Origin of the sequence: Bacillus glycinifermentans, assembly GCF_001042475.2 — a bacterium.
Taxonomy (GTDB): Bacteria; Bacillota; Bacilli; order Bacillales; family Bacillaceae; genus Bacillus; species Bacillus glycinifermentans.
Genome location: NZ_LECW02000026.1, coordinates 1 through 57,671 on the forward strand (window position 1 = coordinate 1; position 57,671 = coordinate 57,671).

The 57,671-nt window shown below is 47.9% G+C and carries 46 protein-coding genes and 3 pseudogenes (1 of these 49 running past the window's edge); 36 read left to right on the top strand and 13 right to left on the bottom strand.

The window, feature by feature from the left end; genetic code table 11:
* Both AB447_RS15965 and AB447_RS15970 read left to right on the top strand, forming a co-directional pair.
* The coding region (locus tag AB447_RS15965) for a Ger(x)C family spore germination protein (RefSeq protein ID WP_057957654.1) at nt 1–1,055 on the top strand (1,055 nt) is incomplete at its 5' end.
* Nucleotides 1,056–1,089: 34 nt separating this feature from the next.
* Nucleotides 1,090–2,194: pseudogene (locus AB447_RS15970) on the top strand (spore germination protein).
* Between the two features lie 44 nt (nt 2,195–2,238).
* Here the strand turns inward: AB447_RS15970 and AB447_RS15975 are convergent.
* Complete coding sequence (locus AB447_RS15975; protein ID WP_241494780.1) at nt 2,239–3,681, bottom strand: MDR family MFS transporter; 1,443 nt, start codon at nt 3,679–3,681, stop codon at nt 2,239–2,241.
* Nucleotides 3,682–3,883: 202 nt separating this feature from the next.
* Here AB447_RS15975 and AB447_RS15980 point away from each other — a divergent pair, with 202 nt between their 5' ends.
* Nucleotides 3,884–4,369, top strand: coding sequence for a MarR family winged helix-turn-helix transcriptional regulator (locus AB447_RS15980; protein WP_048355199.1), 486 nt, complete (start codon nt 3,884–3,886; stop codon nt 4,367–4,369).
* A 43-nt stretch (nt 4,370–4,412) separates the two neighbouring features.
* On the opposite strand, the gene hag is transcribed toward AB447_RS15980, so the two are convergent.
* The 3 genes from hag to AB447_RS15995 form a co-directional block, all read right to left on the bottom strand.
* Nucleotides 4,413–5,381, bottom strand: a complete 969-nt coding sequence (hag, locus tag AB447_RS15985) for a flagellin Hag (RefSeq protein ID WP_048355198.1) — start codon at nt 5,379–5,381, stop codon at nt 4,413–4,415.
* Nucleotides 5,382–5,567: 186 nt separating this feature from the next.
* Nucleotides 5,568–7,610: a molybdopterin-containing oxidoreductase family protein gene (locus AB447_RS15990; RefSeq protein WP_057957655.1), complete on the bottom strand. Its 2,043-nt coding sequence runs from the start codon at nt 7,608–7,610 to the stop codon at nt 5,568–5,570.
* Between the two features lie 222 nt (nt 7,611–7,832).
* Entirely contained in the window at nt 7,833–9,260 is a 1,428-nt protein-coding gene (locus AB447_RS15995) for an MDR family MFS transporter (protein ID WP_048355197.1), read from the bottom strand.
* A 365-nt stretch (nt 9,261–9,625) separates the two neighbouring features.
* On the opposite strand from AB447_RS15995, the gene AB447_RS16000 reads away from it, so the two are divergent.
* Entirely contained in the window at nt 9,626–10,342 is a 717-nt protein-coding gene (locus tag AB447_RS16000) for a 3-ketoacyl-ACP reductase (RefSeq protein WP_048355196.1), read from the top strand.
* A 47-nt stretch (nt 10,343–10,389) separates the two neighbouring features.
* Here the strand turns inward: AB447_RS16000 and AB447_RS16005 are convergent, their stop codons facing one another.
* Nucleotides 10,390–11,595 (bottom strand): cytochrome P450, encoded by a 1,206-nt coding sequence (locus AB447_RS16005; protein WP_048355195.1) that lies wholly within the window; start codon nt 11,593–11,595, stop codon nt 10,390–10,392.
* Nucleotides 11,596–11,908: 313 nt separating this feature from the next.
* On the opposite strand from AB447_RS16005, the gene AB447_RS16010 reads away from it, so the two are divergent.
* Nucleotides 11,909–13,468, top strand: a complete 1,560-nt coding sequence (locus AB447_RS16010) for an alkaline phosphatase D family protein (RefSeq protein WP_057957656.1) — start codon at nt 11,909–11,911, stop codon at nt 13,466–13,468.
* A 59-nt stretch (nt 13,469–13,527) separates the two neighbouring features.
* On the opposite strand, the gene AB447_RS16015 is transcribed toward AB447_RS16010, so the two are convergent.
* From AB447_RS16015 to AB447_RS16030, 4 genes are all read right to left on the bottom strand, one after another.
* A complete protein-coding gene (locus tag AB447_RS16015) occupies nt 13,528–15,342 on the bottom strand; it encodes an ABC transporter ATP-binding protein (RefSeq protein ID WP_048355194.1) in 1,815 nt (604 codons plus the stop codon).
* A complete protein-coding gene (locus AB447_RS16020) occupies nt 15,339–17,066 on the bottom strand; it encodes an ABC transporter ATP-binding protein (RefSeq protein ID WP_057957657.1) in 1,728 nt (575 codons plus the stop codon). The genes AB447_RS16015 and AB447_RS16020 overlap by 4 nt, the downstream gene beginning before the upstream one ends.
* A complete protein-coding gene (locus AB447_RS16025; RefSeq protein WP_048355193.1) occupies nt 17,063–17,536 on the bottom strand; it encodes a MarR family winged helix-turn-helix transcriptional regulator in 474 nt (157 codons plus the stop codon). Before AB447_RS16025 ends, AB447_RS16020 begins: the two co-directional genes overlap by 4 nt.
* Before the next feature lie 122 nt (nt 17,537–17,658).
* Nucleotides 17,659–19,233 carry an alkaline phosphatase family protein gene (locus tag AB447_RS16030; RefSeq protein ID WP_048355192.1) on the bottom strand — a complete coding sequence of 525 codons (1,575 nt, stop codon included), beginning with the start codon at nt 19,231–19,233 and terminating at the stop codon, nt 17,659–17,661.
* Between the two features lie 114 nt (nt 19,234–19,347).
* On the opposite strand from AB447_RS16030, the gene AB447_RS16035 reads away from it, so the two are divergent.
* On the top strand, nt 19,348–21,276 hold the full coding sequence (locus tag AB447_RS16035; RefSeq protein ID WP_053075420.1) for a hypothetical protein: 1,929 nt from the start codon (nt 19,348–19,350) through the stop codon (nt 21,274–21,276).
* Nucleotides 21,277–21,421: 145 nt separating this feature from the next.
* Here the strand turns inward: AB447_RS16035 and gltC are convergent, their stop codons facing one another.
* Nucleotides 21,422–22,324 (bottom strand): glutamate biosynthesis transcriptional regulator GltC, encoded by a 903-nt coding sequence (gene gltC / locus AB447_RS16040; RefSeq protein ID WP_048355191.1) that lies wholly within the window; start codon nt 22,322–22,324, stop codon nt 21,422–21,424.
* Between the two features lie 147 nt (nt 22,325–22,471).
* Between gltC and gltB the strand changes: the two genes are divergently transcribed.
* The 8 genes from gltB (at nt 22,472) to AB447_RS16080 (ending at nt 34,962) form a co-directional block, all read left to right on the top strand.
* Nucleotides 22,472–27,031: a glutamate synthase large subunit gene (gltB, locus tag AB447_RS16045; protein ID WP_048355190.1), complete on the top strand. Its 4,560-nt coding sequence runs from the start codon at nt 22,472–22,474 to the stop codon at nt 27,029–27,031.
* A gap of 17 nt (nt 27,032–27,048) precedes the next feature.
* Nucleotides 27,049–28,530, top strand: a complete 1,482-nt coding sequence (gene gltD / locus AB447_RS16050; protein ID WP_057957658.1) for a glutamate synthase small subunit — start codon at nt 27,049–27,051, stop codon at nt 28,528–28,530.
* Between the two features lie 284 nt (nt 28,531–28,814).
* Entirely contained in the window at nt 28,815–29,054 is a 240-nt protein-coding gene (locus tag AB447_RS25895; protein ID WP_156183678.1) for a hypothetical protein, read from the top strand.
* Nucleotides 29,055–29,093: 39 nt separating this feature from the next.
* Nucleotides 29,094–30,791 carry a DUF6044 family protein gene (locus tag AB447_RS16060; RefSeq protein WP_048407330.1) on the top strand — a complete coding sequence of 566 codons (1,698 nt, stop codon included), beginning with the start codon at nt 29,094–29,096 and terminating at the stop codon, nt 30,789–30,791.
* A gap of 12 nt (nt 30,792–30,803) precedes the next feature.
* Nucleotides 30,804–31,820: a glycosyltransferase family 2 protein gene (locus AB447_RS16065; protein WP_048355188.1), complete on the top strand. Its 1,017-nt coding sequence runs from the start codon at nt 30,804–30,806 to the stop codon at nt 31,818–31,820.
* A gap of 70 nt (nt 31,821–31,890) precedes the next feature.
* On the top strand, nt 31,891–33,126 hold the full coding sequence (locus tag AB447_RS16070) for an MFS transporter (RefSeq protein WP_048407329.1): 1,236 nt from the start codon (nt 31,891–31,893) through the stop codon (nt 33,124–33,126).
* Nucleotides 33,127–33,146: 20 nt separating this feature from the next.
* Nucleotides 33,147–34,253, top strand: a complete 1,107-nt coding sequence (locus AB447_RS16075) for a mandelate racemase/muconate lactonizing enzyme family protein (protein ID WP_048355206.1) — start codon at nt 33,147–33,149, stop codon at nt 34,251–34,253.
* 85 nt (nt 34,254–34,338) lie between these two features.
* Entirely contained in the window at nt 34,339–34,962 is a 624-nt protein-coding gene (locus AB447_RS16080) for a YitT family protein (protein ID WP_048355187.1), read from the top strand.
* A 19-nt stretch (nt 34,963–34,981) separates the two neighbouring features.
* On the opposite strand, the gene AB447_RS16085 is transcribed toward AB447_RS16080, so the two are convergent.
* Nucleotides 34,982–35,746 carry a phosphosulfolactate synthase gene (locus tag AB447_RS16085; RefSeq protein ID WP_048355186.1) on the bottom strand — a complete coding sequence of 255 codons (765 nt, stop codon included), beginning with the start codon at nt 35,744–35,746 and terminating at the stop codon, nt 34,982–34,984.
* 386 nt (nt 35,747–36,132) lie between these two features.
* On the opposite strand from AB447_RS16085, the gene AB447_RS16090 reads away from it, so the two are divergent.
* The 10 genes and pseudogenes from AB447_RS16090 (at nt 36,133) to AB447_RS16125 (ending at nt 43,119) form a co-directional block, all read left to right on the top strand.
* Nucleotides 36,133–36,861, top strand: a complete 729-nt coding sequence (locus tag AB447_RS16090; RefSeq protein WP_057957659.1) for a phosphoadenylyl-sulfate reductase — start codon at nt 36,133–36,135, stop codon at nt 36,859–36,861.
* Nucleotides 36,862–37,173: 312 nt separating this feature from the next.
* Nucleotides 37,174–37,851, top strand: coding sequence for a DUF421 domain-containing protein (locus AB447_RS16100; RefSeq protein ID WP_048355184.1), 678 nt, complete (start codon nt 37,174–37,176; stop codon nt 37,849–37,851).
* Between the two features lie 275 nt (nt 37,852–38,126).
* Nucleotides 38,127–38,981 (top strand): pyrroline-5-carboxylate reductase, encoded by an 855-nt coding sequence (proC, locus tag AB447_RS16105; protein ID WP_048355183.1) that lies wholly within the window; start codon nt 38,127–38,129, stop codon nt 38,979–38,981.
* A gap of 21 nt (nt 38,982–39,002) precedes the next feature.
* Nucleotides 39,003–39,149: pseudogene (locus AB447_RS25900) on the top strand (glutamate 5-kinase); the annotation flags it as partial.
* A 333-nt stretch (nt 39,150–39,482) separates the two neighbouring features.
* Nucleotides 39,483–39,620 carry a hypothetical protein gene (locus AB447_RS25905; protein ID WP_156415993.1) on the top strand — a complete coding sequence of 46 codons (138 nt, stop codon included), beginning with the start codon at nt 39,483–39,485 and terminating at the stop codon, nt 39,618–39,620.
* Nucleotides 39,621–39,903: 283 nt separating this feature from the next.
* Complete coding sequence (locus AB447_RS16110) at nt 39,904–40,455, top strand: SUKH-4 family immunity protein (RefSeq protein WP_048355182.1); 552 nt, start codon at nt 39,904–39,906, stop codon at nt 40,453–40,455.
* 164 nt (nt 40,456–40,619) lie between these two features.
* The gene (locus AB447_RS16115; protein WP_048355205.1) at nt 40,620–41,171 is read left to right on the top strand and encodes a hypothetical protein; all 552 of its coding nucleotides are present in this window, start codon (nt 40,620–40,622) and stop codon (nt 41,169–41,171) included.
* 218 nt (nt 41,172–41,389) lie between these two features.
* Nucleotides 41,390–41,854, top strand: a complete 465-nt coding sequence (locus AB447_RS16120; protein ID WP_048355181.1) for a hypothetical protein — start codon at nt 41,390–41,392, stop codon at nt 41,852–41,854.
* A gap of 425 nt (nt 41,855–42,279) precedes the next feature.
* Nucleotides 42,280–42,522 (top strand): annotated as a pseudogene (locus tag AB447_RS26935) (hypothetical protein); the annotation flags it as partial.
* Nucleotides 42,523–42,762: 240 nt separating this feature from the next.
* Nucleotides 42,763–43,119: a winged helix-turn-helix transcriptional regulator gene (locus tag AB447_RS16125; protein WP_048355180.1), complete on the top strand. Its 357-nt coding sequence runs from the start codon at nt 42,763–42,765 to the stop codon at nt 43,117–43,119.
* Between the two features lie 64 nt (nt 43,120–43,183).
* On the opposite strand, the gene AB447_RS16130 is transcribed toward AB447_RS16125, so the two are convergent.
* A complete protein-coding gene (locus AB447_RS16130; protein WP_048355179.1) occupies nt 43,184–43,744 on the bottom strand; it encodes an NAD(P)H-dependent oxidoreductase in 561 nt (186 codons plus the stop codon).
* A gap of 288 nt (nt 43,745–44,032) precedes the next feature.
* Between AB447_RS16130 and AB447_RS16135 the strand changes: the two genes are divergently transcribed.
* From AB447_RS16135 to AB447_RS16170, 8 genes are read left to right on the top strand one after another with little or no spacing between them, the layout of a single operon-like run.
* Entirely contained in the window at nt 44,033–45,187 is a 1,155-nt protein-coding gene (locus tag AB447_RS16135; protein WP_048355178.1) for an acyl-CoA dehydrogenase, read from the top strand.
* Between the two features lie 35 nt (nt 45,188–45,222).
* On the top strand, nt 45,223–46,863 hold the full coding sequence (locus AB447_RS16140; protein ID WP_048355177.1) for an AMP-binding protein: 1,641 nt from the start codon (nt 45,223–45,225) through the stop codon (nt 46,861–46,863).
* A 14-nt stretch (nt 46,864–46,877) separates the two neighbouring features.
* Nucleotides 46,878–48,218 carry an acetyl-CoA carboxylase biotin carboxylase subunit gene (locus AB447_RS16145; RefSeq protein ID WP_048355176.1) on the top strand — a complete coding sequence of 447 codons (1,341 nt, stop codon included), beginning with the start codon at nt 46,878–46,880 and terminating at the stop codon, nt 48,216–48,218.
* 16 nt (nt 48,219–48,234) lie between these two features.
* Nucleotides 48,235–48,447, top strand: a complete 213-nt coding sequence (locus tag AB447_RS16150) for an acetyl-CoA carboxylase biotin carboxyl carrier protein subunit (protein WP_048355175.1) — start codon at nt 48,235–48,237, stop codon at nt 48,445–48,447.
* 17 nt (nt 48,448–48,464) lie between these two features.
* A complete protein-coding gene (locus AB447_RS16155) occupies nt 48,465–49,376 on the top strand; it encodes a hydroxymethylglutaryl-CoA lyase (RefSeq protein ID WP_048355174.1) in 912 nt (303 codons plus the stop codon).
* Between the two features lie 19 nt (nt 49,377–49,395).
* Nucleotides 49,396–50,178 carry an enoyl-CoA hydratase gene (locus tag AB447_RS16160; RefSeq protein WP_048355173.1) on the top strand — a complete coding sequence of 261 codons (783 nt, stop codon included), beginning with the start codon at nt 49,396–49,398 and terminating at the stop codon, nt 50,176–50,178.
* A gap of 23 nt (nt 50,179–50,201) precedes the next feature.
* On the top strand, nt 50,202–51,728 hold the full coding sequence (locus tag AB447_RS16165) for an acyl-CoA carboxylase subunit beta (protein ID WP_057957660.1): 1,527 nt from the start codon (nt 50,202–50,204) through the stop codon (nt 51,726–51,728).
* 25 nt (nt 51,729–51,753) lie between these two features.
* Entirely contained in the window at nt 51,754–53,697 is a 1,944-nt protein-coding gene (locus AB447_RS16170; RefSeq protein WP_048355172.1) for an AMP-binding protein, read from the top strand.
* A gap of 77 nt (nt 53,698–53,774) precedes the next feature.
* On the opposite strand, the gene AB447_RS16175 is transcribed toward AB447_RS16170, so the two are convergent.
* Complete coding sequence (locus tag AB447_RS16175; RefSeq protein ID WP_048355171.1) at nt 53,775–54,002, bottom strand: hypothetical protein; 228 nt, start codon at nt 54,000–54,002, stop codon at nt 53,775–53,777.
* 97 nt (nt 54,003–54,099) lie between these two features.
* Here AB447_RS16175 and AB447_RS16180 point away from each other — a divergent pair, with 97 nt between their 5' ends.
* The 4 genes from AB447_RS16180 to dacB all read left to right on the top strand — a co-directional run.
* Nucleotides 54,100–54,330 carry an excisionase family DNA-binding protein gene (locus AB447_RS16180; RefSeq protein ID WP_046131453.1) on the top strand — a complete coding sequence of 77 codons (231 nt, stop codon included), beginning with the start codon at nt 54,100–54,102 and terminating at the stop codon, nt 54,328–54,330.
* A 338-nt stretch (nt 54,331–54,668) separates the two neighbouring features.
* On the top strand, nt 54,669–55,091 hold the full coding sequence (locus AB447_RS16185) for a helical membrane plugin domain-containing protein (RefSeq protein WP_046131452.1): 423 nt from the start codon (nt 54,669–54,671) through the stop codon (nt 55,089–55,091).
* A gap of 42 nt (nt 55,092–55,133) precedes the next feature.
* Complete coding sequence (locus AB447_RS16190; RefSeq protein WP_048355170.1) at nt 55,134–56,312, top strand: NAD(P)/FAD-dependent oxidoreductase; 1,179 nt, start codon at nt 55,134–55,136, stop codon at nt 56,310–56,312.
* 162 nt (nt 56,313–56,474) lie between these two features.
* A protein-coding gene (gene dacB / locus AB447_RS16195; RefSeq protein ID WP_048355169.1) for a D-alanyl-D-alanine carboxypeptidase/D-alanyl-D-alanine endopeptidase crosses the window boundary here: on the top strand, nt 56,475–57,671 show its 5' portion. 288 nt of this gene lie beyond the right edge of the window; 1,197 of the gene's 1,485 nt are visible here — the first part of the coding sequence; the start codon lies at nt 56,475–56,477; its stop codon lies beyond the right edge, outside the window.

The following is a 57,671-nucleotide window of genomic DNA, read 5'->3' on the forward strand; positions in this document are numbered from 1 at the left end:
TCATTAGGGGGCTAAATAGATACTATCCGAAAAAAGACCGGATTACGATAACCTACCAGTATGTAAACGAGCAGGCAGCCGGTTCGCAGGCATCCGGAGGAGGCGGGGGTACGGGACAAAAATCTTACATTAATGTATACGAAACAGGAGACTCCGTCCAGCAAATCACGACAGAGATAGCATTAAGAAAGGACAGGCCTGTATACAGCCCACATTTAAAGGTAATTGTCATCGCCGCTGATCTCCTGCGCACTTATTCCTTCGATGAACTGCTTGATCAGCCTCTCCGTGATAATGAAATAAGACCAAGCAGCCTCGTCCTCGTCACAAGAGGAAGGGCGAGAGATACGCTTGAACTAAAGGAAACAGGTGAAATGCCGGCGTTTCATCTGCTCAAAATCGTTGAAAATGTCTATCAGGCAAAAAAAATTCTACCTCCTGTGACACTTGCCAAAATGATGGGGAAAATGAGGGCGGGAACAAGCTATTTGATCCAAAATGTGGCGAGTGCAGAAGGAGAAGTTAAATACGCGGGAGCCGCTGCGATCAACGGAAAAACGAATAAACTGATCGGTTTTTTGAATGAACAGGATTTAGACGGGGTGATGTGGATTATCGGAAAGGGAAGAGGAGGCACTGTGAAAACCTATGATCCAAAAACAAAAAAACTGCTGGCCTTGTCGGTGGAATCGATCAACAGTAAGATCAAGCCGATTGTGAAAGGAAATCGTATTGCATTTCAAGTTCATATTACATCTGAAGGGCACCTTGCCGAAAAATGGAGTGCAGCTGAAAAAGCTTTTGACAACAAATTTTTGGAGCGAACAGAAAGGAAATCAGCCCAAACTGTGAAAAAGCTGGCGGAGAAAGCGACTCGAAAAATGCAGAAGGAATATAAAGCTGACCTTGCAGGATTCGGAAATGAACTGAGAATCAAACATCCCCGGCTTTGGGATAAGCTGAAGAATAACTGGGACGAAAGATTTACAGAGATTCCGATTACAATCCACGTTCAGTTTACGATAAAGGACTACGGCACACTTGGCCAGCATTAGACGCAAAAACGAGATGACAAGGCGGTTGATCTCAATGAACAGTGCATATGACAAAATTACGACCTCTCAGGCTATCGTTGTTTTTGTAAATTATATTTTGGCGGCGGGCATTCTTAGCCTGCCCCGGACAGCCGTGCAAGAGATGGGAACACCGGATGTCTGGCTGGCCGTCATATTAGGCGGGATGATTACGATGGCAGCCGGGATAGTCATGGCAAAATTAAGCCAGGGCTACCCTGGAAAAACATTTTTTGAATACGGCGGAGCTATTGTTGGAAAATGGATGGGCATTCTGATCGGCCTGTTTTTTATCGAGCATTTCATTACGATTGCGGCATTTGAAGCTAGAGTAATGGCCGAAATCACCAGCTTTTTTTTGCTTGAAGGAACCCCGCTCTGGGCGATCACGATGACGATGATGTGGGTCGGCCTTTATTCAGTGAAAGCCGGCATGGGAGCGATTGCCCGTTTGTTTGAAATCATATTCCCTATAACAGTGATTATTTTTGACGGTTGTTTTTATGAGCAGCGGACTATTTGAACTGGATAATTTGCGGCCTGTGCTGGGAAAAGGAGTGATGCCGGTGCTGCAAGGAACCAAAGCAACCGTTCTTTCTTTTACCAGCGCGGAAGTGATGCTGTTCCTTTTGGCGTTTATGAAAAAGCCTCAGAAAGGTGTAAAGGTCGTTGTGGTGGGATTGAGCATTTCCTTGATTTTTTACTTGGTAACCGTCATATTTGTTATCGGCGCGCTTTCTGTCGACGGTGTCGTTACAAGAACCTGGCCGACGCTTGATCTGATGCGAAGCTTTGAAATTCCCGGTTTGGTATTTGAAAGATTTGAATCTATGCTGCTCACCATCTGGATTATGCAGTTGTTCGCGACATTTGTCATTTCATTTTACGCAGCATCGCTGGGACTGTCCCAGCTGTTTCATATAAATATCACCCCGGTGATGTATGCCTTGCTTCCGGTCATGTATGTGATAGGGATGACACCGAAGAATTTGAATGGCGTATTTCAATTTGGAGACTTCATCAGCCGGCTGGCCGTTATCTTATTTTGCTTGTTGCCGATTCCGCTCCTTATGATCTCAAAAATAAGGAAAAAAAGAGCAAAATCCTCTGCCACACCTTAATAGAAGACACAGATAAAGCCGGAGAAAATACTCTCCGGCTTTGTTTACTTGCTTTTCGCGCTTATGTTCATCCGATCCTTCGGCATAAGGAGCACCAGAAACAAGGCGATGGCCGCTGATAAAATCGCCCATGAAAACGTATGGACAATAGAGTTTGACAGCGCTTCTGTTATCTGCTTTAGGACATCAGGCGGAATCGAAGCTCTCGCGCTTGACAAAATTTGATTTGCGTCATGCCGGGAAGCAGCCCCTGGCACTTCTCCACCTTGAGAAAGATCTGACATTTGTTCCGAAAAACTGTTTTTCTGCAGCATGCCAAAAATGCTGGCGCCGACCGTCATCCCGAGCGAACGCAGAAAGTTGCTTGTTGAAGTCGCAGAACCGCGCTGTTTTGGACCAAAATGGTGAATGGCCGCCATGCTTAAGACGGAGAAGGAAAAACCAACCCCCAGGCCGACGACGATCATATACCCCGTCAACAAGAGGCGGGGAGTACCGGTATTCATCGTACTCAGCAAAGAAAACCCTGCAACTAAAAACAAGCCTGAAATGAGCATGATGTTCCTGTAGCTCATTCTCGTCGTTAAAAAACCGCCGATCTGCGCGGAAATGACTGAGCCGAGCATCATCGGCAGAAGGATGAGCCCGGAATTTGTGGCCGAATCTCCGTATACGCCCTGAACAAATATCGGAATCTGGACGGTAGCCGAAATGAACGTCGCGCCGTAAAATAATGCGACAAGGGTGCTCGCGGCAAACAAACGGTTTTTAAACATATCAAAAGAAATGACCGGTTCAGCAGCCTTTCGTTCAATCAGGAAGAAACAAACGAAAAAACAAGCTGAACTTCCAAAGAGCAGAAGAATGACGTTTGAATTCCAATCGTATGTTTCACCGCCGAGCTCAAGCGCGAACATGAGGCATACTACTGCGCCCACAAGCGTAATCGCGCCGAACCAGTCGATCTTTTGCTTTTCGTGCTGCTTTGCTTCCTGATAAAATAAGAGTATCAAAATGAAAGAAATAAAGCCGAGCGGCAAGTTAATGTAAAACACCCAATGCCAGCTGATGTAATCCGTGATATAAGCGCCGATGAGCGGCCCGAAAATGCTTGACAGCCCGAAGACGGCGCCGAACAGACCCGATATCTTGCCGCGTTTTTCAGGCGGAAAGATGTCAAAAATAATCGTAAAGGCAATCGGTATGAGAGCCCCGCCGCCTATTCCCTGAATGGCGCGGTAGATGCTGAGCTGTTCAATGCTCGTTGCTGTACCGCAGAGCGCAGAGCCGGCCATGAATAAGAGGCTGCCAAAAAGAAAAAAGCGTTTTCGGCCGTACATATCGGACAGTTTCCCGAAAATCGGCATGCCTGCCATTTCGGCGACCATAAACGCAGATACGACCCAGACAAAGCTGTCGAGTCCGCCGAGGTCGCCGACAATCGTACCCATTGCGGTGACGACAATCGTGTTATCCATCGATGCCATGAGTATGGCGAGCAGCAATCCTGCTATAATGAATCCTAATCGCTGATGCTGTGTATGTGACAAAATCATCTTTCTCCTTTAATGAATATTCGGCTTAGCATAGGTTTGGCATAAGAAAATCAATCCTGCTATAATTACTTTATATTAGGAGATAAATATCTTAGCTGCTAAGATATTATGATTTTAAAAAAGGGTGTTTCAGATGTCAAGAAAAAATCAAACGAAAAGAGAGGAACTGATCAAAGAGCTGATCCGGCAGCTGAGATTCAACAGTACGGCAACCGTTTTCATGCACCAGGCGATCGCCGAAAAATTCGAACTGAACGAAACAGATCACAAATGCTTGGAAATCATCGCGCGGAGCGGGAAGTTAACGGCCGGTGAACTGGCGGAAAAAAGCAACTTGACGACAGGGGCGATCACGGGGGTCATCGATCGCCTTGAAAGGGCGGGCTATGTCAAAAGGATGAGAGATTCGGCAGACAGAAGGCGGCTTTTGATCGAGCTCATCCCGGAAAACATGACAGATATTCACAGCTTATTTGAAAACCTGACTGAAGCTTCCGTCGAGTTCCTCAAACGATATACAAATGAGGAGCTGGGCATTATCACCGATTTTGTGAAAAACAGTGCCGAATTTGCTGCGAACTATGCAAAACAGCTAAGAAAATCGGCAAAGAATGTATAAGTGAACAAGGCCCCGGCGTTTTAGCCGGCGCCTTTATTCATATTTAGCGAAGAAGCTGAAGCACGTTTTGCGGCTGCTGATTGGCTTGGGCAAGCATCGCTTGGGACGCTTGAGAAAGAATGTTGTTTTTAGTAAACTCGCTCATTTCTTTCGCCATATCTACGTCGCGGATCCGGGATTCTGCAGCCGTTAAGTTCTCAGATGAAGCACTGAGATTGTTGATCGTGTGTTCCAGGCGATTTTGAACGGCTCCGAGCTTTGAACGCTGCGCCGATACTTGCTTCGTTGCAGCGTCAATGGCTGCAAGCTGGTTTTCAAACGAGTATTTCTTCTTGTCATCGTCGCTTAAATCCGTACCGTCCTTATTTTTTCCGGTTAATTTCGTGACATCGATCTCGGCGATTTTAAACCCGGCAGTCGTCACCGTTTTCCCGTCTTCACCCTCTGATGTGCCGTCTGCCAGCCCTAAAGCAGTGACGGACATGTTCTCGATGTTCACGCTGATCGTTTGGCCGCTGTTCGCCCCGATTTGGAATTGCAGTTTTTCCCCTCCATCAGACTTGAACGTGCCGTCCAAAAGGTTCTTTCCGTTGAATTGCGTACGGTCGGCTATTCCTTTGCTCGCATTTTCGCCTTCTGTCCCGCCGATCTCTTCAAGCAAAGAGCTGATTTCGTCCTGGATGGCGCTGAGATCAGTCGTATCCTGCGTACCGGTGTTGTTGGCCTGAACGGTCAGCTCACGGATGCGCTGAAGGATGGAGTGGGTTTCGGTTAATGCCCCTTCAGCCGTTTGAATAAGAGAAATCCCGTCTTGAGCGTTTTTAGAAGCCATTTCAAGACCTCTGATCTGCCCTCTCATTTTTTCCGAAATCGCAAGTCCTGCAGCATCGTCTCCGGCGCGGTTGATGCGAAGTCCTGAAGAAAGCTTTTCCATGTTCTTCTGGCTTGCATTGCTGTTTGCCGACAACCGGTTCAGCGTGTTAAGCGCTGCAATGTTGTGGTTAATCCTCATGTTTCTTTACCTCCGTGTAAGTAGATTGAGACCTTCTAATAAAGATCCCCGTCGGGACCTGACATATTTTGTATCGGCACCAATTTACTATTTTTAATAAAATAGCCTTATATTTCAAAAAAAGGACATATTTAAGTAAAACGAATCGTAAACGCGAAAAAGACCGGTGAATATTCACCAGTCTTATCAATCCATTTTTTCAATTTGCACTCTTCCTGAAAAAAAGGTTGCTCCTCCGCCCATGTCGGCTAAACGGTCCGGGGTTAACGCATTGACGAGATAATTCTTTCCGTCTTTGTCGGCCCACAGTCCTTGGCTGACGACGACGCCGGGAAGGACGTTTTCTCCGACCGCTGCGGTCAGGACGCACTCTCCGCGGTCATTCCGAATTTTTACGGAGTCGCCGTTTTCGATGCCTTTTTCTTCCGCGTCTTTCGTGTTGATATGGAGCTTTGGTTCCTTTTCCAATTTGATATGTTTTTCGTTATTTGAAAACGTCGTATTCAAGAAATTATGGTTCGGCCCGGGCACGAATAAAAACGGGTATTCTCCCGTCTCCAGAAGGGGAGTATGAGTCGGCAGGGCGGGATAGCCGGCCTGTTCCATCTTTTTCGAATACAATTCGATTTTTCCGCTTGGCGTCGGAAGCCGCTCGGGAAAAATGGCCTTTCTTTTCGCTTTGACAAAATGCTTTTCAGACAGGCTGTCAAAATCGATTCCGTCAAGCCACGGATTAGCAGGATAATCAAGGGCCTGCCTGATCATCTCTTCATCCGAATCCTTCAGCGGCTCATCGTCAAAACCCATCGCCTCTGCGAGAAGTCGAAACACTTCTGAGTTGGATTTGCTCTCGCCGTACTTTTCGATGACGGGTCTTTGCAATTGCGTGTAGTGGTGCCAGTACGATGTGTAAAAATCCGTATTTTCAAAAGCGGAAGAGGCGGGCAGTACGATATCGGCATACCGCGCGGTTTCCGTTAAAAATAAATCGTGCACGACCGTAAACAGGTCTTCGCGCTCGAGTCCTTTTCTGACCTTGTTTGCTTCAGGGGCGACAACGGCCGGATTGCTGCTGTATACAAATAAAGAGCGGATCGGCGGATCGATTTCCAGGAGGGCCTTGCCAAGCTGATTCATGTTGATGACCCTCGGTGTTCTGCCGTTCAGCAAGTCAGGGCGCTGCAGCGCTTTTGTATTATAGGCCAAAAAGGCGGTATTGCCTTTAATCGCGCCGCCTCCTTTTACCGTCCATTGACCCGTAATGGCAGGCAGACAGGCGATCGTCCGGACGATCATGCCTCCGTTGTCATGATGCTGAAGCCCGTTCCCGATGCGGATGAGGGAAGGGGAGGTCCTTCCGTACAGACGGGCCAGCTCGACGATATCCTCGCGGGGAACGCCGGTAATCGCCGCAACCGTATCTGGATCGTACTGTAAAACATGCCGGCGCAGTTCTTCATGGCCGACCGTATATTCTTTAAGAAATGTTTCATCGGCCATGCCTTCGGCAAATAAAACGTGCATGATGCCGAGAGCAAGGGCGCTGTCTGTGCCCGGCAGGATCGGGATAAACCAGTCAGCCATTCTGCCGGTCTGATTTTTATGAACGTCGATGACAATGATTTTTGCGCCGTTTTTTCTCGCCTTTTGGGCGATTGTTATTTGGTGCATGTTCGTTGAGACCGCGTTGATTCCCCAGAATACAAACAGCTTCGTCTCCGTTGTATCTTCGGGATCTGTGCCGATGCTTCCACCCATCGTATATTGATACCCAACTGAGCCCGCAGGGGTGCAGATGGCCCGTTCAAGCCGGCTTGATCCGAGACGGTGAAAGAAGCGCCTGTCCATTCCTTCGGCTGTCAAATTCCCCATATTTCCGTAAAAACTGTAGGGCAAAATGCTTTCCGGGCCTTCTTTTTCGATCAGCTCCGTCCAGCGGGTGCGAATCGTTTCGATCGCTTCATCCCAGCTGACCGGTTCGAATGTCGCGGATCCTTTCGGGCCCGTCCGTTTCAGCGGCGTCTTCAGCCGCTTCGGATCGTAAATACGCTCCGTCATGTTGCGGACTTTATTGCAGATGTTGCCCTGTGTGACCGGATGATCCGGGTCGCCTTGAATTTTAACGATCTTTCCGTCTTTTTTATGAACGAGAAGACCGCATTGATCAGGGCAGTCAAGTGAACATACGGATTTGAAAATGCCGTCCTTTTGATGAACATAAGATTCCATGGACTCCGTTCCTTTCCGATGAAAAAATGAATATGATTCTAGCATTATATCATGTCACAACATCCCGTCAATTCTGAAAAATCCGATTGTCAGGACACTTTGCCTGTTTTCTGTACAAAAATCACCGATGAAGGAGAGGGGGCTAAGAATTTGCCGGTATCTCACATTTCATAAAAAACCCCCGGCATTCTCCTGATGGAAAAGCCGGGGGCTTGAAAGATCCTAGTTTTCGTCAAAATCCGGCGCAACCGCCTTTTTTATGAATAATGAGATCAAGAAAGCGATGCAGGCCAATGCCAGTGCAAACCAGTAGGCGTGATGGACGCCGTGCGTCATTGCTTGATTCATGATTTGCTCGCTGGCCGGCGCCTGTTGTTTTTCCAGGAAGCTTTGTCGTCCCTGGCTCATGATGCTTACAAAAACCGAAACGCCGAGAGCGCCCGCTACAGGCTGCAATGTGTTGGAGATGGCTGTTCCATGCGGATACAGCTTCTTCGGCAGCTCATTCAGCGCATTCGTCTGTGCAGGCATCATGATCGCGGAGATCGACAGCATCAGGACGATATACACCAAGATAAACGACCATATCGGAATGGAAGGACCGATGTTGCTGAAGAAAACCATGACGCCGACTAATACGACGGTGCCCGGTATGATGAGCTTTCTCGGTCCGAGTTTATCGAATAAGCCGCCCATCGCAGGCGACATGAGGCCGTTCAGCAGCGCACCGGGAAGCAGCAGTAGCCCGGCGGTCTTTGCAGATAAGCCCAGAGGGCCCTGCAAATACATCGGCATCACAATTTCCGAAGCAAACATCGCCATAATGACGATGACAAAAAGAATAAGACCGCGCGAATAATTTTGATAGGCAAACACGCGCATATCCAATAACGGCTCTTCCAGCTTCAATTGACGAAGCACGAACAGCACAAGGCTGATCAGTCCGACCGCGATCACTGTAATGACTGTCGCGGATGCAAAGCCATGCGAAGCTTCTCCGGCGCTGCTGAAGCCGTAAACCATGCCTCCGATTCCGATCGTTGACAAAATGATCGATAAAACGTCTGCGCGGGGGCGCGTTACTTCTCCGACGTTTTGCAAATACTTCACGGCGAATAGAATCGAAAAAACCGCAAACGGAATCACGATGATAAACAGCCAGCGCCAGCCTAATAAATCAACGATAACCCCTGATAATGTAGGACCGATTGCTGGAGCAAACATAATCACCAGGCCGAACGTCCCCATAATCTTTCCGCGGACTTCCGGGCGGTACATTAAAAGCAAAGCGTTCATAATAATAGGAATCAACAACCCGGTGCCGACAGCTTGAATCATTCGTCCGGCCAGCAGCATCGGAAAATTCACCGAACAAGCTGCAATGACCGTTCCAACTAAAAATACGGTCATCACGCCGATAAACATCTGCCTTGTTGTAAACCATTGAATGAGGAGAGCCGACACGGGCATTAAAACGCCCATTACAAGCATAAAGCCGGTCGCCAGCCATTGAACGGTTGCGGCATTAATGCTGAAGGCATCCATTAATTCGGTTAAGGCAATATTGAGCAATGTTTCGTTTAATATTGCAAAGAATGCGCCAATCATAAATGTAATCAGTATTGCTTTGGAATTAAGCTTTTGTTCCATACCATTCCTCCTGTAAAAACGATCTTGCCGAAGCCGGGCATGTTCCGCTTCAGACAGCTGTCATATAAAATGAAGACTTGACCCAGAGTCAAATCCCCTCGTGTATCATCTGTGTTTTCGTTTTATCTGTTTACGTGTCTCCACCGCCATTTTATAGACTTTTTTCTTACGATTGGCAACTATATGAGTATACTTGGTCTTTGCCATTTTTACAATAAAATTGTCAGGTTGTTTCTTAAATCGCCGGCGTTATAAGACACTTGTCGGGTATTTTTACGAAACGCCGGCCCGAGCATTTTATTTGTTAACGATTTGGGATTTCTTTATACTTTTCATGTACATACATATTGAAAGGAAGTTTTGCTATGCAATCTCTACAAAACAAAACGGCCCTGATTACAGGAGGAGCCAGAGGGATCGGCCGTGCAGCCGCAATCGCCCTGGCGAAAGAGGGCGTTCATATCGGTCTTGTCGGCCGTACGATGGCCAACCTTGAAAAAACGGCGGCAGAGCTGAATGCTTTCGGCGTGAACGTGTCGATTGCAGAAGCGGATGTGAAGGATTTAAAAGCCGTGGAAAACGCGGTTGAATCTGTAAAAAAAGAGCTCGGCAGCATCGATATTCTCATTAATAATGCCGGAATCGGCGGTTTTGCAGGTTTTCTTGAACAGACTCCTGAGGAATGGGAGAATATCATCCAAGTCAACCTGATGGGCGTATACAACGTAACCCGCGCCGTTCTGCCTGATATGATTGAAAGAAAAGCAGGAGACATCATTAATATTTCTTCAACAGCGGGTCAAAGAGGCGCTGCAGGCACGAGCGCTTACAGCGCATCTAAATTTGCCGTCCTCGGCCTGACAGAATCGTTAATGCAGGAAGTCAGAAAGCACAACATCCGGGTGAGCGCACTTACGCCAAGCACAGTCGCCACAGATTTGGCAATCGAATCAAAATTGACCGACGGAAACCCTGAACGCGTCATGCAGCCGGAAGACCTTGCGGAATTCATGGTGGCGCAGCTTAAATTGCACCCGCGCATTTTCATTAAATCTGCAGGTATGTGGTCAACAAATCCATAAAAGAAAAAAGGACGAGCGCCCATAGGGCCTTGTCCTTTTTCTGTCATTTAATATAAAAGCCGTACCGGAAGCCGGCGGACGCCGAAAACAAACGGACTTTGAATCGCTTCAAGATTCACCCGGTCATCCCTTTCAATCGATGCATGCCGAAGCAAATGCGACAGGGCAATGTTCGCTTCAAGACGGGCGAGGGGAGCCCCAAGGCAAAAATGGATGCCAAAGCCGAAACTCATATGCGGATTTGACTTGCGGTCAAGCCTGAAGGATTCGGGATCGTCAAACTTGGTTTCATCCCGATTGGCCGATGCCACCCAGCTGATGACGGAAGAGCCTTTTGCAACCGGGACGCCCCTGATCTCGGTATCTTGGGCTGCGACGCGTCCGATCGCCTGTACGGGCGGATAGTAGCGCAGCGTTTCTTCAACGAGATGAGGCACGAGGGACAAATCATGTCTGACGGTCTCCTGTGTGTTTGCGTCCTCCGTTAGATAGCGGACGGCATTGGCGATCAAATTGGTTGTCGTTTCATTGCCGGCCACCAATAGAAGCGTGCAAAAACCGAGCAGTTCCTCTTCAGTTAATTTCTCTCCTTCTACCTCAGCCTGAATCAAAAGCGAAATCAAATCTTCTTTGGGCGACTTCTTGCGTTCCTCGATAATCGTTTTAAAGTAGTCTTTTAAATATTCATTGCCTTCTTTGCGTCGTTTGCTCATCAGTTTGACGGCTTCGTCCGAGCTGTCTGAAGCGCCTGAAACCAATATATCTGAATAATGTTTGAACATGCTGCGGTCTTCAGGCGGAACACCGAGCAGCTCAGCAATGATAATCACAGGGAGGGGAGCTGCCAAATCGTCTACCATATCAAACGGATGCCTGTCTCTTGCTTCATCAAGCAGAAAGGCTGTCACTTCGCCGATGTGCGATTCAAGCTGCTTCACCGCCTTCGGTGTAAAAGCCTTATTGACGATCGCCCTCATGCTTGTATGTCGCGGCGGATCCATCGTCAGCATGGTTTTTCCCTGCATGTCCCCGCCGCGTTTTGAAGAAAAGAGCTTTGGCGTTTTCAATACATATTGAACATCTTCATAAGCGAAAATATCCCAGCACTTTCGATCGTCATCGAAGCGCACAGGGCTTGTCTGCCGAAGCCGGTTATAAATAGGGAACGGGAAGAGCCGGTCTTCGCTTGAGCTGATTTCTTTCATCGGAATCCAATTCGCGTAACGGTTGCTGGTTTGAATCGAATTTGTCATGGTAACTCTCCTTTTTTGAATCAGTCGAAATAGATGTCCATGAACCGGTTCATACCATTACGTTAGCACCCTTTTTACGTTTGTTTCAACGGACATATTTTGAAAAAATTGTCAACCGGACGAAAGTTGCGCTTTGAAAAGGGACAAAATATGCGGTTCTCATATGGAATGTATTTACATATAAGGGCGTGTCTGTTACATTTTAAATAGCAGTATATTTTAATAGATGAAAGGAATGATGACGCTTACAAAAAAGTGAAGCTGCCGGAAAGCTCTTGGCTGTTTTCAATTTAATCGTAAAGGAGACTGTGATATGAAAACAAACGTTTCAGAGTCTTTTCACGAGAAAACCGCAGGCGGTCGTTTGCTGACAGCAGAATCAGACGGGAGGACATCGGCGGAAAAAGTGCCGAAGTTTACCGCATACCCGTTTACGTTAGGGGTTTCGTCAGGAGAACCTCTTCCCGACGGAGTAGTGCTGTGGACCCGTCTTGCTCCAGAGCCGCTTAATGGGGGAGGGATGCCTCCTGAAGACGTGACCGTAAAATGGGAAGTCGCCCGCGATCTTGAATTCCGGGAGATCGTCAGGCAAGGAGTAGAGACAGCCAAACGGGAGTATGCCCATTCTGTTCATGCCGAAGTCGACGGGCTTGAACCTGACACCTTTTATTATTATCGCTTCCATGCGGGTTATGAAACCAGCCAGACCGGCCGTACGAAAACGCTTCCCCTCCAAACCGCCCCTGTTGATCAGCTTGTATTCGCTTTTGTCTCATGCCAGCATTTTGAAGAAGGATATTACACTGCATACCGCCGGATTGCCGAAGAAGAACTCGACTTTGTTTTGCATTTAGGCGATGCGATTTATGAGTACGGCCCAGGCACTAACGCTAAAAATGTCCGCCTTCATAAAGGTGCGGAAACCTTGACCATCGACGACTACAGAACGCGCCACGCCCAGTACTTGTATGATCGCGACTACAAGCTTGCCCGCTCGATTTTCCCGTGGATCGTGACATGGGACGACCATGACGTAGAAAACAACTATGCCGGGCTGACTCCAGAAAAAAACCAGCCTCCTGAACCTTTTATCCTCAGGCGGGCAAGCGCATATCAGGCCTTTTACGAACATATGCCGCTCAGACGCTCGTCGATGCCAAGGGCTGAGGATATGCAGATGTACCGGAAAGTCACATACGGCGACTTGGCGGAGTTTCTTATCCTTGATACCCGGCAATATCGGGACGATCAGGCCAATCAAGACGGCAATAAGCCTCCGAGCTTTGAATCGACCGACCCTTCAAGGACGATTTTAGGACATGAACAGAAAAAATGGCTGTATGACGGACTTCGCCGTTCGAAATCGACCTGGAATGTCCTCGCCCAGCAGGTCTTTTTTTCGCAGGTCGATCACCAGGACGGTGATGTAAAAGTATTGCCGATGGATGGGTGGGACGGATACTCGGCCGAGCGAAACGAGGTTGTCGAATTTTTGCAAAAGCAGCATATTTCAAATCCCATCGTTTTGACAGGGGACGTTCATACGAACTGGGTTTTTGATATCAAAAGCGATTTTGATAACCCCAATTCGACAACGGTCGGCGCTGAATTTGCCGGAACCTCTGTGACGTCTGGGGGAGATCGTGCGAATACCATCAAAAATCCTGACATCCTTTATGCAGAAAATCCCCATTTGAAATTTTTTAACGATCAGCGCGGCTATGTCCGCTGCACGGTAACGCCGCAGCACTGGCGCACCGATTACCGGCTTCTCGAGTATGTATCAAGACCTGGTGCACCGATCGAAACCGTTGCTTCATTCATTTGCGAGAATGGACGGCCTGGTGTCCGCCGCGTCTATGAAAATATGTAAATAAAAAGGACTGTGCCTTAAAAAGCGTATCGGCGCTTTTTAGGCACAGCCTTTTCTTTTTAGCTGACGGCTTCCTCCTTTGAAAACTGGCTGTTGTACAAATCTGCATAAAAGCCTTTTAGGCGCAGAAGCTCTTCGTGGTTTCCTTTTTCAATAATATCCCCATTTTTCATTACGAGAATGAGATCCGCATCTTTAATCGTAGAAAGACGATGGGCAATAACAAAGCTCGTGCGGTTTTCCATCAGACTGTTCATCGCTTTTTGAATGTTCATTTCCGTCCGGGTATCGACGCTGCTTGTCGCTTCATCCAAAATCAAAATCTTTGGATCTGCCAAAATCGCTCTGGCAATCGTCAGCAATTGCCGCTGCCCCTGGGAAATGTTTTGCGCATCTTCGGCCAATACCGTGTCATAGCCGTCGGGGAGGGTGCGGATAAAATCGTCGGCATAGGCGCTTTTGGCCGCCTGAATGATTTCCTCTTCTGTCGCGCCTTCGCGTCCGTATGCGATATTGTCGCGGATCGTTCCGTTAAACAGCCATGTGTCCTGAAGTACCATCGCAAACATGCTTCTTGCCTGTTCGCGCGACAAATCGGTGAGATCCGTGCCGCCGACTTTGATTTTGCCGCTGTTTACTTCATAAAACCTCATCAGCAGGTTGATAATCGTCGTTTTGCCGGCACCGGTCGGTCCGACAATCGCGATTGTCCGGCCTTCTTTGACATCAATGTTTAAATCGCGGATCACCGGAACGTTTTCATCATAGCCGAACGCGACGTGTTCAAATGATACATCGCCTTTTAATGCCGCAAGATCGAGATCGGCAGGCGTTTCCCTCATTTCCTCTTCCTCATCCAAAATGCTGAACACCCGTTCCGCGGAAGCGATCGCCGATTGGATCGTGTTGGCGATGCCGGCGACTTGGACAAGCGGCTGAGAAAACTGCTGGGTGTATTGAACGCCTCCGACCAGGATCGTTCCGTTTAAAACAAAAATGCCTCCTGTAATGCTGACGAAAACATAGCCGAGGTTTCCGATGAACGTCATCATCGGCATCATTAATCCGGAAATAAACTGCGATTTCCAGCCGGATTGGTACAGACGCTCGTTTATTTCGTCAAACTGCTGAATCGCTTTGTCTTCATGGCCGAACGCTTTCACTTCCTGATGGCCAGTAAACATTTCCTCAACATGCCCGTTAATGGAGCCGATTTCCTTCTGCTGCGCGGCAAAGTGCTTTTGCGAGAAAGAGGCAATCAGTTTCACGGCAAGCATGCTGAGCGGAATCGTGATGCACACGACAAGCGTCAGCACCGGACTGATCAACAGCATCATGATGATGATTCCCAAGATGGTGATAACCGATGTGATCATTTGCGTGAGAGCCTGCTGAAGCGATGTATTGATGTTGTCAATATCGTTGACCGCGCGGCTCAGTGTATCACCGTGCGAATGTTTGTCAAAATATTTTAAAGGAAGCCGCGAGAGTTTTTCATTGACTTCCTGGCGCATTTCAAAAATGGTTTTTTGGGCGACTCCGGCCATCAAGTACTGCTGCAAAAATGTAAATAGAGCAGAAAGTAAATACAGCCCTGCAAGGATCAGCGTAATCCGGCCGAGAAATCCAAACTGTACGCCCGTTCCCTTCGTAAAGCTTTCGAAAAGGGAAGAGGTGGCATCTCCAAGAAGCTTTGGACTGATGACATTGAACAATGTCGATAAAATCGCCGCGATGATGACCAGCACAAGCTGAAACGTCCGCGGCTTCAAATAGCCGGCAAGCCTTAAAATCGTTTTCTTAAATTCTTTCGGTCTTTGCTGCTGCATAACAGGAGTCATAGAGCCTGGATGCCGATGTTCTTTTTTGCTCATGCGCTCTCCTCCTCAGTCTGCTGGGATGCGACGATCTCCTGATAGATGTCGTTTTCTTCCAGCAGTTGTTGGTGTGTGCCGATGCCGGCGATTTTTCCTTCGTTTAACACGATGATTTGGTCGGCTTCAGTGATCGTGCTTACCCTTTGGGCGACGATAATGACGGCCGCATCAGCGGTTGTTTCTTTCAGCGTCTTTCTCAGCTTTTGGTCTGTTTTGTAATCTAGCGCTGAAAAGCTGTCGTCAAACAGGTAGATTTCCGGTTTCCTGACGAGGGCGCGGGCGATCGAAAGGCGCTGCTTCTGTCCGCCTGAGAGGTTGGCGCCGGCTTGCTCGATATACGAGTCGATGCCGTTTTCCTTTTCCTTGACGAACTCTGAAGCCTGGGCGGTTTCAAGCGCTTCTAACACTTCCTCGTCTGTCGCATCTTCTTTTCCGAATAGGACATTTTCTTTGATTGTTCCGCTGAATAAAGAAGCCTTTTGCGGAACGTAACCGATCTTTTCGCGCAGCTCTTTCTGCGGCATCTTTCTGACGTCCGTTCCGTCTACGAGAACCGAACCTTTTTCAACGTCGAAAAATCTTGGGATCAGTTGCAGAATCGTCGTTTTCCCGGCACCCGTGCTTCCGATGATCGCGGTCATTTCACCAGGCTTTGCATGAAACGAAATGTCTTCGATGACGGGTTTTTCGGCTCCGGCATAGCGGAATGTGACGCCTTTAAATTCAACATGACCGCGGAGGCCGGTATGTTCTGAAGGCTGCTTAGGATCTGTGATATTCGGCTTGATCAACAGCACTTCGTTAATCCGGCCGGCGGAAGCCTGAGCCCTCGGGATCATCACGAACGTCATCGCAAGCATGATCAAAGCGAACAAAATCATCGATGCATACTGGAGGAACGCCATTAAATTTCCGACCTGCATATCGCCTTGATCAATGCGGATTCCGCCAAACCAGATGATCGCGATATTTGTAAAATTCATCATGATCATCATCACAGGGAATAAAAACGCCATAATTCTGTTGACAGCGATGCCGGTATCGCGGAATTCCTGATTGGCCTTCCGGAATTTTTCCTTTTCATGATCTGCGCGGTTAAACGCGCGGATGACGCGGACGCCTGTCAGCCCTTCGCGAAGGACAAGATTGAGGCGGTCTGTCTTTTTTTGCAGAACGCCGAAAAGGGGAACGGCTTTTCTTGTGATCAGAAAAATCAGTCCAGCCAAAATCGGCAGTGACGCCACAAAAATCAAGGACAGCTTCGCATCCCTGTATACGGCCAAAACGATGCCGCCGATCAGCATGAGCGGCGCTCTTGTCATCAATGACAGCATCATATTCAGCACATCCTGAACTTGCTTTACATCGTTCGTCGTCCGGGTGATAAGGGAGGAGGCGCCGACTTTTCCAAACTCCTCAAGCGAATAATGTTCGACTTTGACAAACAGCTCTCTGCGGATGTCTCTGCCGAAAGCAAGGGATGTTCTGGAGGCGAAAAATGCTTTTCCCATCGTCATTAAAATCGCGAGGAGCGAGCAGACCACCATCCATACGCCGATTTTCAGGATATATGTAATATCCGAGTTCACAATGCCGATATCGACGACATCTGCCATTAACGTCGGCAAATAAAGCTCCAGCATGCTGCCGAGCAGCGTAAAAAGCGCTACAAAGACAACTTGCAATTTGTAAGGTTTTAAGTATTTTAAAAGAGAAATCATGTTTCAACCTTCTTTTCAGTTTTTTTGCATTCAATAAAATCGGACATTTTATGAATCAGATCGGCAAACTGCTTGCTCTCTGTCTCGCCGATATACGAGACGAGCTGGCCGAACCACTGATTCAGCTTTTTGTGCACATCGTCCGCCGCGCTTCTTCCCGCTTCTGTTAAAAAAATGCGGACGATCCGCCGGTCTGCTTGATCCATGCGGCGGAAAATCAGCCCTTTTTGCTCGAGTCTGTTTAAAAGCTGTGTCACAAAAGGGGACGTGACATTCAAGGACCGGCTGATTTCCGATACCTTTTTGCCTTCTCGCCCCGTTGTTTCATTTAAAAACATCAACGCTTTGGCTTCGTTTTTTTTCCACTCCATTTCAGGGAACGACCGGCTCATTTCCGAGCGGCGGAGCCGCTTAAAAGCGCAGATTAATTGCTCAACCGCCGCATTACGGTTGATTTCGTTTGGTTTCATAATGGCACCTGCTTCTCAAATTTAATTAAGTAAGTAAACTAATTAGCTATCATTATATTACATACAACAGCAAAATCGTGTCAACGAAAAACCTCTGAATAAAAAAGCCTGACTGTGTCAGGCTACTTGGCGAGTTTGAGGAAAAAATCTTTTAAATCGACGTGGCGAAAATGCCCGGGCGTTTCTTGGGAACCTATGATGATCATCGGAGCGAGGCTATCCGTTTTATAAAGAGAGCCGTGTCCGCCTCCACCGGGGTGTATCGGCGATGTGTGATCGGCAAATTGGAAACCAGGCTTTGCATCAGCGATGATATACCGGCCGGGATGGGAGTGACAGGCGCTGAAAAGCCGGGCAAGGGCATCGGGATAATCGCCGTAGGAAAGAGACGTTCCGTCAGCCGACAGATCCAATACGGAAAAATCCCCGTCGATCGTCCAGGTTTGTCCGTACTGATCGGCATATGCTCCGCCGGGACGGAAGCGAAGCGGCTTTCCAGCTTTTTTTGAGGTAGCATATACCCAGCCGCCGTCTTTCCAGGCTGCAAAGCCGACCCTTTCATCTTGCGCGAGCGGCTTTACGGCGTCATTTACAGATATGCTTTGATCAAGCATATATATAAATGCCATCCTGTCGTTTACGCCGAACATCAGCTGATCTTTCTCACTGGGCCTTTTATCAATTTTCGGAATCCGGTAATCGTCAAAAAGAGAGCGAAGCCGAATCACCGACTTTTGTCTGTCGCGGCCGATGGACGTCTGGCCGCCGTCTCCCATAACGATCCATACCGCTTGTTCGGCGGCCGCATCCCAGGAATCGTAGGCGTTTAAAATGCGCTGAAGCTGCTGATCCGTTTTTTCCAATCCGCTTACATCCGCCGGTCCTTTATGATGAGTGCTGTGATCATTATCGGGAAAATAGGCCACGGTCAGGGAAGGAAGCTTGTGTTTCTTGATCAAATACGACAATTCCTGTGCAGTGAATTTGTTATTCAGCCCGTATCCGTTCCAAATCCGCTGATAGCGGTTATGTGGATCTGCTTGGGAAAAACGGCCGAACGAAAAGATAGCCGGGCCCTTTACGGCCATCTTTTCAGGCATCAGGCCAAGGCGTTTGACAGGAGGCGGAATGTTCAGGTCATGATCGTAGCCGCCGCGATATACGAGGCCGTTGATGGAAGCGGAGTGCTTCCCCCGTTTTTCCAGTTCTTCGTGAACCGTTTTTACCTGCGGGCTTAAATGTTTTTGATTTAAAGCATACATGGCGTCTTTGATCGGCTGTTTCACGCCGAGTGCAGCGATGTCGTTTTTGCCGCTCCCGTAGTTGACGATCCGATGTTCGTCCTCGTTATACCAGACAAGTCCTGCAACGCGATGACGGTCAGGATAAGCGCCCGTCATGATGGTGTTGTCAATCGAAACAGACATGGTCGGATATGCGTTGACGGCTCCCGGATGGTAGCGGCCCTTTTCAAAAAAGAATCGAAGGGCCGGAGCTCGTCCTTCGTTGATGGCCTTTTTCAAAGACCGGTCCATTAAAGAATCAACGATCAGTACGATGACGGGTTTATCTGCCGTTTTGACCGCTTCGATGTTTTCAGCCGCCGGCGTCTGTCTTTCCTTGCCGGCATTGATCCATATGATAAATGAGAACAGTGCGAATAAGAGAACGATTGCAATGATGGTCAATTTTTTCATATGGCTTCATTCCTTTTCAAATGGACGGATGATAAGCATATTTTGCCATGGACGTCTGACATATATAGCTGGTAAAACGGGGAAATCTAATGATTTAGAAAGGGGTAAAACGACGTGAGAAAACATAAATTCACAGTGATCCTTGTAATCGCCGCGATTTTAATCGCCTCCGCCTTTTTGACGCTAAGATGTCTTGAACCCGAATATGCTTATATGCCGCCAAAAGAAAAAGTCATCTCAAAAGAAAACAGGACGAACGGATATGACGTGTGGGGAACATTCGTTTCAAACAAAGAGGCTGACCGCCTGCGGGTTTCAAGCCAAAAGGGTGCGGTAAAAGTCGATGATCGGCTCCATCATTTGGGCAGGGACGTATTTTATAAGGAAACGTTCGGCAACGAGGTTTTTTTGACTGACATCCTGGGGCTCCTTGACGGACCGATCACGGTTCAGAATATGACTAAAGCGATTGCCGCGCTCAAAGGGAAAGGAACGACCAATTTACGGGTTGAGCTCGCCAAAACGGTGAAAATCGGCGGAAAGACGTTTAAAAAAGGGGAGATGATCGATACCGGAATCGATGTACCGAAAGGGGCCTTTGCTCCCCTCGGAATGCCGTTTAAATATTCAGACGGAAAAATCAAAGTCGGCATCAGCTGCGCCGCCTGCCATGCGACGACACATCCGAAAACGATGCAGGTGATGGAAGGGGTGACAAATCCGGATTTGAACACCGGATTGATGCTGGCCCTTGCGACAAATTCGGCCGCTTATTTTACACATTCAGAAATCAAAAGCATCAAACGTTTTATCAACGATAGCAGTCCGGTGATTACTGTGGCAGACGGCAAGAAAGAGCGCCTTCCCGATCCGGATAAGCTTGAAAACGCAGTCGATCAAGTTTTTCTAAAATGGCCGAGGGGCTTTTTCGACTCGACGATCGATATGAAAAGCAATCCGACGCAAATTCCGGATGCTTATACATTGGGCGACCATCCATACAGCTGGAGCGGAGCCGCCATGGCCGGTCCGTTTAAAGGCTTAAGCGTATTCAGCAACAACGTTCATGCACAAAACTCTGACAGCCTCTCACAAGCCCCCGGAAGCCGGGCTCTTTTCGGAATGAGTCCTGACGTATACATCGGAACGATTCTCCAGCGCGCGGCAGATCGGTCGTATCGCTATCATCCTGAAAAAGGGAAAAGCCCTTCTGCGTTTTTTGCAAAAGCTGATCCGACCCCGGGTGTTCCTGGCGTCAATCAGATGGTCAGGCCGCCAAGCTTTCCGAAGATTACGCTGGCTGCGCCGGACGGTGTTCACGTCGGTTCTCCGGACAAAAAGGCAAATGAAGAAAACAACGCCGTTTCCGCTTGGCAAAACACGCTTGAACCTCCGAAGCCGCCGCAAAAAGCGGGCAGGGAGTCAATCGAACAAGGAAAAGCCGTTTTTGCAAAAGCAGGGTGCATATCCTGCCATGCCGGCCGTTATTTCACGAATAACAAGGTCATATCGGCGAAAGAAATCGGCACTGAGCCGACAAGGGCCCAGTCTTTCAAAAAAACGGAAAAGATCTTTGGCGAAAGCACGATGTACGCGCCGAATACAACGGTTCCGGTTAAAAGCGGCGCAAAGGTGCTCAAGGTGCCGACAAACCATTTTGATCAAAAGCAAGTCGAACTGGCATGGGCGAAAAACGGCTCGCCGGGCGGCTATAAAGTCCCAAGCCTTATCGGGCTGTATTGGAGCGCCCCGTACTTGCACGACGGCGGAGCTGCGGTCGGAAGCTCACTCAAGGAAACAGGCATCACGGAAACATTGGCAAAAGGCAAACCGGCCGACCCTTACAACAGCCTGCTCGCTTTGATCGACAGGGATCTCAGGGCTCGCGTGATCAAGAGCAATGCGGCTTCACCGGATCTAAAAGCCGTCAGAATCACAGGGAAGGGACACGAATTTTGGATCGACCCGAAAAGCGGTTTTTCTAAACAGGAACAGAAAGCAGTCATCGACTATTTAATGAGCCTTGACATGCCGAAGAAATAAGGGAATGGCCGCCTTTTTTGAAGGCGGCCATTTTAATAAAGAAGAAACTCAATCGGGAATAAAAAGACAAAAAATTCAGATATTTATTTTCTTTTATGATAAAATAAGATCAGCCAAGCGAAGGCGCCCGGCTGATCGATCGGGTTTATTGATATTGCTGAAGGCGCGAGAAAAACTTCTTCACAAACTGGTAAAAGTCTTTTGCGGACGGGGAAAGCTCCCTGTTTTTCGGCGTGATAATCCCCACGGTCCGCTTGACCTGAGGATTATCAATCGGGATTCTCTTCGTAAAGCGGGGGGTTGTTTCATTAAAGGCGCTTTCCGGCAAAAGCGTCACTCCTATCCCTGCGGAAACCAGCCCTTTTACCGCATCCAAATCTTCGCCCTCCGAGGATATTTTCGGCGTATATCCCACCTGTTTACAAGCATCTACCGCCATTTTCCGAAAGATGAATCCGTCCGGAAACAGCACGTAATTGTCGTTTCTGAGATCGCCTAAATGAAGGCTTTTCTGTTCAGCGAGCGGATGGTTGATCGGAACGAGGGCAAAAATGCTTTCCGTAAATAAAATGTCTCCTTTAATATCGGTGTTGTTCGTCGGAACAGGTCCGAGAAAAGCCAAATCGATATCCCTGTTTTTCACCGCTTCAATTAAAAATTTATATGAACCCTGCCTTAAATGAAAAGCGACGTTCGGATACTCTTCTTTAAACGCGGAAATGACGGTCGGAAGAAACTGGCTCGCAAGGCTTGTCGGAAAGCCGATTTTGACGGTTCCCCTGTGAGGGTCCAAATACTCATCGATTTGTTCTTTCGCAAAATCGATCGCTTTCATCGCGGTTTTAATGTGATCCAAAAACTGCCTTCCGATCGGTGTGAGTTTAACATTGCGGCCTTCGCGTTCGAAAAGATCAACGCCGAGCTCTTCTTCGAGGTTGGCAATCTGCCTGCTGATCGCCGACTGGGCGACGTGGAGATGCATGGCGGCCTCTGATACGTGTTCCCTTTCTGCTACTTCCATAAAGTAATGCAACTGGCGTAATTCCATCGTGTTTCACCTGCTCATCTCAAAATGAGATTGTTTTAATCTAAATTATATATTGTTTGTATAGATTTGAAAACCTACAATAGGATTAGAATTTGTAAGATTTTATGACCGGGGATTAACGGGAAAAATGAACGGGGGAGAGGAACTATGACTTATAACCAATTACCGAAAGCGCAAGGTCTCTACCGTCCTGAATTTGAACATGATGCATGCGGAATCGGTCTTTACGCTCACTTAAAAGGCCTTCCTACCCATGATATCGTCAAAAAGGGATTGCAAATGCTTTGTCAATTGGACCATCGGGGCGGTCAGGGCAGTGACCCGCATACCGGAGACGGAGCAGGTATTATGATGCAGATTCCTGATGCTTTTTTCGCGAAAGTCTGTTCCGGCTTTCAATTGCCTGAAAAAGGGCGCTATGGAGTCGGCATGATTTTCTTTTCAAAGGATGACAGCGAACGCGGTCAAATTGAAGCACATATCAATCAGTTAATTGAAGAAGAAGGCCAGTCTGTGCTCGGCTGGAGGACTGTACCGACAAATGTCGGAAAAATCGGAACAGTGGCGCAAAAAAGCGCTCCTGTCGTCCGTCAGGTATTTATCGGAGCGAACGGACAGCTTAAAGACAACTTGGCGTTTGAACGCAAATTATATATCATCCGCAAGCAGGCGGAAAACTGGGCGCGCGAACGGGAAAAGTCGTTTTATGTCGTCAGCCTCTCGAGCAACACGATCGTCTACAAAGGGCTGCTTACGCCTGAGCAGGTTGATGCTTTTTATGAAGATCTGCAGGATGAAGATTTTGTTTCGGCTTTTGCGCTTGTTCATTCGCGCTTCAGCACAAACACGTTTCCGAGCTGGGAAAGGGCGCACCCGAACCGCTATCTTATCCACAACGGGGAGATCAACACGCTTCGCGGCAATATGAACTGGATGAAAGCGAGAGAGCAGCAGTTTGTTTCCGAAGCGTTCGGGGACGACCTGAAGAAAGTCCTGCCGGTTTTGGACGAAAACGGAAGCGATTCCTCCATTCTGGACAACGCTTTTGAATTTTTCGTGCTCGCCGGAAGAGCGCCGGCGCATGCGGCCATGATGCTGATTCCTGAACCGTGGAACGAGAACCCATACATGTCAAAAGAAAAGAAAGCCTTCTATGAATACCACAGCTCATTAATGGAGCCATGGGACGGTCCGACGGCGATTTCGTTTACAAACGGAAAGCAGATCGGGGCGATTCTCGACCGTAACGGACTCAGACCAGCACGCTATTATGTCACAAAAGACGACTACATTATTTTTTCCTCTGAAGTCGGCGTCATTGACGTTGAACAGGAAAATATTTTGTACAAAGACCGGCTTGATCCGGGAAAAATGCTGCTGATTGATCTCGATGAAGGACGGATCATCTCGGACGAAGAGGTGAAATCAGAAATCGCCGGCGAGTTTCCATACCAGGAATGGCTGAAGAAAGGCCTGGTTCATGTCAGCAATGACATCGAGGAAACAGAGGAAAAGCCTGTGACTGACCTTTTGACCCGCCAAAAAGCGTTCGGTTATACGTATGAGGATATTCAAAAGTATTTGATTCCGATTATTACAGAAGGAAAAGATCCGCTCGGGTCAATGGGAAATGACGTTCCGCTTGCCGTTTTATCAGACCGGCCGCAGTCGCTTTTCAATTACTTTAAACAGCTGTTTGCCCAAGTTACCAATCCGCCGATTGATGCGATCCGTGAACAGATCGTCACATCGACTTTGACATGGCTCGGAGCCGAAGGAGACGTTCTTCATCCGAACGAAAACAGCTGCCGCAGGATCAAACTGTACACGCCTGTCTTAACGAACGCACAGTTCTACTCGCTGAAAGGGCTCGTACATCAGGATTTTAAAAGCAAGACGATCCACACGCTGTTTACCGGCGATTTGAAAAGCGGACTTGAAGACATGTGCAAGGAAGCGGACAAAGCAATTGCAGAAGGGGTAACGCTGCTCATCTTATCCGACCGCAAAATGGACGGACAAAAAACGCCGATCCCTGCACTTCTTGCCGTCAGCGCGCTGCATCAATATTTGGTCCGCGCCGGGAAACGCACGAAGGTCAGCATCATCGCCCAATCGGGTGAAGCAAAGGAAGTTCACCATTTTGCCGCATTGATCGGCTACGGAGCGGACGCTATCCATCCGTATCTCACGTACGCCACGTATAAAAAAGCGATTGAAGAAGGTGCCCTGTCGATCAGCTATGAAGAAGCTGTCACAAAATACAGCAAAAGCGTAACCGAAGGCGTCGTCAAAGTCATGTCGAAAATGGGAATTTCCACTGTTCAAAGCTATCGGGGCGCGCAAATTTTCGAAGCGGTCGGCATCGGCAAAGACGTCATCGACCGTTACTTTACAGGTACGGCGTCACAGCTCGGCGGCATCGGGCTTGATACGATCGCTGAAGAAGCGAAGCGCCGCCACAGGGAAGCATACGCAGATACGTTAAATGAGACGCTTGATGCAGGCAGCGATTTTCAATGGAGAAAAGGCGGCGAACATCACGCCTTTAACCCAAAAACGATCCATACGCTGCAATGGGCGTGCCGCAAAGGAGATTACAGTCTCTTTAAGCAGTATTCCAAGGCTGCAGACGAAGAAAGAATCGGCTTTTTGCGCAATCTCTTTACCTTTGACAACACGCGGAATCCGCTGCCTCTCGAAGACGTCGAATCTGTTGAATCGATCGTGCGCCGCTTTAAAACCGGGGCCATGTCATTCGGCTCGTTAAGCAAGGAAGCGCATGAGGCACTGGCGATTGCGATGAACCGTTTAGGCGGAAAAAGCAACAGCGGGGAAGGCGGAGAAGATCCGGCGCGCTTTATTCCGGACGAAAACGGCGACAACCGCCGCAGCGCCATCAAGCAGATCGCATCAGGACGATTCGGCGTTAAAAGCCACTATCTCGTCAATGCCGATGAACTGCAAATCAAAATGGCCCAAGGCGCAAAGCCCGGAGAGGGCGGACAGCTTCCGGGAAATAAAGTCTATCCATGGGTTGCCAATGTCAGGGGATCAACGCCGGGAGTCGGCTTGATTTCACCGCCGCCGCACCATGACATCTACTCAATCGAAGACTTGGCGCAATTGATCCACGACTTGAAAAATGCCAACCGTGATGCGCGGATCAGCGTGAAGCTCGTCGCAAAAGCCGGCGTCGGCACGATCGCGGCCGGTGTCGCAAAGGCTACGGCAGACGTCATCGTCATCAGCGGCTATGACGGCGGTACAGGCGCATCTCCGAAAACGAGCATTAAGCATACCGGCCTGCCGTGGGAGCTTGGCCTTGCAGAAGCGCACCAAACATTGATGCTCAATGGCCTGCGCGAACGGGTTGTATTAGAAACGGACGGAAAATTAATGACAGGCAGAGACGTCGTGATGGCCGCGCTTTTAGGCGCGGAAGAATTCGGCTTCGCCACAGCCCCGCTCGTCGTACTCGGCTGTGTGATGATGAGAGCCTGCCATTTGGATACATGCCCTGTCGGGGTCGCGACGCAAAACCCTGAGCTTCGCAAAAAGTTCACGGGTGACCCGGACCACATCGTAAATTACATGCGCTTTGTCGCAGAGGAAGTGCGCGAACTGATGGCGCAGCTCGGCTTTAGAACCGTTGACGAAATGGTGGGCCGCACAGATGTCCTTCGCGTCAGCGAACGCGCCAAAGCGCATTGGAAAGCGGGTCAGCTCGATTTATCAAATCTGCTGCACCAGCCTGAAGGCGCACGTATATTCCGTACGCCGCAAAATCATAAAATCGATGAGTCGCTTGACATGACCGAGATTCTGCCTGCGGTAAGTGCTGCGATCGAAAACGGGATTCCGGCGGAAGCGTCGTTTTCGATCCGCAACATCAACCGTGTGACAGGGGCGGTCACCGGAAGCGAAATCTCAAAACGGTACGGGGAAGAAGGCTTGCCTGATGATACGATCACGCTGCGCTTTACGGGCTCAGCCGGGCAAAGCTTCGGGGCATTTGTACCGAAGGGCATGTCGCTTTATTTGACGGGAGATGCCAATGATTATATCGGAAAAGGCTTGTCAGGCGGAAAAATCGCCGTCAAGGCGCCGGACGATTTCAATCCGGCTTTCCGTGACAATGTCATCGTCGGAAACGTAGCATTTTACGGGGCAACAAGCGGTGAAGCTTATATTAACGGGCTCGCCGGTGAACGATTTGCCGTCAGAAACAGCGGGGTAAACGTTGTGGTCGAAGGAATCGGGGACCACGGCTGCGAGTATATGACCGGAGGACGTGTCGTCGTGTTAGGGGATGTCGGCAAAAACTTCGCAGCCGGGATGTCAGGCGGAATCGCCTATGTGTACGCCGAAGACAAAAAGGCGTTCAAACGGAAATGCAACATGGAAATGATCGAATTCGAGAGGCTTGAAGCGCCTGAGGAAATGTCGGAGCTGAGAGCGATGATCGAAAACCACTACCGCTATACAGGCAGCTCTAAAGCGGCTTCGATTCTTGAAGATTGGGAATCAGCCGCCACCCGGTTTATTAAAGTGATTCCGAAAGACTTCAAGCTAATGATAGAGCGGATAAAAGAGCAAAAAGCAGCCGGCTTATCTGACGAAGAAGCGATGATGTACGCATTTGAAGCCGGTACAAAGCAAAAGATTCAAACTTCTGCCTCAGCAAAAGAAGCGGTGGCACAGTAAGAAAGGGGAGGGGAAAATTGGGCAAAGCAACAGGATTTATGGAATTTAAGCGGGAAAAGCCTGCTGAACGCGATCCTCTCACGCGGATAAACGATTGGAACGAATATTCGTCTCCATTTTCTGAGGAAGCTTCGAAAAGACAGGGAGCGCGCTGCATGGACTGCGGCACGCCTTTCTGCCAAATCGGCATGGACATTGGCGGCTATACGTCCGGATGTCCGATTCATAACCTGATTCCGGAATGGAATGATCTCGTCTATCGCGGAAGGTGGAAAGAAGCGCTTGAGCGCCTGCTGAAAACGAACAACTTCCCGGAATTCACAGGGCGCGTCTGTCCCGCGCCTTGTGAAGGCTCTTGTACGGTGGCGATTTCCGATCCTGCCGTTTCGATCAAAGGCATCGAACGGACGATCATTGACAAAGGGTTTGAAAACGGATGGATCAAGCCGCGGATTCCGAAAAAACGGACCGGCAAGAAAATTGCAATTGTCGGCTCAGGTCCGGCAGGGCTTGCAAGCGCCGATCAGCTCAATCAGGCGGGGCATTCCGTCACCGTTTATGAGCGCGCCGACCGCCCGGGCGGTTTATTGACTTACGGGATTCCGAGTATGAAGCTTGAAAAAAGCGTCGTAGAGCGCCGCATCAAATTATTGACGCAGGAAGGCATTGATTTCATCACAAATACGGAAATCGGCAAGGACATTACGGCAGATGAGCTGAAAAGCCAATACGATGCGGTCATTCTTTGCACAGGAGCGCAAAAGCAGCGCGACCTGCAGATCGAGGGGCGCGAAGCAAAAGGCGTTCACTTTGCGATGGACTATTTAACAGGCACAATCAAAAGCATGCTCGATTCAAATTTCAAAGATAAAAAATTCATCAACACAAAAAACAAAGACGTTATCGTCATCGGCGGCGGTGACACGGGAGCTGACTGCGTTGCGACGGCTTTGCGCCAAAAGGCGCGGAGCGTCGTCCAGTTCGGCAAACATCCAAAGCTTCCTGACACAAGAACCGCCGAAAACATGTGGCCGGAACTGCCGCACGTTTATACGCTCGATTACGCCTATGAAGAAGCGCAGGCGAAATTCGGAAAAGACCCGAGAGAGTACTGCATTCAAACAAAAAAACTTGTCGCAGATAAAAACGGGAATCTAAAAGAATTGCACACGATTCAAATGAAAAAAGTAAGAAACGAACAAGGGAAGTTCGAATTTCACGAAATTCCGGGATCGGAAAAAGTCTGGCCTGCCCAGTTCGTTTTCATCGCCATCGGCTTTGAAGGCACTGAACAGCCGCTTCTCGAGCAATTCGGGGTCAAAGCGGTCAGAAATAAAGTCGACGCAGCATACGGGGAGTTTAAAACAAATGTCGAGGGAGTCTTCGCAGCCGGGGATGCGAGAAGAGGCCAAAGCTTAATCGTTTGGGCCATTCATGAAGGCCGTGAGGTAGCCCGCGAAGTAGACCGGTATTTAATGGGGAGTTCTGTTTTACCGTAAAGAAAAGGGGATCATGAATAGATGACAGCCTGGCAGCATGACCTGATTTTTCAGGTCGGTGAGCCGGGCTTTTTGCTTGCCGCCGGGGGGCAACATTCAAGATGGGATTTCCGTTGATAAAAGGGAGCCGTTACGGACAGAACATTTTCAGGGAGATAAAAATAATTTGTACGTACTCCATTTTATAGGCAGCATCATAGCCTAAAGTATTCAAACTAAACAAAGGAGGCTACCCGAGTTGGAAGCAAACGGCCATTTCATGGATGACTTAGAAGATATGACAGATGAAAGACAGCAGCCCTATTCATATTATCCGTATCCTTACCCGCGGCCTCGGCCTCGGCCGCGTCCGTATTATCCTTATCCGTACTTCTATTACCCGTATCCTTTTCCATATTACCCATACTATCCGCCATATCCGTACTATCCGCGGTAAGAAAGGGGCTTTCCGTATTGCCGGAAAGCCTCTTTTTTATTTTGATGAATTTTTCAGAACGCCTGCAGAAATAATAACAAAGAAGTGACAGCCGCCCCACAAATTTCTGTATGGATGTGTTGTTTTTATGTCGACATTTGCAAACAAGATCAGCCGTGAGAACAAGTGTCTCATCCTTGCCTTTACCGCAATTTTGCTTTATGTATTGCCGCTTTACATACTTAACGAAGACGCCCATATCCGCGTTCACGACAACCTTGACTCGAATATCGCCTGGTATAAAGTGCTGGCGGAAAGCGGGCAGTTGCTCGGGGGCGTAAAAGCCGTCATTCCGCAGATCATCAACGGGCTGCCCCGCGATGCCTACGGCACGGAATGGAGCGGGATTGTCTGGCTGCATTCCTTGTTTCCGTCGATGACCGCGTATGCGTTAAGCCAAACGATAACGCGCGTGTTCGCCTTCATCGGCATGTACCTGCTTTTGAAAAAACATATGATCCGCGCTGACAAAGCCTATTTGATCAGAATCGGCGTCTCCCTCGCTTTTGCGCTTACACCGTTTTGGCCCTCCGGAATGCTGAGCACGCTGGGGCACCCGCTGGCACTTTGGGCCTTTTTAAATATTCGGGGGCGCGATTATTTTGTGAAAGAGTGGCTGACACTTGCACTCTTGCCGCTCTACTCAAGCTTTGTCCTCGGCTTTTTCTTTTTCCTTGCAGCCGTATCGCTGCTTTGGCTGTATGACCTCTTCATCAAACGCGATGTGAATCTTCCGTTTTTAGGAAGCATCGCTTTTATGACGGGGATTTTCCTTGCCGTAGAATACCGTCTTGTGTATTCGATGTTTTCTTCAGGCGAGACGATGCACCGCGTCGAATTTATCTCATCAAGGCACGATCTTTGGCACTCCTTCCGACTGTCAGTTAAAAATTTCGTCCTTGGCCACAATCACGTGATGACGGTCCATACGGCGGTCATTCTTCCGGTCATCCTGCTTACCCTGGTGATCACAATTGGAAAACAGGGACGGCGCAGCCGCGAAGAGAAGCTCTTTATATTTCTGTTCTTCTTCAATTACGCGCTTTCATTATGGTATGCGTTATGGTTTAACAAGCTATGGGCATTGCCTAAAGAAAAGTTCAGCCTTTTGGCGGCGTTTAACTTCGCCCGCTTTCATTTTTTGCGGCCGCTCATCATCTATGTAAGTTTTGCGGCGGCATGCTATATTTTGTGGCGGCTCGGAGAAAGGTGGCGGCGGTTTGTGTATGCGGCGCTTGCCGCACAGCTTATCGTTCTCGTTCCTTTTCATGAGGAGCTGACGTACGGGGCATACCGCCATGCCCCGTCATTCCGGGAGTTTTACGCATCTGAACAATTTAAACAGATCAAACAATATATCGGGAAGCCGGAGCGTTCATACCGGGTGGCGAGCATCGGCCTCCATCCGGCCATTGCCCAGTACAACGGTTTTTACACGCTTGATACGTATGCCAATATATATCCGCTGAAATACAAATATCAATTCCGGAAAATCATCGCTAAGGAGCTTGATAAAAATGCCGCCTTAAAGCGCTACTTTGATGAATGGGGGAGCCGCTGCTACCTGTTCGTCGCGGAGCTCGGGAAACACTATGCTTTTAAAAAGAACTCCAAGAAAAAAATCACCAACCTGGAGTTAAACGCAGAAGCCTTTAAAGAAATGGGAGGGCGCTATATCTTTTCATCGGTTCCGATTATGAATGCCGAACAAAACAAGCTGACGTTTTTAAAACGGTTCAGCCATCCGGAATCGGCCTGGAACATTTATTTATATGAAGCCAAGTGAGGAGGAAGCACATTGAATGTACCGGAGCCTTTACTAACGATCGTCATTCCGTGTTACAACGAAGAGGAAGTGTTTTCAGAAACAGCAAGGCGGCTGACCGCCGTGTTATGCGATTTGGCGGAGGAAAAATTGATTTCAGCCGACAGCAAGCTGCTCTTCGTTGATGACGGCTCAAAAGACCGGACATGGTCGTTGATCGCCATGGAAAGTACCAAAAACCATTATGTAACAGGGTTGAAATTGGCCCGAAATACGGGACATCAAAAGGCGCTTTTGGCAGGGCTTGATAAAGCGAAGCAAAAATCTGACTGCGTAATTTCGATCGATGCCGACCTTCAGGACGACGTCTCCGCGATTCGGGAGTTTATAAAAAAATATCATGAAGGATATGAGATTGTATACGGCGTCCGCCACAGCCGGAAAACCGACACCTTTTTTAAGCGCACGAGCGCGGCGTGGTTCTACAGGCTAATGAACCAACTCGGCATCCGTCTCGTCGACAATCACGCCGATTTCCGCCTGCTCGGCAAAAGAGCGCTTGAAGAGCTTTCGCGATACCATGAAGCCAACGTTTTTCTGCGCGGGATCGTGCCGCTGATCGGACTGCGTTCGGCAAAGGTGTTCTATGACAGAAAGGAAAGGCTTGCGGGAGAGACGAAATATCCGCTTAAAAAGATGCTGTCCTTTGCTTTTCACGGGATTACGTCATTCAGTGTGGCCCCGATCCGCTTTTTTACGCTCATCGGCTTTTTCTTATTTTTTCTGAGCGGCATTGCCGGCATCTATGCGATCATTCAAAAGATGCTCGGCTATACGAATGCAGGCTGGACATCCCTGATCATTTCGATATGGCTTTTGGGAGGCCTGCAATTAATGGGAATCGGCATCATCGGCGAATATATCGGAACGATTTTTACCGAGGTGAAAAACCGGCCGAAGTATACGGTTGACATCGATTTGTATACAGAGCGATTAACACAGCGCAGCCGCGAGAACATTCAAGGGACGACAGCGGTTGGCAGGGAATAGCAACTGACGCTTGCGGGAAATCTAATTGGGATGTCAAGTTTATTTTGCAGAAGGAAGGATGTACAAGCTTATGGAAGAAAAACAAACCTCAGGCCTGACCATTGTTGCCATCGGATCGATTCCCGTCATTATGACATTGGGAAATTCAATGCTGATTCCGATCCTGCCTAAAATTAAGTCTGAGCTTAACCTGTCACAGTTCCAGGTCAGTCTTATCATTACCGTATTTTCGATAACGGCAGCCGTTTTTATTCCATTGCTCGGCTACCTGGCCGACAGATTTTCGCGAAAAGTCATTATCATACCGTGTCTGTTTCTTTATGGTATAGGAGGGATTCTCGCGGGATTCGCCTCCACGACATTTGAGAATGCATATTCATGGGTGCTGATCGGCCGGGGGCTGCAGGGACTCGGAGCAGCAGGTACAGCATCGCTCGCCATGGCGCTGACGGGAGACCTGTTCAAAGGCTCTGAAGAAAGCAGGGTGCTTGGCATCGTCGAAGCTTCCAACGGCTTCGGAAAGGTGCTGTCTCCGATATTGGGCTCGCTCATCGCATTGATCGCCTGGTATTGGGTGTTTTTTGCCTTTCCGGCTTTTTGTATCGCTCCAATCTTGCTCACCTGGATTTTTATTAAAGAAAACGACAAAAAGAAAGAGCCGCCGGCCTTTGGGAAATATGTGAAGGGACTTGTGAGCGTGTTTAAACATGAGGGAAGATGGCTCTTTACAGCCTATTTGGCAGGTGCGGTCTGCTTGTTTACCCTGTTTGGCATTTTGTTTTATTTATCAGATGTGCTTGAACAAGAATTCCAGACAGATGGCGTGAAAAAAGGGCTGATTTTGGCGATTCCGCTTCTCGTCATGTGTACGACTTCATACATTACCGGAAGTAAAATCGGACAAAATCAGCGGTTGATGAAAAGGTTGATGCTGATCGGCCTCGCATTTATCACCGTTTCTTACGGGACGCTGTCATTTTTCTCCGCTCTTGTACCGTTTATCTCGATTCTCGTCGTCAGCAGTATCGGCACGGGCTTTGTCCTGCCGTGCGTCAACAGCTTCATAACGGGCGCTGTCGGCAAAGAAAGACGGGGATTTGTGACATCGCTTTACAGTTCGGTCCGGTTTTTGGGCGTGGCCATCGGCCCGCCGATTTTCGGACGGCTGATGGAATGGTCGAAAATCGGAATGTTCATGTCGATCGCAGGGCTGACCCTTGTCATCGGCATTCTCGTTCTCACAATGATCCACGTCAAAAAGGAAGACTCGAAAAAAAAGGGGCCTGAAGGACTGCAGCCGGCTTGACGCGAAGGATGGAAGAAGATATGCGCATTGAAAAAGTTGAAACGTACCCGCTATTTCACAAACTTTCCTCTCCTTATGGGGATGCGAACGGTTATAAACACTACAGAACACTCTATTTGATCCGAATCACAACGGCGTCAGGGCTCACCGGCTGGGGGGAGTGCGCAGACTGGCTCCCCTTATTGGAAACCGGATTTCAAAAGCGGATCATCCCTTATTTAATCGGAAAACAAGCCACTGACCGCATGCAGATTGTCAGCGTCATCAAGAAATGGCATCAGCGGGCGGCAGCGGCTGTCAGCATGGCTTTGACAGACATTGCGGCAAAAAAAGCCGGTCTTTCAATATGCGATGTATGGGGAGGAAAGCTGAGAGAACGGGTCCCGGTTTACGCCTCCTTTCAATCCTACTCGGACAGAACCGATTGGCGCGAACATTCCCTTCGTCTAATCGAACAAGCCGTCAGCAAGGGATTTCAACAAGTCAAAATCAAAACGGGAGGCAGGACATTTGACGAGGACCTGAAACATATTCAGGATGTCCAAGTCATGACAGAGCAAAAGATCCGCTTTATTTTGGATGCCAACCAAAGCTACGATTTGGCCGCCGCTCGCAAATGGGAGCGTTACTTTTCGATATGGCCAAATCTTCTATGGTTTGAAGAGCCGTTGCCGTTCGCTGATATAAAGGAGTACAAACTGCTGCGCTCAGCTCTTTCCGTACCGGTTGCCGGAGGGGAGAATTTGAGAGGAGCCGGGCAGTTTTTGCCGCTGATGGTGGAACATGCCGTCGATGTCATTCAGCCTGATGTCATGCACTGTGAGGGAATAGACGATTTTCGGTGCACCTTGCAGATTGCCCGCGCGTTTGGCAGGCGTATATCCCCGCACTGTTATGACGGAGCGTTTTCGAGATTATATGCGGTTTTCGCTCAGGCCTGTTTATCGCCGTGGACGAAAATGGCAGGTGAAGACATCGAACCGGTTGAGTGGGACATGATGGAAAATCCATTTTCACAGCTCGTCCATTACGGAACAGTAAACGGTTATGTTCAGGTTCCTGACCGCATTGAGGTGGATATGGAGTTAGTCAAAGCATATCTCTGGGACGGGACTGCTTACGGCTAACCTTTCCGAAAATCTGTTATATTTTTGTTTTCCCCTTTCATATAGTGAAGAGAGGACAAGTTCAGGTAAAGGGGATTACATCCGTATGGGAAGAAAATTTAAAATCGCACAAGCTATTTTTTTGGGCAGCGTCCTGCAGGGGCTGGGGATGGCAATGTTTTTGTTTCCAAACCACATTCCTTCGGGAGGGGCTGCGGGAATAGCCGTTTTGCTCAATTTTTGGTTTCAGGTCCCGCACGGTTTAACGGTCTGGGCCGTCAACTTTTCACTGCTCCTGACAGCTGTCAAATGGCTTGAACCGGTGACGGTCGTCGGAACGATGGCATCGATTACCATGACGTCCGTGTCGGTGCAGATCTTTGAATCTCTTTTTCCTGCGATGACAACCAATAATATTTGGCTGGATTTATTTTACGGTGCTGTTCTGTTAGGAACCGGCGTCGGCATTTTATACAAATACAACATTTCAAACGGGGGATTCGGCGCCCTGGCTTTGATGATTTCTATATACCGCGGGGGAAAGCCCGGAACCGCTTTGTTTTTGATGAACGCCTTCATCTTTATGCTGACAGCGTCGGTTATCGCCTGGGGGATCGTCATTCAAGCGCTCGTCTGCCAATGGATTTCAACAAAGATCATCGATGCGATCTATCAGATTCGCCTGCGCCCGCTTTTTATGCCCATTGCCGGTTATCGCAACAAAAAATAGACCCGCCCCAGGGGCGAACCTATTCGAATAAATAAAATGTATCTGAACGAAGTCCAAGCCTCAGCGTTTCCAACGGAATCGCATCTTGAAACGAAATGTTTGCCAAATTTACATTTGGACCGATTTTTTCGATAAAACACGTCTGTAATTTTTTTGTCGGTGCCTCAAAAATCAGATTGTCCGGATGCACTCCGGACGCAAGGATTTCCTCAATCAGCTGTGAGCGCATTTCTCCGTCGCTTTTGCATAAACCGCTTGTTCCGCCTTCTCTTGTTTCTGTGATGACTTTCCCGGCCCCCGCTTCAAGATCTTCAAGAATGTAATCGATCCATTCCGATGACTGCTGTTCATTGCTGATCGCGCTGTCTTTGGAGCCTACCTCGCTGAACACGCGGAATTCCTTTGAAAAATCGGAGATAAAACTCGCTTTTTCTCTATTGGACAGGCGAATCGTCCCGTTTGATATTTCGACATACTTACAGCCGTACCGTTTGCAATAGCGGTAATAATCTTCAATCTTATCCTGGCTTAAAAACTTTTCAAATAAGGTTCCCCCGAAAAAATATTGCACGTCATGCTGCTTTAGGCAATCGATCTTCTCTTCCAGGCGTTTCGTGATCAGTGACGTCCCCCAGCCGAATTTCACAAAGTCTATATAGTCGGCCGCTCCGCTGATGGTGTCTTTAAACAAGTTTTCGGGAACTCCGTTATCAATCAGGATGGTGATCCCGTTTGTTCTCGGTTTGAGCTGCCTCTCGGGCAGCTTCAATTCAGATGAAATCATGCTATTACCCCTCACAATCTTTGACTTTCATGGATATGCCGCTGTATGTGTAAAGCGACTCGAAAAAAGGTGCGGATACAGGTTTTGCATCTTTTCAGGTGGAGATGTTTTGCTTATCCGGCAAGGAGCGATCTCGTTTTCCACCCCCTTGTAGGCAGCGTGTTTAAAAAATCAGAACTGGTCGTATGTTTTAGGATGGGTATTTCCCCATTTGCGAAGTCAAAGCATTATATTCGCCCTCCTTTTATAAGGTTCCACACTTCATGAAGACGTCAAGATGGACAGATTCACCCCAGACCGGTTGAAGTTTTTCTTCCTGGCACAATTGCTTTAGGAACTGAATAACCTGCCTATGTGTCTTAATCTGGAAAAGTGGGGGAAAATAGATGAACGGCGTTTTAACGTATCACACATGGAATGAAGACGCCGCAAAAGAGACCATGGATCGCTTTTGCGGTGATACGGACGTTCTGAAATGGGCGTACCGCACGTATGACAACATTGTTTATGCGTGCAGCTTTGGAGCCGAGGGAGTCGTTTTAATCGATTTGATATCGAAAATAAAAAAAGACGCTACTATCGTTTTTTTAGATACAGGCCTTCATTTTCAGGAAACCTATGATCTGATCAAGACGATCAAAGACAAGTATCCGGGCCTTACGATCAGCTGCTTGAAGCCGGATATCACGCTTGAGGAGCAGGAAGACAGGTACGGCAGCGAGCTTTGGAAGCGTCAGCCCGATATGTGCTGCGCCCTCCGCAAAATCGAGCCGTTAAAAAAGCACCTTTCAGGCGCGGATGCCTGGATTACCGGACTGAGGCGGGAACAGTCGGAAACGAGGCGGCACGTCCGCTACATCAACAAGGATGACAAGTTCAAACTAATTAAAATTTGTCCCCTTATTCACTGGACCTGGGACGATGTATGGAGCTACATCAAACTCAATCACCTGACATACCACAAGCTGCATGACGAGCATTATCCGAGCATCGGATGCGAAGTATGCACACTTCCTGTGGCAGAGGGCGATGATATAAGAGCGGGGAGATGGGCAAATCTCGCTAAAACAGAATGCGGGCTGCACCAGTCCCGGCAGGACTTTCGGCTCGGGTAAATGGCCGAACCCCGGGGAGGCTGCGTCGGGCTCGTCTATTCGGGAATTTTTTGTCTTGCCGGGTAATTCTGGACGCTGTCGGCCGAAGGGAAAGGGTAAAAACATGCAAACAAACTGATAATCCGTGCGCTCTGCAGCAGATGAATGGCCAGACATCGTCATTGGCTTTTTAAAAGAAGAATCGGTACAAAGGCTTATCGCTCAAAAGGCGGATAAGCTTTTTTACATGCTTCATACCCGATGGTTAAACGCGGCGGGTTTAAACCCTAGCCCGATTGTTAACAATGAAGAGAGAGTCGGGAGGGAACCTTGATGGATTATTTACAATTGGCGGTTGAACTGATCATCGGATTTGCCGCTTTATTTATCATGACGAAAATACTGGGGAAAACCCAATTCGCCCAAATCACCCCGTTCGATTTCATTTCCGCTCTTATACTCGGAGAGATGGTGGGGAACGCGATTTTTGACGAAGACGTCACCATATCGAAAGTTCTCTTTGCCATCTTGGTATGGGGGATCCTCATCTATTCGATCGAGATTCTATCGCAAAAAGCACAAAGCATGAGAGGCTTCCTCGAAGGAAAGCCGAATATCATTATCGATAAGGGAAAAATCAATTACAGCGCCTTGAAAAAAAACAAACTCGATTTAAACCAGCTGCAAACGTTAGCGCGTGAAAAAGGCTGTTTTTCCCTTCATGAAATCGAATACGCGATATTGGAAACAGATGGCTCGATCAGCGTCCTTCGCAAACATGAATACGAGACGCCGACAAAATCGGAGTTAAACATCCCGTATCAACCCGTCCAGCTTCCGATTGCGTTCATTCTTGACGGCCAGCTGAAAGAGGAAAACCTGAAAGAAGCCGGGTTTGATAAAAGCTGGCTCAAGCAGCAATTATCGAGCCGCAACATTCAAAATTACAGCGATGTGTTATATGCAGAATGGCGGGGCGATGAGGAAAAGCTCTACATTACCCAATATTAATCAAGGAAAACCGCGGACTCAAGAAACCATCAGGTCCGCGGTTTTCCTTAAAGAATCGATGCGTTTGCACCATGCTGAAAGACTCCCGGTTTTCCGCTGTCTGGGACGAAAGGCCTTCAAACGGACAAAATCGGCGAATAGCGAAAGAACGATTTTTCCGTGTTCCGCATATTTGCTTACAGTCCAGTCAAAACACGTAAACTTGACATAAATATCTAACGTGTTAATATACTAACCGTGTTCGGAAAATACGAACAGAATGCGAACAAAGGGAGATGTTAAAGATCAATATTGAGCAAAAAAACGTAGCTTTTATCGGTGCCGGGTCCATGGCAGAAGGGATGATTTCAGGCATCGTCCAGTCAAAAAAGCTGCCCGCCAGCCAAATCTATGTGACCAATCATACGAATCACCGTCGTTTAAAAGAACTCCAGAACAAATATGGAATAAAAGGCATCAAAAAAGAAGAGCTCGATTACGGAAAAATTGACTGCTTCATTTTGGCGATGAAGCCGAAGGATGCCGAAGCTGCTCTTCGTTCCATAAAACCGCATATTCAACCCCATCAGCTCATGTTGTCAGTTTTAGCTGGCATTCCGATTTCATTTATTGAAGAAGCGCTGTACGACAAGCAGCCTGTCATCAGAATGATGCCGAATACGTCAAGTACGATCGGCGCCTCGGCAACCGCGATGTCCGAAGGAAGGGCCGTGACAGCCGATCATTCAAAAACCGCAAAACAATTGCTGCAATGCATGGGAGAAGTCTATTGCATTGAGGAAAGCAAAATGGACATTTTCACAGGAATCGCCGGAAGCGGGCCCGCCTACTTTTATTATTTGATGGAGCATATCGAAAAAGCAGGGGCAGAGGCCGGTTTAAGCGGCAAATTAACGAGAGAAATCGGGGCGCAGACGCTTTTGGGCGCCGCAAAAATGCTGTTGGAAAGCCCCCTGGATACCGCTGTTCTCAAAGACAACATCACCTCTCCGAACGGAACGACTGCCGCCGGATTGAAGGCTTTGGAGGAAAACGGAGGCGGCGAAGCGATCGAACAGGCGATCAGACATGCAGCGAAACGCTCGAAAACGATCAGTCAGGAATTGGAACAGTTCGTCGCAGCAAAATAAGGATCCATTATAGATGATAAAATGACCTCTCGGCAAAAGAGGGGAGTTGTCAAAGTGGGGAGCAGTTCATTAACAAGCCTTCACGGTGAAAACAGCAGCAAAAAGCAGATGTTCCGCCTGAAAAATGAAGGGTATGGAGCGCTTCTCGTCTCATCGGGAGCAGTCGCAAAATATAGATGGTATTGAAAAAACGGAGATGATCTACTTTATACTCAATTAGAACCCGGAACGGTAAAGTTCTATATAGTGAGGGAAGGCTTCCTCGTAATAAAATTGACAACGAACAGCTTCAGGAATCATGGAGAGAAATTCCTGCCTCAATTTGATCTTTCTATAAAAATATTCACAATGGCTTTTATTAATATACAAGTGGAGCGATGGGTTTAATATCATTGGAAGATGCTGCTTACTTGGGAGATGATGATTTTGATTGGGGCATTATTGACGATTTAAACCAACCGCTACAGATTGGCTTGGACACATCCTTTGGTTTTTTCAACAATGGAATGGAGCACTGATGTTGCCATTGATTATAAAAATTGCGGGCAAGATCATGCTACTTTATGGTCAGCGAAAGACCAGCCTGAATATAATATTAACTTTTGGGATTTTGCAGATGAATGGATTGTTATCGGCTAACGGATCCACAGAATGCTTCAGATAACCTAATTAAATAAAATAACAATAAGTGGAACAGGTCTAGTCATGGTTAGATAGCCATGACTAGACCTGTTCTTTTGATTATCTATTACTGAGACATTCATTATATTGAAGAAGGAGGTGAAGCAATAGCTTAACCTAAAAGCTTGCATCCTGGAATTGCGGTATTTATAATGTTGAAGAAGAATCGGAAATTACTGGGGAAGACGCACAAATCGTGAATAGACTGAAAACATTCGAAAAAGAATTTGGAAGGTGAAAAATGTTATTACCCGAAGAATTTAATCGAAACTGGGATGTTAATAAAAATGGGCCATTGTTAAAGTTTCCGTATGATGAACTAACAGAGACTCCTTTTTCGGAGGAATTTAAAAAATTTTTATCTTTTGGAGGTTTACCTGAAACACCTCCACCTTATTTAGATTTTTCATCCTCTCAAGCATCATTTAAACCAATCACAAGTATTTTTGATATGTCTGAAGCATTTCAAAAATACTGGTTGTTAGGTTCCACTGGTTCTGGAGATCCAATATGTATGATTGAAAATAACGAGAGAATCATTTATCTAAATAATGTTGATGAATATAAAGAAGTATTTATTAACTCTTCAATAAATCAATTTGCAGAATGTATATTACTATTCTCGGAAATGATTGACAAGGCCATACAAATAAATGGCGAGGATGCCTTTATTGATCATGATATTCCAGAAAGTCTAATAGCGTGGTTAAAAGAAGAACTCAGACGAGTAGACTCAAATTGCATAAACGAAGGAAGTTTTTGGGGTATTGAAATAGAAAGTTTAAATGAATAAGGAAGAGAAAGATTACCTTGATAGGCTGAGACCATCCCTGTGATAAAATAAAACCAAAAAAGCAGGTACGGTTTCTTTTTTTGGTTTTATAAAACATGAAAGAAAGAGAGAAAAATACAAACGATCAATATAAGGATGTTAGAATAGGTTGTGATTGTTCAATCATGGAACATGGAGTCAGATTTATTGTTGAATACTCTGAAATCGGTGAATTGCTTCATCGTCTCTTTGTGAATAGGGAATTAGACGAATGGTACAAGATCAAATGTGCTGAAAAAATAAAAGTGCCTGATGAATTGAATCAAATGAAAGGTTTGAAAAAAGTTGAAGTTAGAGATTTAAACAATCCTTCAGGAGAAATTCACATCCATTTGCAAAGTCTTTCCGGCGAAAACGGTTTTCATTTAGAACAGCAAATCAATATTAAAGTATCTAAATTGGTTCCTGTTTATGTTTTAGATTATCGTTATTCTTTAAGACACGAATTAATCGACGGTGCTTATGATATTGTAGGAACCGCTGAATCTTTAGAATTCATTCAGGGAACCAACTATATTAATAAAATAATGCAAGAGAAAGGATATATTGAGCTCAGTTATTTGTACGATTATTACGATACCGTGTATGAGTGGAGTGAATTGCCGCATATACAGCCTTTCAACAGGAGATTAACATTAGGAGATGCCTTGTTTACTGATGTATTAGAATTGCTATAGTTTAAACTTGCCGTGTTGTCATTGGCAAGTTTTTTTAGAATCATGAAGCCTTTTACAGATAGGTTAACAATGTGGAGTATAAGGAGAAGAAAGATGGACAAAGATCAAATTTCTCATTTTTTTTAAAAGTTCCATTCATCAAACTGGTTCTTTTCATTCGACAAGTTTAAAAAGTGATTTCACAAGAAATAGTTTATTAATGAGAAGGTGTTTAATTCATGAAAGTTTATTATTGTGATGAATGGTCGGACATCAAGAAACAGCCTTGGAATATTCTTGATGATCGTACCGCATACTTGCATCACCAAAAACATGAACCATATACTGCGGTATTAACCGAAGATGACAAAACCAAGTACATTGTAAATGTAACAAATGAATGGATTTCGGTGGGCTTTTATGATGACCTGACTCGTAAATATTTAAATTATGATTTTGAAGTTATAAGTAACAATAAAATCTTCTTAAGAACAGCAATGTATTGGGAATATGATGATGTAACTGAGGATGAAGTAAGCGGTTTGATTTTAGGCTTTCACGAAGATGGTCACATAGCAATGGAGAAAACAGATTTTAAAACCGGTTCAGTCGAGGAGCGTGAGACTAGCGGCAGTCTGGAGCGAAACTGGGATGTGTTCCCTGCATTTGGTGAATACATACACTTGTGCAGAGAGGAAAGATAATTGAGGATACGGCTATCCAACTAAACATCATATTTCCGAAAGGATATCGGCTTTTTCATCGCTTTACAAATAAGGGAGAACATCATATTAATACATTCCTCATATGTTCAAGATATAATTGGAAAAGTCATTTTGACTGACAAAGAGCTATAGTTTTAGGTACTGAAAAGTTGGATAAGGCATTTCAAAATAAGGGATTTGATATTCCGACAGATACATGACGAAAGGCTGCGAAATTCTTTTTGTCCAGAATAAAACAATACAGAAAACTGATAAAGAAGAATGATATCTACTGATAAAAGACAAACGTAAAATTGCCAGATTATTGTCTGGTTTTATTTATTGACTTTGATGATAAGCAACTGTATTCATTGCTTCCTGAACCGAGGAATTTGCCCCTGCGGGTGGGTGGGGGAGTATAAAGAGATGAAGCATGCGACCATATTAAAACGTACGGGACAAAGCATTCAAAAGCGATCGTCACGGAAAATCCGAAAACGGCAAAAGCCTTTTTCGGCGCCGTGAATGCCGCGGCGCTGTATCACAATGCATCGATCCGCTTCACAGACGGCGGAGCCCTCGCTGAAATCGGAATTTCGACACAAAAGTTCTATGCCCGAGGATCGATGGACGACATTCAAATAGTTCATGACAGGCAACGGCCGTAATCAGAACATTAACGAAGAAGCCCCCGTGTATTTGAACTGCATCCCGATCTAACAATCGGAGGTGCAGTTTTCCTCTGGCTAAATTCCCAAGCATTAAACGATTGCGGGAAGCGCCAGGTGCACTTCAAACTTGGATTCATTTTTACGGAAGCAGCTGCGATTAAAAGCGGTCTTTCTTTACATCCTTTCATTCAGATTAGATAATGATGTAAGAAGTTTCTTCGAAGGAGAGTGTTTGTTATGCGAAGCGAAACCGGAAAAACGTGTGTTCCGACCGGCGTGGACCTCAAGGACACCGGCTTTGGATATACGTTATCCTTAATAAGCGGCAAATATAAAATGATCATTCTTTATTGGCTGTCTGAAAATAAGATTATGCGGCATAATGAGCTGAAGCGAAGCATAGGTACCATTTCCTTCAAAACGCTGAGCATCATGTTAAAAGAGCTCGAGGCAGACGGCCTTATCATACGGAAGGAATTTCCCCAAATACCTCCGAAGGTTGAGTATTCGCTATCTGAACGCGGTCTTTCTCTCGTTCCTTTGTTGAATATGATGTGCGATTGGGGAGAGAAAAACAGGTTGCCGGCCCTTTAGGGCTTCTTTTGTTTAAACCAAAAGAAGTATCTCCCGAACAAAGGAAACACCTCTTTTTTACTTTTTATAGATTGTCAATAAAATCTAAATAATCTTGCGCGCTTTTTTCCAATTCGCCTGCACCTGGTTCATTTTCTTCCTCTTCGTTGCCGCCCGGGCTATTTTCTTTGCCGTAAAATGCAAAGAACGAACGATAATCTGCATTGCAATAAAGGAATGTCGTTTCAAACGGAACCAATATTTGTCCAAGTGTATACCGGTACCTCCCGGTTTCACGATAATCTTCTTTTTTGATTCCGGCAGTTACCCCTAGAGCAACTTTGCGATTCTTGAATTTATCCCCACCATTTGAACCGTAAGCCCATCCATAAGCTAAAACATCATCAAGCCATGTTTTAAGAAGAGGCGGGCAATTAAACCAATGTATAGGGAACTGCAGAACAAGATTGCCATGAGATTCAACCAATTGTTGTTCTGTTTCCACGTCTATGTTTCCATCCGGGTAAACCTTGTACAATTCGTGAACAGTATACTTTTCCGGATATTTTTGAAGTTCGTTTACCCAGCGCTTATTAATGATTGATGTTTCGATGTTTGGGTGTGTAACGATAATAAGAGTTTTCAAAGACTTTCCCTCCTAAAAAGCGTGATTTTATCCTGAGTATAAAATGCAAACTGAAAATATGTAAGTATGCACTTTTAGTACAGGTACTTTCATAAAGGTAAGTATCAACGCTAATCTTTTATATCAAGGTGCAGTGATTGCCTGTACAATGGGCTCAAGCTCAATGTTCAAACGGGACAATCTTGCCTGTCCGAAAACTGCTGGCATGAAAGACGCACTTTTTCAATATAATGTTAACAAAGTTCTGCTGCTCAAGGATTTTGACGATCCAAAAAAGGGGGGCATCTGATGGATTTTGAATTGACCAGAGAACAGAAAATGGTTCGCGAACTTGTCAGAGACTTTGCAAAACAGGAAATCGCGCCGCATGCCGAACACGTTGACAAAACGGGGGAATTTCCGCTTAAAACCTTCAAGAAAATGGGGGAGCTCGGCCTTTTCGGGATTCCGTTTCCGGAAGACTACGGCGGATCGGGAGGGGATACGATTTCATACGCACTTGCTGTCGAAGAAATCGGCAGGGCGTGCGGCAGCACTGGACTAAGCTATGCGGCGGCCGTGTCGCTCGGCGCTTCGCCGATCTACTACTTTGGCACGGAGAAACAAAAGAAAACATATCTCGTACCGCTTGCCTCAGGCAAAGCGCTTGGAGCGTTCGGACTGACAGAGCCAAATGCCGGGTCTGATGCCGGAGGCACACAGACAAGAGCGCGCGAGGACGGCAGCGACTATGTGATCAACGGCGAAAAATGCTGGATTACAAACGCGGGGTTTGCCCGTACAGTCATCGTCACAGCAGTGACAGGCAAAGATAAACACGGGAAGAATATCATTTCAGCCATTATTGTCCCGACGGACACAGAAGGGCTCACCATTAAAAGTGAATACGACAAAATGGGCGTGCGCGGCTCCAATACGTCACAGCTTATATTGGAGAATGTCCGCGTTCCGAAGGAAAACCTGCTGGGCAGTCCTGAGAAAGGGTTTAAACAATTCCTCACAACGCTTGACGGAGGAAGGATTTCGATCGGCGCTCTTGCAGTCGGAATCGCCCAAGGCGCATTTGACGCCTCATTGGGATATGTCAACGATCGAAAGCAATTCGGGCGCCCGCTTTCTTCCTTTCAGGCGATTCAGTTCAAGCTTGCAGATATGGCCCTGGAAATCGAGCTCGCCCGCAATATGGTGCTGAAGGCTGCCTGGCTGAAAGATCAAGCACGCCCGTTTACGAAAGAAGCCGCTTTCGCCAAGCTGTTTGCTTCAGAAATGGCGATGAGGGTGTGCAATCAGGCGATTCAAATCCACGGCGGATACGGCTATATGAGAGAGTACGGTGTGGAGCGTATGCTGCGGGATGCAAAACTGATGGAAATCGGTGAAGGAACATCAGAGATTCAGCGGCTGGTCATCGCCAGACAGCTCGGCATGCAAAAAAACGCCTAAAAATGAAAACGCTTACTGAAAGGAGAGGGAATTGATTGGCAGAGCGGATTCATTTGACGATCGGTAAGCTGTTGGAGAAAACGGCGGAACATGCGCCTGAACACGAAGCCGTCGTCTATCCCGACCGCGGCCTCCGCTATACGTATCTGGAATTTGACAGGCTATGCCGGCATACGGCAAAAGGGCTGATGGCTCTCGGCATTCAAAAAGGCGAACACATTGCGATCTGGGCTTCGAATACACCGGAATGGCTGACCGCACAATTTGCCGCCGCAAAAATCGGGGCCGTACTTGTCACAGTCAATACGAATTATCAATCAGCAGAGCTCGAATATGTGCTCAAACAATCGGATGCGACCACGCTTATTTTAATGGAGTCTTACCGGGACACCTCTTATATTGATATTCTTTACGAACTGCTTCCTGAATTAAAAGATTCAAAGCCCGGAAGACTCACATCTGGCAGACTGCCTTTTTTAAAACATATTATCGTTCTCGGGAAGGCGAGGCATCCCGGCATGCACCTTTGGGATGACATGCTGGAAAAAGCCGCATCGGTCGGCGAAAAAGAGCTTGAAGAAAGAATGGATAGCCTTTGTGAACACGATGTGATCAACATGCAGTACACATCAGGCACGACGGGTTTTCCGAAAGGGGTCATGCTGACCCATTACAACCTGGTAAACAATGCGGCCAATATTGCGGAATGCATGAATTTAACGGCTCAAGACCGGATGTGCATCCCCGTGCCTTTTTTTCACTGCTTTGGCTGTGTGCTCGGGAATTTGGCATGCGTTTCTGCCGGTGCCACGATGGTTCCCGTTCAGGAATTCCGCCCGAAAGAGGTGCTCCGGGCTGTTGAAGCCGAGAAATGCACCGCGCTTCACGGCGTTCCGACGATGTTTATCGCCGAGATAAACGATGAAGATTTTGCGTCGTATGATCTATCTTCCTTAAGAACGGGGATCATGGCAGGATCAAACTGTCCGACTGAAGTCATGAAAGCGGTCATGGATAACATGGGGATTACGGAGATCACGATCGCCTATGGTCAGACAGAATCGTCACCCGTCATTACCCAGACAAGGGTCAATGATTCGCTCAAACGCAGGGTAGAAACAGTAGGGAGAGCCCTTCCGGACATCGAAGTGAAAATCATCGATCCTGACACATTGCAAGAGGTGGAAAGGGGAAGACAGGGAGAGCTGTGTACGCGAGGGTATCATGTCATGAAAGGCTATTATAAAAATCCGCAGGCAACAGCGGCAGTCATCGATGATGACGGATTTCTCCATACCGGCGATTTGGCTGTCATGGATGATGACGGCTACTGCAGGATTACGGGCCGGTTAAAAGATATGATCATCAGAGGCGGCGAAAACATTTATCCGAGAGAAATCGAAGAGTTTTTATACAGGCACCCGAAGATTCTCGACGTCCAGGTTGTCGGGGTGCCTGACGAAACGTTCGGTGAAGAAGTGTCGGCATGGGTCAGGCTAAAAAGCGGAGAATGTGCAACAGCTGAAGAGCTGCGGGAATATTGCAAAGGAAAAATTGCCCGCTATAAAGTTCCCCGCTATATTGCGTTCGTAGATGAATTTCCGATGACGGCGTCGGGGAAGGTGCAAAAATTCAGATTGAGAGAACAGGCGCTGAAAGCTTTTAAATTGTCATGAAAGGGGGAGCTTTTTTGTTTAAAAAACTGCTGATCGCCAACCGCGGGGAAATTGCGCTTAGGATCATCCGCACGTGCAAACGGCTCGGCATCCAAACGGCTGCCGTGTACTCTGAAGCCGATATGGAGTCCTTGCATGTGAAAGCCGCCGATGAAGCGTGGCTGATCGGCAAACCGCGCGTCAGCGAAAGCTATTTAAATATCGATAAAATCATCGAAACGGCAAAGCAGGCAGGTGTGGACGCCATCCATCCGGGATACGGCCTGCTTTCGGAAAACAGCCGGTTTGCCGAAAGGTGCAGAGAAGAGAACATCACGTTTATCGGGCCTTCCCCGGAAGTCATCGCCAAAATGGGAGACAAAATCGAAGCGAGGAAAGCGATGGAAAAAGCTCGCGTTCCGGTCGTGCCCGGAACAACGAACAGCCTGTCAGGTCTAAAAGAAGCCCTCTGCACAGCGGAGGAGATCGGCTATCCCGTCATGCTGAAAGCCTCATTCGGCGGAGGCGGCATCGGAATGCAGCTCATCCGAAATGAAGACGATTTGAAAAAAGCATATGAAGGAAACAAAAAGAGGGCAGCCGATTTTTTCGGGGACGGCACTATGTATATCGAAAGGTTTCTCGAACGCGCCCGCCATATCGAAATTCAAATCTTAACAGACGAATACGGAAATGCTGTATACCTCTGGGAGAGGGACTGTTCGATTCAAAGGCGGCAGCAAAAAATCATCGAAGAAGCCCCGGCCCCTCTATTGGATGAAAGCATGAGGACGAAGCTCGGTGAAGCCGCAGTCAAGGCAGCGCTTTCGATCGGCTATGCGAATGCGGGAACAATCGAGTTTTTAGTAGATGAAAAGAATGACTTTTATTTTCTGGAAATGAACACCCGCCTCCAGGTCGAACATCCGGTTACAGAAGAAATTACCGGGCTCGACCTTGTCAAAGAGCAGATTCATATCGCCAAAGGCAACACCCTTTCGTTTTCACAGGAAGATGTTAAACGGAACGGCCACGCTATCGAAGTCAGAATTTACGCTGAAGATCCGCAAACGTTTTTTCCGTCGCCGGGCCGCATTACAGACCTTCAATTGCCGGAGCATCCGAACGTACGCCACGAGTGTGCTGTATCATCAGGCACGGCGGTCACCCCGTATTACGATCCGATGATCGCGAAGATGATTGTGAAAGGAAAAAACCGGGACGAAGCCATCCGCATCTTAACCGGGGCGCTCTCACAATACAAAGTAAAAGGAATCAAAACAAACATTCCGCTGCTTGAGGACATCGTACGCTCTTCCGCGTTTCAAAAAGGCGGGGTGCACACCGATTTTATCCAGCAGCATCTATTGAAATAAAAAAGGAGGCGCTTTTATGAACACAGTTGTCATCAATATGGCGGGCAATATATGGAAGATTTTAGTTAAGCCGGGCGATGCAATCGAAAAAGGACAGGAAGTCGCCATTTTAGAGTCGATGAAAATGGAAATCCCGATTGTTGCGGAAACGGACGGCACCGTAAAAGAGATCAAAATGAGCGAAGGCGATTTTGCTGACGAAGGTGAAGTATTATTAGAACTTCAATAGCGTTTGGGGGAAAAGACATGAACATTCCGCAAAACATCCGCATCAAGGAAGTCGGACCGCGGGACGGTCTGCAAAATGAACAGGTCGTGCTTTCAGCCGGAGATAAAATCGCCTGGATCGACATGCTCTCCGAGACAGGACTTTCCTATATTGAAATCACATCGTTCGTTCACCCTAAATGGATTCCCTCACTTGCCGACGCGCTGGAGGTTGCAAAAGGAATTAAACGAAAACACGGCGTCACGTATGCGGCGCTCGTTCCGAATGCGAAAGGGCTTGAACGGGCTCTGGAAGGAGACATCGACGAAGCGGCCGTATTCATGTCGGCAAGCGAAACCCACAACATGAAAAATATCAACAAATCGATCGATGAGACGCTTCCCGTCCTGAAAGAGGTCACAACGGAAGCCGCCAAGGCCAAGCGTACTGCAAGGGCCTACCTGTCCGTTGCCTTTGGCTGTCCTTATGAGAAAACGGTTCCGCTCGACCGAATCATCCGCATCGTTGATACGCTGTTCGACATGGAGATTTGCGAGCTTTCTCTCGGGGACACGATCGGCGCCGCCAATCCCGTACAGGTGGAGCTCATGCTGGAAGCGCTGCTGAAACGCTTTCCGAAAGAAAAAATCGCCCTCCACTTTCATGATACACGCGGGATGGCGCTCGCCAACATGCTGACGGCCATGAACATGGGGATTACAGCCTTTGACGGGGCGTGCGGCGGATTGGGCGGCTGTCCCTATGCCCCGGGTTCCTCCGGAAATGCGGCAACAGACGACCTCATTTATATGTGCGCCCAAATGGGGATCGAGACCGGCGTTGATTTGGGTAAGCTCCTTGCGGCAGCGAGATGGATCGAAGAAAAAACGGAAATGAAGCTTCCGAGCCGGAATTTGCAGGCTGCCAAATCAACCGGCATTATTTCATAAAGGAAAGAGGGAGACGATCGTGGAGCCTAATATTTTATCCTCCGTTCAGCAAGGCAAGATCGCCGTTTTAACGCTGAACAGGCCGCATTCCGCAAATTCGCTGTCGCTTGCGCTGCTCGGCGAGCTGCGCGGCCTTCTTAGAGACATCAAATCCGATCCGGCCATCCGCTGCGTCATCATCACGGGAAAAGGAGACAGGACGTTTTGCGCGGGTGCTGATTTAAAGGAACGGGCGAGAATGAACCGCGCTGAAGCGAAACAGGCTGTATGCCTGATCCAAAGCGTGATCCATGAAATAGAAGCCTTGCCTCAGCCGGTCATCGCCTCTCTAAACGGCAGCGCCTTAGGCGGCGGGCTTGAACTCGCCTTGGCGTGCGACATCAGAGTCGCCGCAGACCACATCGAAGCCGGCCTGCCCGAAACGACGCTGGCGATTATACCCGGAGCGGGCGGAACCCAGCGGCTTCCCCGTTTAATCGGCCGGGGAAAAGCGAAAGAACTGATCTACACGGGACGCCGCATCAGCGCTCAGACCGCCCGTGACATCGGCCTTGTCGAACACGTGGTTCCATTATCAGAGCTGAAAGAAAGAACCGAAGACATCGCGCAAACGATCGCGGCAAACGGTCCCGTCGCCGTCAGGCAGGCAAAGCTGGCTATTAATAAAGGGATTGAGACGGACATCGAAACAGGGCTTGCCATCGAACAACAGGCGTACGAAGCGACGATTCCGACGAACGACCGGACAGAAGGGCTTAAAGCATTTGCAGAAAAGCGGAAACCCGAATACACGGGAGAATAAAAGGAAACGGGGGACTAACGCCGATGGCGAATGAAAAACTGAATCACCGAATCGAAAAGATCATGGAAGGCGGAGCGCAAAAATACCATGACGCAAACGTGAAAAAAGGCAAAATGTTTGTCAGGGACCGCCTGAAGCTGCTGCTTGACGAAGGGCTCGATGTCGAGGACGCTTTTTTCGCCAATTGTCTGTCTGAAGGGCTTCCTGCGGACGGGGTTGTCACCGGAATCGGCAAAATCGGCGGACAAACCGTTTGCGTCATGGCCAACGATTCGACCGTCAAAGCAGGGTCGTGGGGAGCCCGAACCGTCGAAAAAATCATCCGCATTCAGGAAACGGCCGAAAAATTACATTGTCCGCTTTTTTATCTGGTCGACTCCGCCGGAGCGAGGATCACCGACCAAGTCGACATGTTTCCCGGCAGAAGGGGAGCGGGGCGGATTTTTTACAACCAGGTCAAATTATCCGGGCGCATCCCGCAAATCTGTCTGTTGTTCGGGCCTTCTGCTGCTGGAGGCGCCTACATTCCGGCCTTCTGCGATATCGTCATCATGGTTGACGGAAACGCCTCGATGTATTTAGGATCGCCCCGAATGGCGAAAATGGTGATCGGCGAAAACGTGACGCTTGAAGAAATGGGCGGAGCGAGAATGCATTGCACTGTATCGGGCTGCGGTGATATCCTGGCCGAATCGGAAGAAGAAGCGATTCTTTCAGCGCGCCGCTACCTGTCCTACTTTCCGGCAAACTACGCAGAAAAAGCGCCAGTTACCGATGCAAGGCCCGCCAAACGATTTGAGAAACCTTTGGAAGACATCATTCCGCAAAACCAAAACTCCCCGTTTGACATGATGGATCTCATTCTCCGGGTGATTGACGAGGATTCGTTTTTCGAAATAAAAAAATGGTTTGCACCCGAGCTGATCACCGGGCTGGCAAGGCTTGACGGACTGCCTGTCGGCATCATTGCCAACCAGCCGCGCATGAAAGGCGGCGTTCTTTTCCACGATTCGGCAGACAAAGCGGCAAAATTCATCAATTTATGCGACGCCTTTAACATCCCGCTGCTGTTTCTGGCCGACATACCGGGATTTATGATCGGAACAAAAGTCGAGCGGGCGGGGATTATCCGGCATGGCGCGAAAATGATTTCGGCGATGTCAGAAGCAACCGTACCGAAATTATCCGTCATCGTCAGAAAGGCGTATGGCGCAGGTTTGTACGCGATGGCGGGCCCGGCCTTTGAGCCTGACTGCTGCCTTGCGATGCCGACGGCGCAAATTGCCGTCATGGGTCCGGAAGCCGCGGTAAATGCCGTCTATGCCAATAAAATAGCAGAGCTTCCTGAAGAGGAGCGGGCCGCATTCATTGCCAAAAAGCGCGAAGAGTATCAAAAAGACATCGATATTTACCGTCTGGCTTCAGAAATGATCGTCGACGGAATTGTGCCTGCAGGATCTTTACGGGAAGAACTCGGCAAACGGCTCAGCGCCTACATGTCAAAATATATGACGTTTACCCAACGGAAGCACCCGGTCTATCCTGTCTGATTGAGGAGAAGAAAGGAGAACGATGATGACTGAAAAAGCGGTTTGGCAGCCTGATCCGGAATTTATCAAATCAACCCGGCTGTTTCAATGGATGAAGTCGCTCGGCTTTTCAGACTATGCCGATTTTTTGAAAGCGAGCACAGACGATATCGCCTGGTTTTGGGAGGAAGCTGAAAAAGCTCTCGGCATCTCCTGGTTTCACAGGTACGATCAGACATTAAACACGGACGGAGGCATCAAGTGGCCGAAATGGTTTTCCGGCGGCCGCTTAAATGCCGTATACGATGCAGTCGAAAAATGGGCCGGCCAAAAAGAAACAGCCGAAAAAACGGCCATCATTTGGGAAAGAGAAGACGGGAGAACAGGGCATCTCTCATTTTCCTCATTGCATGAAAAAATCGCGCGTGCGGCCCAAGGCTTTAAACATCAGGGCATCTCGAAAGGGGATGTGATCGCGATTTACATGCCGATGATCCCCGAGGCGGTCATCGCCATGATGGCGGCCGCTAAAATCGGAGCGATATTTTCGCCGATTTTTTCAGGCTACGGAGCCCATGCGGCAGCTGCGAGATTGCGCGCCGCAGAGGCAAAAATGCTCGTCACCGCCAACGCGTTTAAAAGAAGGGGAAACGTGGTCGACATGAAAAAAGAAGCGGATGAGGCCGCAAACTGTTCTCCTTCCGTCGAAAAAGTCGTCGTCTGCCGCCTCCACGATACTGCTTCGCCTTGGAACGAAACAAGGGACGTGGATTGGGACGAATTGATGAAACAGGAACCGTATGAAAAGACGGAAGAGATGGAGAGTTCTGAAACACTGATGGTCCTTTACACATCAGGTACGACAGGGCAGCCGAAAGGCGCCGTTCATACCCATTCCGGTTTTCCGATTAAAGCAGCGTTTGATGCCGGCTTCGGCATGGATGTCCAGCATGGTGACCGTTTTTTCTGGTATACGGATATGGGGTGGATGATGGGGCCGTTTTTACTATTCGGCGGTCTCATCAACGGAGCTGCCGTTTTATTATACGACGGAGCCCCGGATTTCCCTGAGCCTGATAGACTATGGGAGCTCGTCAGCAGGCACCGCGTCACGCACCTCGGCATCTCCCCGACCCTGATCCGCACCATGATGCTATATGGCGAAGATTTTCGGAAAGCGCATAATCTGGACAGCCTGAAAGCCATCGGTTCAACGGGCGAGCCGTGGAACTATGAACCGTGGATGTGGCTTTTCCGCCATGCCGGAAAAGGGAAGCTGCCGATTTTTAATTATTCGGGCGGAACGGAAATCGCCGGCGGGATCTTAGGCAATGTACCGATTTTGCCGATCACGCCGATGACCTTTAACTCGCCTCTGCCGGGGATGGCCGCCAATGTCTACAATGAACATGGGGCCGAAACCGTCGGCGAAGTCGGGGAACTTGTCCTGACAAAGCCTTGGGTCGGAATGACAAACGGCTTTTGGAAGGAGCCTGACAGATATGAAAAAGCTTACTGGAGCCGCTGGACTGATGTGTGGGTGCACGGCGACTGGGCAATGAAGGATGGGGAAGGGTACTGGACGATCAGCGGCCGTTCGGATGATGTCATCAATGTTGCCGGCAAAAGGATCGGACCGGCGGAAATCGAAACGGTTTTCGTCAGCCATCCGGCTGTGGCTGAAGCCGGGGCGATCGGGGTTCCCGATAATCTGAAAGGCCAGGCTGTCGTCTGCTTCGCGGTTTTAAGAGGAGATGTGCGCCCTTCGGAAAAATTGAAAGCCGATTTATTGACATTCGCAGCCGAAACGCTAGGAAAGGCGGTCAAGCCAAAAGCGGTGTATTTCGTCAGCGATCTGCCGAAGACAAGAAATGCAAAAGTGATGAGAAGGCTCATTCGGGCGGCTTATTTAAACGAACCTTCAGGCGATTTGTCGATGCTTGAAAACCCTCAAGCCTACCATGAAATCGCCCGGCTTTCCGGCCTTTAAAATCTGTAGTATACTTCAAAAGGACAAAAAGAAGAAGGATCAATTCCTTCCTCTTTTATTTTGATCACCAGTAGGGGCTACATACGGACAATGACCGATCCGCCGCCGCCCGATGTGCAGACGCGGTTTTGCTGTTCCTCAATGGAACGCAGCAGCTGATTGTTGCTTTCCATCAGCTTGATCAGCAATGCCATTTGATCCTCAAGGCTTTTCAGTCTTTCAGTCATCTGCTGCGGGCTTTGACCCGGCGGCAGATGTGAGGCAGCGGGCGGGTAATGCGTTTCAGAATTCCATTTTGAATACATAGTAAATGTGCCTCCATCATCTAAACTTATGTACCTTATTTTATGAACGCTAAAATCGCATTGTTCGCCTAATTTGGACGAAAAGGAGCAGAGGAAGATGTATGTAACGATAAAAGAAACAGCAGAATACTTGTCGCTGTCAGAGGCCTATATTGAACAGCTCATCAGGGAAAAGAAGATCAGAGCCGTTCACGACGGGCGGCAATTTTTAATCAACAAAGAACAATTCAGCACACATTTGGAACAGATGGAAAAATATAAAGAACTCGTCGAAGCGATCCTCAATGAACCGATCCCGGAAGATCCGGATGTAAAGGACGAAGATTAGTACACCGTAAAAACGTTATGTAAACTAAATCTGATAAATAAGTCACAATTCAGGAAATGAAAGGGATGAAAAAAGTCGCTTTAAACAAGTTTTAGACGATTTTATCTCATTTCCTAAACAATCGCGTTCATTTTTTGTTCAAAAAATGTTATTATTTAATAGTAAAATATACATCGTGTTTTGAGATTGCAAGTTTTTCAGTTCCATTGCTGAAAAAGCAAGACAAACACACTTGGCAGTTCTTCTTTGCGGATTTGTTTGTGCATAAATTCACAAACCGAAACCAAAAAACTGCCTTCAAAAAATAGCACATTGCTTATTGTAAAGGAGAATTGGTTATGCCGGAAACAATCGATCAAACAAACGAATCTGTTAGTCAAAGCCAACGTGATCTTATTGATCAGCTGTTAAAGCCTGAAGTGCAGGAGTCTTTGACTGTCCTAGTCGACCAGCTTCCAAAGCTGACTGAACTGGTGAACATTTTGACGAAGTCTTATGATTTCGCGCAATCCGTAGCAACTGATGAAGTATTAAAAAGCGATACTGTAGGTGCCATTACAGAAATTCTTGAGCCGGTAAAAGATACGGTGAAAGAAGTAGCGGCGACAGCGATTGAAGCTAAAGACCGCGCCGATGAAAGCAACGAGGTGATCGGACTGTTCGGCCTCTTAAGAATGCTGAAAGATCCGCAGGCTCAAAAACTGTTCCGCTTTGTCCAAAGCTACCTGCAAATCATGTCAGAACGCGAAAAACAAAAATAAACACCTTCAGAATATATTTAGAATAAGGACGGAGGATTCATGATGTCAAAACATATTGTCATTCTAGGCGCTGGTTACGGCGGTTTACTTTCTGCTTTAACAGTGCGCAAACATTACAGTAAAGAAGAAGCAAAAGTTACGGTGGTCAACCAATACCCGACTCACCAAATCATTACGGAACTGCACCGTCTTGCGGCAGGAAACGTATCAGAACAAGCGATCGCAATGCCGCTTACAAAGCTTTTCAAAGGAAAAGACATCGACCTTAAAATTGCAAAAGTGAACTCTTTTTCCGTTGATAAAAAAGAAGTGGCTCTATCAGACGGCACAACGTTAACATACGATGCACTCGTTGTCGGCCTTGGTTCTGTAACGGCTTACTTCGGCATTCCTGGCCTTGAAGAAAACAGCATGGTACTGAAATCCGCAAACGACGCGAACAAAATCTTTAAGCATGTTGAAGAACGCGTGCGCGAATACTCTATAACAAAAAATGAAGCTGATGCAACGATCCTGATCGGCGGCGGCGGTTTAACAGGCGTTGAGCTTGTCGGCGAGCTTGCTGACATCATGCCGAACCTTACGAAAAAATACGGCGTAGACCCTAAAGAAATCAAATTGAAACTGGTTGAAGCAGGTCCGAAAATCCTTCCTGTTCTTCCGGACGATCTTATCGAACGCGCGACTGCAAGCCTTGAAAAACGCGGCGTTGAATTTTTAACAGGCCTTCCTGTCACAAATGTAGAAGGTAATGTCATTGATCTGAAAGACGGATCAAAAGTGGTTGCCAACACATTTGTTTGGACCGGCGGCGTACAAGGAAACCCGCTTGTCGGCGAATCAGGTCTTGAAGTCAACCGCGGACGCGCGACTGTAAACGAATTCCTTCAGTCTACATCACATGAAGACGTGTTCGTTGCCGGAGACAGCGCCGTTGTCTTTGGTCCAGACGGCCGTCCATACCCGCCGACAGCGCAAATTGCATGGCAAATGGGCGAACTGATCGGATACAACCTGTATGCATACTTAGAAAACAAATCATTGGAAACGTTCAGCCCTGTTAACTCAGGTACGCTTGCAAGCCTTGGCCGCAAAGACGCGGTTGCTATCATCGGCGCCAACTCAACAGCCTTGAAAGGTCTGCCTGCTTCCCTGATGAAAGAAGCGAGCAATGTCCGCTACCTAAGCCACATTAAAGGTCTGTTCAGTCTCGCATACTGATAAAATTCCAACGCTACTTATAGTGTAAACGATAAGTAGCGTTTTTTTATGCCCTAAATTTGACGGGAAAATGAAATATTTTGAAATTTGGCCCTTAAAAAAAGTATATCCGGCCCCTTTTTGCAATAAAGTATTAAAACATGCCTAAAGGGGAGGACATACATGAACAAGACCATTAAGATCAGCTTGTGCATCATGATGATTGCCGTATTGGCGCTCTTCTCCCGCCTCAATCCGGAAGAGCCCGCCGCCGTTGCTGCAGAAAATAAAGACGGGCTGTCCGCTGAGCTTGACCGGCTTTTAAAAGAAGAGCCCGCCTTGCAGGGGGCGCTTGCCGGAATCAGTGTCAGATCCGCCGAAACCGGAGAAGTCGTCTACAATCATATGGGGGACGTCCGGCTGAGGCCCGCATCGAGCCTCAAGCTTCTGACAGCTGCAGCTTCGCTTTCTGTGCTTGGCGGGGATTATACGTTTGCGACAGAGGTGCTGGCTGACGGTACGGTGAAAGGGAAAACCTTGAAAGGAAACCTCTATATAAAAGGGAAAGGGGATCCTACGCTGCTCCCGGCCGATTTTGATCAGATGGCAGAAGATCTCAGCCAAAAAGGGATTACGCGCATTCGCGGAAATCTGATCGGGGATGATTCCTGGTATGATGATGTCCGCTATTCGCCTGACGTATCCTGGAGCGATGAACATACATATTACGGCGCACAGATTTCCGCTCTTACCGCGTCGCCGAATGAAGACTATGATGCCGGCACGGTCATCGTCGACGTCAATCCCGGCCGAAAAAGCGGCGGCAAACCGGCGGTGACGGTCTCCCCGAAAACGGAGTATGTAAAGATTGCCAATCATGCCAAAACCGTACCGGCCAACGGGAAAAAAGACATCACAATCGAACGGGAACACGGCACAAATACGATCCAAATCAAAGGAACGATTCCAAAGGAAGCATCAAAAGTCAGAGAATGGGTCGCGGTTTGGGAGCCGGCGGGCTATGCGCTAGATTTGTTTAAACAGGCGCTCGACCGGCAAGGCATTCAAGTGCTTGGAAAAGTAAAAACCGCAAGCACCCCGAATAACGCTCGCCGCATCATAGTCCACCGATCGATGCCGCTTTCGGAACTGATCGTGCCTTTTATGAAACTCAGCAACAACGGCCATGCCGAAACGCTGGTCAAGGAAATGGGGAAGACGGTCAAAAAAGAAGGCAGCTGGGAGAAAGGGCTTGAGGTTTTACATAAGAAGCTTCCCGATTTTTTAGTCGATCCGGACAACGTCCTTCTGAGAGACGGTTCAGGCATCTCCCATATCAATCTCATCACCGCGCATCAGATCACAAGCCTGCTGTATTCC

Coding starts and splice junctions, on each gene's coding strand:
- AB447_RS15975 (WP_241494780.1), bottom strand. CDS start 3,681: ATGGCATCGATGGATAACACGATTGTCGTCACCGCAATGGGTACGATT.
- AB447_RS15980 (WP_048355199.1), top strand. CDS start 3,884: ATGTCAAGAAAAAATCAAACGAAAAGAGAGGAACTGATCAAAGAGCTG.
- hag (WP_048355198.1), bottom strand. CDS start 5,381: ATGAGGATTAACCACAACATTGCAGCGCTTAACACGCTGAACCGGTTG.
- AB447_RS15990 (WP_057957655.1), bottom strand. CDS start 7,610: ATGGAATCTTATGTTCATCAAAAGGACGGCATTTTCAAATCCGTATGT.
- AB447_RS15995 (WP_048355197.1), bottom strand. CDS start 9,260: ATGGAACAAAAGCTTAATTCCAAAGCAATACTGATTACATTTATGATT.
- AB447_RS16000 (WP_048355196.1), top strand. CDS start 9,626: ATGCAATCTCTACAAAACAAAACGGCCCTGATTACAGGAGGAGCCAGA.
- AB447_RS16005 (WP_048355195.1), bottom strand. CDS start 11,595: ATGACAAATTCGATTCAAACCAGCAACCGTTACGCGAATTGGATTCCG.
- AB447_RS16010 (WP_057957656.1), top strand. CDS start 11,909: ATGAAAACAAACGTTTCAGAGTCTTTTCACGAGAAAACCGCAGGCGGT.
- AB447_RS16015 (WP_048355194.1), bottom strand. CDS start 15,342: ATGAGCAAAAAAGAACATCGGCATCCAGGCTCTATGACTCCTGTTATG.
- AB447_RS16020 (WP_057957657.1), bottom strand. CDS start 17,066: ATGATTTCTCTTTTAAAATACTTAAAACCTTACAAATTGCAAGTTGTC.
- AB447_RS16025 (WP_048355193.1), bottom strand. CDS start 17,536: ATGAAACCAAACGAAATCAACCGTAATGCGGCGGTTGAGCAATTAATC.
- AB447_RS16030 (WP_048355192.1), bottom strand. CDS start 19,233: ATGAAAAAATTGACCATCATTGCAATCGTTCTCTTATTCGCACTGTTC.
- gltC (WP_048355191.1), bottom strand. CDS start 22,324: ATGGAATTACGCCAGTTGCATTACTTTATGGAAGTAGCAGAAAGGGAA.
- gltB (WP_048355190.1), top strand. CDS start 22,472: ATGACTTATAACCAATTACCGAAAGCGCAAGGTCTCTACCGTCCTGAA.
- AB447_RS25895 (WP_156183678.1), top strand. CDS start 28,815: ATGAAAGACAGCAGCCCTATTCATATTATCCGTATCCTTACCCGCGGC.
- AB447_RS16060 (WP_048407330.1), top strand. CDS start 29,094: ATGTCGACATTTGCAAACAAGATCAGCCGTGAGAACAAGTGTCTCATC.
- AB447_RS16070 (WP_048407329.1), top strand. CDS start 31,891: ATGGAAGAAAAACAAACCTCAGGCCTGACCATTGTTGCCATCGGATCG.
- AB447_RS16075 (WP_048355206.1), top strand. CDS start 33,147: ATGCGCATTGAAAAAGTTGAAACGTACCCGCTATTTCACAAACTTTCC.
- AB447_RS16080 (WP_048355187.1), top strand. CDS start 34,339: ATGGGAAGAAAATTTAAAATCGCACAAGCTATTTTTTTGGGCAGCGTC.
- AB447_RS16085 (WP_048355186.1), bottom strand. CDS start 35,746: ATGATTTCATCTGAATTGAAGCTGCCCGAGAGGCAGCTCAAACCGAGA.
- AB447_RS16090 (WP_057957659.1), top strand. CDS start 36,133: ATGAACGGCGTTTTAACGTATCACACATGGAATGAAGACGCCGCAAAA.
- AB447_RS16100 (WP_048355184.1), top strand. CDS start 37,174: ATGGATTATTTACAATTGGCGGTTGAACTGATCATCGGATTTGCCGCT.
- proC (WP_048355183.1), top strand. CDS start 38,127: ATGTTAAAGATCAATATTGAGCAAAAAAACGTAGCTTTTATCGGTGCC.
- AB447_RS25905 (WP_156415993.1), top strand. CDS start 39,483: ATGGAATGGAGCACTGATGTTGCCATTGATTATAAAAATTGCGGGCAA.
- AB447_RS16110 (WP_048355182.1), top strand. CDS start 39,904: ATGTTATTACCCGAAGAATTTAATCGAAACTGGGATGTTAATAAAAAT.
- AB447_RS16115 (WP_048355205.1), top strand. CDS start 40,620: ATGGAACATGGAGTCAGATTTATTGTTGAATACTCTGAAATCGGTGAA.
- AB447_RS16120 (WP_048355181.1), top strand. CDS start 41,390: ATGAAAGTTTATTATTGTGATGAATGGTCGGACATCAAGAAACAGCCT.
- AB447_RS16125 (WP_048355180.1), top strand. CDS start 42,763: ATGCGAAGCGAAACCGGAAAAACGTGTGTTCCGACCGGCGTGGACCTC.
- AB447_RS16135 (WP_048355178.1), top strand. CDS start 44,033: ATGGATTTTGAATTGACCAGAGAACAGAAAATGGTTCGCGAACTTGTC.
- AB447_RS16150 (WP_048355175.1), top strand. CDS start 48,235: ATGAACACAGTTGTCATCAATATGGCGGGCAATATATGGAAGATTTTA.
- AB447_RS16155 (WP_048355174.1), top strand. CDS start 48,465: ATGAACATTCCGCAAAACATCCGCATCAAGGAAGTCGGACCGCGGGAC.
- AB447_RS16165 (WP_057957660.1), top strand. CDS start 50,202: ATGGCGAATGAAAAACTGAATCACCGAATCGAAAAGATCATGGAAGGC.
- AB447_RS16170 (WP_048355172.1), top strand. CDS start 51,754: ATGACTGAAAAAGCGGTTTGGCAGCCTGATCCGGAATTTATCAAATCA.
- AB447_RS16175 (WP_048355171.1), bottom strand. CDS start 54,002: ATGTATTCAAAATGGAATTCTGAAACGCATTACCCGCCCGCTGCCTCA.
- AB447_RS16180 (WP_046131453.1), top strand. CDS start 54,100: ATGTATGTAACGATAAAAGAAACAGCAGAATACTTGTCGCTGTCAGAG.
- AB447_RS16185 (WP_046131452.1), top strand. CDS start 54,669: ATGCCGGAAACAATCGATCAAACAAACGAATCTGTTAGTCAAAGCCAA.
- AB447_RS16190 (WP_048355170.1), top strand. CDS start 55,134: ATGTCAAAACATATTGTCATTCTAGGCGCTGGTTACGGCGGTTTACTT.